Here is a 51,311-nt window from a genome sequence, read left to right on the forward strand (position 1 = left end):
AGGAAATATTAGGCTTAAAAGTGAGTTTTAAGGATGAACATTATGTGATATTGAGTGTAGAAGGTACTGGTGTACCTTTGACGTTAGAGCGAGGTGTGCCAAGTCCTAATGAAAACACAACGTATCCAATCTTTTTTTCTGCCAATTTGACTGAGACGTTTCGTGTTCTTCAGGAAAATAAAGTAGAAGTATCTGAGATTCAGATAGATGGAGTAAAAAATTTTTAAATTTTACGATTTAGACGGAAACAAATTACAAGTTTGTTATTGGGAATAGTCAAGTTGTACGCAAAAAATTGGAAAGAGGGAATCGAGTATCTACTTATAGCAGATAGTAGAATTTTACTACAACCTTAAAGTGCTAGTCGCTCTTCTTGGTTCAAAAGAGTCAAAGCTTCGTTTAAGAGGTTGATATCTAAAAGTATTTGTTCTTTAATTAATAAATTATCACATTTACTATAATCTTCTTTTAAGTGATTAAGTTCATTCAAAATAAAAATCATATGATAATTCTCCTTTATGTAGTTCTAATTAATTATTATGGACTATTTTTAGTGGAAAAGAAACTGTTTAATCTAATGGGCAAAAAAAAAGTTAGCTAGTTAGCCATATTTACTACATCAATATATGTTAGAATAGTTTGATAACTACAAATAGAGAAAAGGGGAGCGTAATATGAGTATTCAAAAAGCAACATTAAACGATCTAGAAGCTTTAACAGAGTTATTTGACCTATACAGATTATTTTACAATCAAAATTCTGATATTAAAGGCGCAAGAATCTTTTTAGAAGAAAGGCTAATGAACAATGATTCAGTAGTATTTATTGCTTTTGAGGAGGGTACTCCAGTTGGTTTTGTACAATTGTTCCCATCATTTTCATCTGTAAGTATGAAAAGATTATGGGTTTTAAATGATCTATATGTGAAAGAGAATGTTCGAAGAAAAGGAATCGCTGAAAAGCTAATAAAAAAAGCGATAAGTTTTGCTGAAGAAACAAAAGCAAAAGGAATTTTACTTGAGACAGCTCAGGATAATTTAAATGCACAAAAATTGTACGAAAAAATTGGTTTTTTAAAAGACTCTAGTTACTATTACTATTTTACCATTTAAATTTTTTGAATAGAGTATGTTTATTTCTGTAACTTTTGTCTTTTTTATCAAAAGTTCTTTGTATCTATAAAAATAGTAATTCTCTCGGAAGTATTAATAATATTTTGCTCAAACCGATAATGATATTATAATGTGCTAAGGAGATAGATACGTGGATATGAGTGAATTAGTTAAAAAAGTAAATGCAAGTATGGATAATCTTGATTTGATATCTGCTAGAAGGCTTATAGAAGAAAATATAGATTTGATTAATGAAAATAGGCATCATCTTCGTAGTAATGCAAGATCTATGTTTGATATTGTAAAGAATAATACGGAATCAGTCATAAACACATTGAATCGAAAAGAAATGAATGTGATTTATTCGATAAATGCTTATGCAACAAAATTTGATATTAGGGGTTTAAAATTGTCTATCAAAAATAATCCAGAACTTTTGGTAAGAAAAGATATACAGCACTATTTAAATGAGGATGCTAAAACGATACTAACTGGAATGAAAGTGATAAGTATTAATGAATAGCATGTGTTTTGAACGTCCATTAGGGCGTTCTTTTTATTTTCTCATACCAACATTTACCGTTGATAAAAAAACGTACGTTTGCATATAATAGAACAAATGTTCTTCGGTGGAGGGTTAATATGAGAGAAAGTCTTGCTAAATCGATGCGGTATGGCCAAATTTTAGCTGTTATATATTTATCCAAAAATGGTGTAATTACAAAAAGGCGAATAAAAGTGACGGATTTACAAAAAGAGACATTTCAAGCGTATTGTTTCACTCGAAATGCAAAACGAACTTTCCTTATCGATAATGTTCTTGCATGTATTCCTATCATTCCTAGAGAGAGGGATGTTATCTAATGTCTTATTTTGATGGAATGATGGATGAAAAACTAGACTTATCAAAAGTACGTGATAGAGGAAGTAAAAAATGGGTAGCAATGATGCTACCAGAGCATGTGAAAATGCTGAGAGAATATAATGAAAATATGAAAAAAATGCCAAAGCCAGAGCTCGACGAATGGGATTTAGCGACAATTCAAGAGCAAATAGAAATTGCCTTGAAACGAAATGTAGAAATCGAGTTTAAATTGTGGAAGGAAGGCGAAATCATTTGCCGTGTTTGTCGGATAGAGCGAATAGATTTAAACAAAAAAATAATTGAAGTAGAAAATATATATAGATCGTTTACATTAAAAATAGAAGATATAGTAAGTATTACAATACTAGAATAGAAAAAAGAAAAAATTTATAGCTGGTAAAAAAGGAATTAGTTTTTAGTGTCTCGAATAAAAAGTGAAAGAGGAAGATTGCAAATGGAAAAAGGAAAGCTAAAATTGAGAATTCTCACCTTTTATAAGTTTCTGAACTAGAAATATCATAGCAATACTAGCGAGATGTTTTGGGGCGTGAAGTAAAATGATGTTTGGGCTGTACGGGACGATTTTGGTCTAGGAATAAAATTAATCCAAGTGAAATGTATACGCAATGTTCAAGACCATCCAGGGTTTGATTAATTATTTGATGAATTGTCACGAAGTGGGGATCAGTTATATAAAATAAGGTCTGGAAATTACTGAACATAACCGGTGAGGATGGAATTAGTTTTCATTTAGAGATAATTACGAGACCTCTCTGTCAGCAAGATAGAGAAGTCTTTTTAAACAGTAGACTCTCAAAATAAGAATTTGAATGACTCCTATCACTAGAAAATATAGATAGTAAAGGTAATTATAATTGACTATGCAATTGAACGAATCTCTGCATTTATTAATAAAGAGTAGATAAAATAGAGTTGGTAATTGCTGCTTGAAAAAAGAAGAAGGGAGGAAATGATATGTTTATTAGACCATGTGAAGGTCGAATTACTTCTCGCTTTGGTCAATTGCGAAAAGATACGGCTACCGGTGTTTGGAGGGCGCATAAAGGGGTCGACTTTGGTAAGGATGGAAATCCAGTCATTAAAGCATCTGCAAATGGGACTGTGACAAGAGCCAAACTTATTGGTGGTTATGGAAATGCGGTAACTATAGCACATGTAATCGACGGTAAAAAGTACGAAACATTATATGCTCACCTAAATACAATTTCGGTAAAAGTGGGACAAGTCGTGAAACAAGGTCAACAAATTGGGATAAAAGGTAATACGGGTAATAGTACCGGAACCCATCTGCATTTTGAAATCCACATTCCTTCGTACGGTCCTGGTCAGCCAAATGCTGTAAATCCTTTACATTATATGTACGATTTTAGTGTGGAAGAGATGCAAAAACTTTTAGTGAAAATTGGTTACAAGTTAACTGTGGATGGAATAGAAGGACAAGTAACGGAAGCTGCTATTAAAGCATTTCAGCAGTCAAAAGGATTAACAGTAGATGGAATAATAGGACCCGTTACTTTAGAAGCACTTAATAAGGCAATTGAATTGCAGAAGTAGTATCCAAATGTGGATGAACAAAAGCCAACTCTAGCTCAAGAAATGATACGTCAAGAAGCTATTAGATTAAAAAAACATCGATGGAAAAGACCCATTTAAAGCAACCAATCAATTCTATTCTTGGACTAGTGCATTACCGCTAGCGAAAAATAGAGGAACTTGAAAAATGGTTATCAGACTTGGAAAAGAATTAAGTACTAAAAAGACTTGTCCCTTATGGGGCAAGTCTCAGCTTGTCGATAAATGCATTTTTATGAATCAAAATTGTGCTTTTCCTGTAGCAATCGCTCCAGGCGGACGCTTTCCGCGGGCTCGCGCCAAGCCTCGGGCCAACAGGATGTTGGTCATGAAAGCGTTGCCGCAGGACGCGGCGATCTTAGCCTTCCTACTTATTGCCTGCGGGGTCTTGGACTGTCTCGCTGTCCCGCAGGAGTCGCCGCCTTCCGCTTATTTTTAACTTCAATAAACAGAAAAGTGGACAATTAAAGCCTTTTCACTTGATGAGATGGGATAGTCAATCCGTTATTTTTATCAGATATTTCGAGAAACATTGATTGATCACAGCATCTTCAGATTTCCACTTTCCACTTTTGAAAAATAGGCAGGGCCCGCCATGGAGACTCCTGTGGGAATAGCTTGAGCTGAAGACCCCGCAGGAAAGACACTGGCCGAACTTTATTTGGCCAGTGTCTTTGCAGTGACGAGGAGGCTGAAGCCAAGTCCACGGAAAGCGAAGTGGCGGGACCCGCTGATTCTCTTATGCATCTCTATTCATTGTAAAACGAATTTGTCTACAGTCTGAGACTTGTCCCTTATGGGGCAAGTCTTTTTCATGCTCATATTAGAATAAAAAATTTTACTGTGAATAGCTGATATTGTTTTTAAAACTGGGGAATAACTAAAGTGATGCTTCTATTTAACCTGAAAATCTGAATAAGAATGAATAGTTGACTAATGTCTAGTATTCGGATAGGATTTAATTGACTAATGAATCAGTCAAGGGAGATTAATCGATATGGAGGCACAAAATAAAAGGAAAATAGAGCGAAAGAAACAACTTCAAGCTATTGCATTGGAAATGTTTGCTATGCAAGGATACGATCAGACAAAAATCTCTGATATTGTAGCAAGGGCAAATGTCTCTCAAGGAACTTTTTATTGGTACTTTAAAAGTAAAGAGATGATAGCCAATGAAATGCTTACGCAAGGGCGTGAAGCAATCTTAAAAACCATATCCACTGGTTATCGATCAGAAAAAGGGACTATACATGATTCGTTCATGTCTTCCAGCCGTCTTTTTGAACAACTTTTCAGTTTTGCAAAAGAAAATCATTATTTTATGATGATCCTTATAAAAGGTATTCATTCTCAACAAACTTTACAGCTAAAAGTGGATGAGATAAAAAATGATATGCAACAAGCTTTTGCTAAAAATATTCGGAGAGCATCCGAACTGAACATGATGCCACGGGAAGTAGATCCAGCATTACACGCTGTATTTGTAATGAGTTTGTTAGAAGGAATTTTATCTCGCTGGTTATTTCAATCATCAGAAGAGGAATGGCAGTACTTGAAATTAGAGCAATTAGTTGAAAAAACTGTTCAGTTCGAATTTTTTGGATTGTTTGGAGTTTAAATAAAGGAGGAATATACAGTGAAGAAAGGTAAGTTTTTGTTAGCCGTTATTGCTACAGTAGTTTTAATCCTTGGAGCGTGTGGAAATAATTCGAAAAAAGAAAGTGATGTAGATTCATTAAAAGTTGTTCAAGATAAAGGTGAAATGGTTGTTGGGATTATGGGGACATACGCTCCATATAATTTTATGAACAAAGATAAAGCATACGATGGATTTGATGTAGACATAGCGAAAGAATTAGCAAAACGTTTAAATGTCGAAGCAAAATTTGTAGCTCAAGATTTTTCTGGTTTAATACCTGGCTTACAAAAAGGGAAATTTGATATTTTAGTTAGTCAAGTTACGATTACAGAGGATCGTGAGAAACAAATAGATTTTACTGATCCCTACATTACAAACGATGTAAAAGTTATTGTAAAAGATGATAATACTTCAATTCAATCAGTAGAAGACTTTAAAGGAAAAAAAATCGGTGTAGGATTAGGGACGAATGATGAAGCATATTTACGAAATGATCTAATCCCACAAGTAGGCGATTTCAAAATTAATACGTACGATGATGTTATTACAACATTAAAAGATTTAGATGCAGGACGTATAGATGCAACGATTAATAATGTATATGCTCTAAAGCCGATCATTGAAGAAAATGGTTTTAAAGTGAAAGCAGTTGGTGAACCAATTAAATCCGATAAGGCTGCTGTAGCTGTTAAAAAAGGAAATACGGAGTTAGTTGATGCACTAAATAAAGCATTAAGTGACATGAAAAAAGACGGTACGTATAAAGAAATATTTGTAAAATGGTTTGATGAAGAACCAAAAGCTGAGTAAAGAAAGTAGGGAGTTTACATGGATATAGTAATTGATAATTTGCCCTTCTTATTGAAAGGGGCGTATTATACGTTATTAATTACAGTGGTATCTATGTTTTTCGGCTTGATTATTGGTTTAATAACAGCGATTGCTCGTTTAAAGGGCAATCGTTTCTTTCGTACAATAGCGAGAGTGTATGTATCAATTATTCGAGGAACACCACCACTTGTTCAAATTGTTATTGTATACTATGGACTTGTTGATTATGGTATTGAATTAGGCGCGTTGACAGCAGCCTATATTGCACTAAGTATTAATATTGGTGCATATGTTTCAGAGGCTTTCCGTGGAGCTATACAAGCAGTGCCAATAGGACAAACGGAAGCAGCACTAGCTACAGGTATGACAGAGGCACAGGCCATTCGACGAGTCGTTATTCCTCAAGCAATTCGAATTGCTATTCCACCACTCGGCAATACATTTGTTGGTATGTTAAAAGAAACGTCATTAGTTTCGGTTATTGCTGTAACGGAGTTGTTGCGTTCTGCACAATTATTAGTTGCTCAATATTATGTATACATGCCATTTTATCTATCGATTGCCGTAATGTACTGGATATTGAGCACATTATTCACATTTATATTAAGTGTTATTGAGAAACGATTATCTGTTTACTAGGAGGGAATGTGATGATACAAGCAAATGATTTGTCAAAAAGCTTCGATCAACACGAAGTATTAAAGAATATTTCATTAAAGATTCCTGCTCATCAGGTAGTCGCTGTCATAGGTCCAAGCGGTTCCGGAAAAAGCACATTTCTACGCTGTTTGAATGGACTTGAAATGATAACTGGTGGAACCATATCTGTCAATGATCATTTACTGCAAGCGACAGATAATAAAAAGCTTCGTCAAAAAACAATACATGCAATTCGCCAAGATACAGGAATGGTTTTTCAACAATTTAATCTTTACCCGCATAAAACAGTAATTGAAAATGTGATGGAAGCATTAATTGTCGTGAAAAAACAATCCAAAGAACAGGCGAGAGTAATAGCTTCTCAATTAATAATGCGTGTTGGTCTACAAGAAAAAGAGGAGGTATATCCTTCCAAACTATCAGGTGGTCAGCAACAACGTGTTGCTATTGCACGTGCACTAGCTATGGAGCCAAAAATCATGCTATTTGATGAACCAACCTCAGCATTAGACCCTGAATTAGTGGGTGAGGTTTTAAAAGTGATGAAAGAATTAGCTGATGAGGGTATGACAATGGTTATCGTAACCCATGAAATGAAGTTTGCCCAAGATGTTGCTGATCGTATTTTGTTTATGGCTGATGGACAAATCGTAGAGGATTCTGAACCAAGGAAATTCTTTGAGCAACCATCTACTGAACGTGCACAGAGATTTTTAGCAAAAGTAAATGAATTTTAATCCTATACAGTAGAAGTGAATAAAGAAATTGGACGCAAACACATGCCAAGGCAAAAATTGAGTAAGGGAAAGGATGATAAAAATGGAAGTTAAAGCAATATGGCAAGGGGGACGCGCTTTCGAGGCGAAAGGTCCTTCCGGCTACCCCATGCTTATGGACGCTACTGCTAATTACGGAGGAGAAGGCAAAGCTCCAACACCGACAGAAATGCTTCTAAGTTCTTTAGCTGGCTGTATCGGAATTGATGTGACAATGATATTAAAGCCACATTTAGAAAAAATAAAATCTATTGAAATTACAGTAGATGGTTCCCGTCGTGAAGAATTACCAACGGCTTTTACTGCAGCTGTACTATTATTCGAAGTAAGTGGAGATATTGACGCAAAAAAAGTAGTACGTGCCATTAAGCTCGGAGAAGAGAAATATTGTGCAGTATCTGCATCGTTAAAAGCAGAGATTTCCTATCGACTAATTTTAAATGGGCAAGAAATCGAAATACAATAATAAATGAAATCTTATTGTATAAAAAAACAAAACCCCTTCATCTAAAAAGATGAAGGGGTTTTTCGATGATCTAAACGAAAATGTCCACTTTTCGTTTAGATATGATATCGGCTCTACGTCATCATACTCAGTATAATAGAATCTGTCAAGTGACAGTTAGAATTATTGAATGTGACGATAAACTCCAACCACTTTCCCAAGTATTGTTACTTGATTGACAATAATTGGTTCCATTGATGAGTTTTCAGGTTGTAAACGGAAATAAGATTTTTCTTTAAAGAACCTTTTAACTGTCGCTTCATCATCCTCGGTCATAGCTACAACTATTTCGCCATTATTTGCAGATTGCTGCTGCTTTACAACTACATAGTCTCCATTCAGTATGCCGGCTTCTATCATACTATCTCCCATAATTTCAAGCATAAATAAGTGGTCATCAGAAGTGCCAAATGTTTCTGGAAGAGGGAAGAACTCTTCTACATTTTCAATTGCTGTAATTGGAAGACCAGCTGTTACTTTACCAACTAATGGAACATGTACAACACCTTGTTTTTCTACTAAAGAGTGGTCATCATCTAATATTTCTATTGCACGAGGTTTCGTTGGATCTCTTCTTATTAATCCTTTACTTTCAAGTCTTGCTAGATGACCATGCACCGTAGAGCTTGATGCTAGTCCAACTGCCTCACCTATCTCACGAACGGAAGGCGGATATCCTTTTTTTCGAACTTCTTCTTTTATAAATGCTAATATATCTTCTTGTCTTTTAGATGCTTTCTTCAATGCATTCACCTCTTTTTAATAATTTTTAACAGTATTTGCTTTCTTGTTTTATAGTATATCAGTCTATAAAACAATATGCAAACATAGGTTCTGAAAAGTCGTTGACAAAAACAAGTGTTCGCCTTATTATAAGAACATACATTCCGAACAAACATTCTATAACGAGGGGTAATTTAGATGGATATTTTAAAAAAGAACTATTTTCTTACTATATTTTTAGGATTAAGCATTAGTTTTATTATGACAATTGTTATTTTTAATACGAATTTGGAAAAAGAAGATTATCGTATTACAATCGAACATGGAGATTCCTTGTGGACACTTGCTGAAAAGTTTGGAACGGAAGAACCTAAAGAATCGTGGATCAACCAAGTAATGACATTAAATAATCTTCATTCTGCACATATTAAAGCAGGGGATGTGCTTACCATTCCAAAAGGAAAGAAAGAACAGTTCCAATTTGATCATAAAACAGAGTTAGCGGGAGATAGTCAATGAAAGCAGTAATATATTGTCGTGTAAGTACTGAAAAAGAAACGCAAGAAACTTCATTAGTTAGACAAGAAGAGGAATTAATGCAATTTTCAAAAGCACAAGGTTATGATGTTGCAAAAGTTTTCACAGATAAACATAGTGGATACGATATGGAGCGAGATGGTTTGCTCGACTTACTAGCATATGTAAAAGAACATCAAATAAAAGCTATCTTTGTACAAGATGAAACTCGAATTGGACGTGGAAATGGTCGAATGGCAGTGTTACATCTTTTACAAAAAACGAATACATCTGTTTTTACATTACAAGATAAAGGTGTCCTAAACTTAAATGAAATGGACTCTATGCTTTTAGAGATTCTCGCACTTGTAGAAGAATATCAACGTAAACTACATAACGCTAAAATAAAACGAGGGATGAAACGTGCCGTTTCCCAAGGATATCGTCCAGAGAAAAATTTAAAAACTAGAGGAAACCCAGAAGGTAGGGATCGGATAGAAGTACCGGTTGATGAAATCGTAAAGTTACGTAATGCAGGATTAACGTATGAAGAAATAGCGTCTACATTAAAAGGATTAGGTTTTGAAATAAGTAAAGCAACAGTTCATAGAAGATATATAGAATTTATTGAAACACATGGAGGGTAATAGCTTGCACTCTGTGTGTTTTTTCCTTACCTTTATATAAGAAATAAATTTAAAGGGTGAATGTTAAATGTTAAGTAAAGAAAAACTTGCACGAATTAGTGAACTTTCAAAGAAATCAAAATCAACTGGACTATCGATTGAAGAAGCGAAAGAACAAAGCGCTCTAAGAAAAGAATATTTAGAAACATTCCGCGCAACAATGCGAGATACAATTGAAAGTGTGAAAATAGTAGATCCAGCTGGTAATGATGTGACACCACTTAAAGTCCAGGAAGCGAAAAAAGGTAAATTTCTGAATTAATTAATCATTTCAGAAACCATTGATAATGAATACATTGTTGTCTAAACTAGAAGTATAGAAAAAAATTAGCTCGAGAGGATGTCACAAATGTCACTACATTCAGATTTACTTGCTATCAATACCATTCGTACTTTATCAATTGATGCTATAGATAAAGCGAATTCAGGTCACCCTGGACTCCCAATGGGTGCTGCACCAATGGCTTACACGCTTTGGACAAAACACTTACGCCATAATCCAAATAATCCAAACTGGTTTAATAGGGACCGATTTGTATTATCTGCAGGTCACGGCTCTATGCTTCTTTATAGCTTATTACATCTTGGCGGTTATGACTTGCCAATGGAAGAAATAAAAAACTTTAGACAATGGGATTCTAAAACTCCTGGGCATCCGGAATTTGGTCACACTGTTGGTGTGGAAGCAACTACTGGTCCTTTAGGTCAAGGGATTGGAATGGCAGTTGGTATGGCAATGGCTGAGGCTCATTTAGCGGCAACCTATAATCGTCCAAATTATGATGTAGTGGATCATTACACATTTGCGCTTTGCGGAGATGGCGATTTGATGGAAGGTGTCGCTGCTGAAGCAATTTCACTTGCTGGACATTTGCAATTAGATAAACTTATCGTGCTTTACGATAGTAATGATATTTCTTTAGACGGTGATTTACATAAATCATTCTCTGAAAAAGTAGAAAAAAGATTTGAATCATATGGATGGAACTATATTTTAGTAAAAGACGGAAATGATATAGCAGAAATTTCTGCAGCTATTGAAAAAGCAAAAGCTCAAAACGATAAGCCAACACTAATTGAAGTGAAAACAGTAATAGGATTTGGGTCACCAAACAGATCTGGTAAATCAGACGCTCATGGTATGCCACTCGGAAAAGACGAGTCTTTATTAACGAAAGCTGCTTACGAATGGTCTTTTGAAGAAGATTTCTATGTACCGGAAGAAGTATATGAAACATTTAAGCAAGCCTCAAATCGTTTAGGTGTCGAAGAAGAAAATACTTGGAATGATAAATTTAATGCATATACTGCAGAGTACCCAGAACTCTCTTCAACATTAAAACAAGCGATTAAGGGCGAACTTCCTGAGAACTTCGATGAAGCGATAAAAGTATACGAAGAGGGAACATCTCATGCTACACGCTCTGCTTCAGGTGATGCGATTAATGCAATTGCACAAAATGTACCATCTTTCTTCGGAGGAAGTGCAGACTTAGCTGGTTCTAACAAAACTACAATGAAAAATGCAGGAGATTTTTCTGCTGAAGATTATGCAGGAAAGAACATTTGGTTTGGTGTACGTGAATTTGCAATGGGTGCTGCTTTAAATGGTATGGCTTTACACGGCGGGTTGCACGTATTTGGAGGTACATTCTTTGTATTTAGTGATTACGTTCGACCTGCAGTTCGTTTATCAGCACTAATGGGTCTTCCAGTTACGTATGTATTCACTCATGATAGTATTGCAGTAGGGGAAGATGGTCCTACGCATGAACCAATTGAGCATTTAGCATCATTACGTGCAATGCCTGGATTATCTGTTATTCGTCCTGCAGATGCAAATGAAACAGCCGAAGCATGGAAGCTGGCAGTTGCTTCGAAAAATCAACCAACAGTACTTGTTCTTTCTAGACAAAACTTACCAACACTTAAAGGTTCAGTTGAGCAAGCGAGCGAAGGCGTTTCTAAAGGAGCATATGTTGTTTCTCCAAATGAAAACGCGGAAGCTATTTTACTAGCTACTGGATCTGAAGTAAGTTTGGCGGTTGAAGCTCAAAAAGCACTTGCAAGTGAAGGAATTCAAGTTTCTGTAGTATCTATGCCATCTTGGGATTTATTCGAAAAACAAGATGAAGCTTATAAAAAATCTGTTTTACCAGCTCATTTAACAAAGCGATTAGCTATTGAAATGGGGGCTTCTCTAGGATGGCATCGTTATGTTGGATTTGATGGGGATGTTATTGCAATCGACAAATTTGGTGCAAGTGCTCCAGGTGAGATTGTCATGAAAGAATATGGTTTCTCAGTAGAAAATGTAGTTTCTAAAATGAAAAACTTGCTTCAAAAATAAGAATTACGAGGTAGTTCGAATGGTCTCTTTATAAGAGACCTCGGATTACCTCTTTTTACTTAAATTAATTATAATTAAATATAGTATGAGTATTGAATCTATAGTATAATTTTCAGTGGTGTCTTGTACACGTAGACAAGATCGTAAAGGAGGAGAAAGTATGGAAACATGGATTTGGATTATTATCGTAATCGTTGCATTAATCGGTGGTGCAGCAATCGGATTTTTTGCAGCACGTCAATATATGATGAAATATTTGAAAGAAAATCCACCTATCAATGAACAAATGCTTCGTATGATGATGGCACAAATGGGACGCAAGCCTTCTGAAAAACAAGTGAAACAAATGATGAATCAAATGAATAAAATGCAAAAATAAATAAAGCACTCATTTTCGAGTGCTTTTTTATTTATTTAGCAAATTATTTTGTTGTAAAAAGTCTGCAACTACTTGTTCGTATTCTTCACTATTTTCATTAAAAGATTTTGCATGTGCACCAATGTCAAATAATTTCAATGTTTTTGGTCCATTTTTCTTTTCATATAATGCTTCTGTCATTTTAGGTAGAATAAAATCATCTTGTAAACTGTGGATAAAAAGTACTGGTTTTTCTATTTTGTCAACTACATCTATTGGAGAAACAAGATTTAAAGTATACCCATCGCGCATTTTTAAAAATAAGTTTGCAAAACGTATTGCTAAACTTGAGCGAAGAGGTGTTGTTTGGGTCATAATATTATATACTTGTTCCTCAAAATTTGAGAAAGAACAATCTGAAATATAAAAATCAGCATCGTCTTTTATAGAACCCGCATATAGTAGTGTAGTTGCTGCACCCATCGATTCACCGTGTATACCGATAATTGCCTCATCACCAACTCGTTCTCGCACAGCTTCTAAAATGGATTGTAAGTCAATCTTTTCATAGAAACCAAAACTCGTTGTTTTCCCCCCAGAATCACCATGTCTTCTGTGATCATAAACGACACTATTAAATCCTAATCGTTCAAACATCCGCACAAATCGAAGCGAATTTATTTTGTTTTCTGTCACACCATGGCAAATGATGACGTAATTATTTGTTTCTAGTGGCTCCACAAAAATTGCTTTTAAAGAATAACCATTCTTCGATTCAATCCATTTTTCTGTTTTATTTACTTGATGAAACCAAGCATCGTCCAAACGTTTCGATGTGATTTCTCGATTCAATATAAATTCGTCTTCTTTTTTCTTCATATACATCAGCTTATTCGTGACAAAATAGCCAAAGACAGTAGCAGTAGCTGTTAGAATACTTGTTAATATACTCGTCCAAATAATGACACGTTTTTTCATTGCATCAACCCCTATTTGCTTTTAAATAGTTTATACATCCCGGTCTCAATTGGTCTAGACACATAAGGTGCAACTGAATTGACAGCTTGTAATAATAATTCGAGATCAATACCTGTCTCTATATTCATTTGGTGTAGCATATTCACGACATCTTCTGTCGCTACATTTCCAGTCGCACCTGGAGCAAAAGGACAACCGCCTAAACCGCCAACAGAACTATCAAAACGGTCAACTCCCGCTTGAAGCGCAGCAAAAATATTAGCCAATCCCATTTTTCGAGTGTCGTGGAAATGTGCTGTTATTAGTGTATTTGGAAACTCCTTTTTAATAGCATCAAATAGTAAATAACTTTCTTTTGGATTAGCCATACCTATAGTGTCTGCAACACTTAATTCATTTACTCCCCATGAAACAAACTCTCTACATATTTCTATTGTTTTAGATGGATCAATTGCACCTTCATATGGACAATAGAAAGAAGTAGAAATGCATGCTCGTACAAAATGACCATCTTTTAGTAAACGTTCCACTATAGGTTTAAGTTCATGCATACTTTCTCTAGTTGTTTTATTAATATTTTTTTTATTAAAGCTATCCGATACTCCTACAAAAATAGCAAAGCTGTTAACGCCGGCTTGTTTTGCAAGCTCTACTCCTTTTTCATTTGGAGTTAATACAAATTGTCGCCCTACTTTTGATACACTCTCTACGATTACTTTGGCATCCTTCATTTGAGGAACCCATTTAGGAGAGACAAAAGAGGATAATTCCATCTCTTTTACCCCTGCTATTTGAAGCTTTTCGATAAATTCTAACTTAACCTCTGTAGGTACCTCATTTTTCTCATTTTGTAATCCATCTCTTGGCCCTACCTCGATAATTGTCACTTTATTTGGTAAACTAAACATAATCATCCCTCCCTCTTTATTGTAAGGAATGGATGGTTAAACAAGCAAATTTTATTTTATTCAATAGAATAAAATAAAATAAAAGCCTCTGGTGGTTTTACATAGTTTATAAGGAGTTCTTCGACTCAGACTAGAAAGCGCTGTTGAAAGGATTACTTCTTTAATTAGACAGGACGTAAATACGCCAAGGCGAATTTTATAACAGGGGAAAATGAGGAGGAAATTACATTGACAAATGAAGTAGTTATCGTAAGTGCAGTTAGAACTGCAATTGGATCATTTCAAGGGGCTTTAAAAGATGTTCCTGCAACAAAACTAGGGGCTATCGTAATTGAAAAGGCATTAGAAAAAGCGGGTGTCTCGAAAGATGCTGTCGATGAAGTTATCATGGGAAATGTCCTTCAAGCAGGACTTGGGCAAAATCCGGCAAGACAAGCTTCCATCCAAGCAGGATTATCAGTAGCTGTGTCAGCACTTACAATTAATAAAGTATGTGGATCTGGCTTAAAAGCAATCCACCTTGCAACGCAATCAATTCTTGCAGGTGATGCAGATGTGATTGTAGCAGGTGGAATGGAAAACATGAGTCAAGCTCCTTATCTATTAAAAAATGCTAGAGAAGGATTCCGTATGGGAGATCAAAAGGTTGTGGATAGTATGATTTCAGATGGATTGTGGTGTGCTTTTAATGACTACCATATGGGATTAACAGCTGAAAACTTATGCGATCAATACAGCATTACAAGAGAAGAGCAAGATGCATTTGCTGCCCGTTCTCAAGCATATGCAGCAACTGCTATAGAAGAAGGTAAGTTTGCAAATGAAATTGTACCAGTAGAAATTCCACAGCGCAAAGGTGATCCAATTGTTTTTGATACAGATGAATATCCGAAAAAAGGATCAACACAAGAAAAATTAAGTGGGCTTCGACCAGCATTTAAAAAAGATGGATCGGTAACTGCAGGAAATGCCTCTGGTATTAATGATGGGGCTGCTGCTGTAGTCGTTATGTCTAAAGTAAAAGCAGATGAGCTAGGCTTAAAACCACTAGCAACTATTGTTGCAAATGCATCTGCAGGAGTAGATCCAAGTGTAATGGGAATCGGACCAGTGGAAGCTGTGAAGAAAGTATTAAACAAATCGCAAATTTCACTTGCTGATATTGATCTAATTGAAGCAAATGAAGCATTTGCTGCACAATCGATTGCAGTAGATAGAGAACTTTCATTTAATCATGATAAACTTAATGTAAATGGTGGAGCTATAGCACTTGGTCACCCAATTGGTGCAAGTGGAGCTCGTATTTTTGTTTCATTGCTTCATGAAATGGAGAAAAGGGATGCTAAAACGGGACTAGCGACACTTTGCATTGGTGGAGGACAAGGAGTAGCTACTATCGTTAAACGTAAATAAAGAAGGTGAACCATTTGGCAAAGAAAAAACAAAGACAACCAGTAAAACCAACTGCACAAAAAGATGAGGGAAATGGTCTTTTCGATCAGCTTTCATCCGATGTATTAGCAAAACTAAAAGAAACAAAGAAACAATTAGTAGCTGAAGAGCAAGAGAAAGAGGAAGAACGACAAGCACAGCTTGCTTTTGAGAAAAAGCAAAGAGAAAAAAACAAAACATTTGAAGAACTATTAGAAGAGTACGGAGATAGTGGTTCGAAGTTCTAACAGAGTTGGCCTATTCGCATTTTGCGGATAGGTCATTTTTTGAAAGAATATAAATTTAGTATGCGGCAAACCTTTTGTTCATTTTGAAAATAGTAATCTATTGGAAGTGACATAGAGGGTATGGTGGAGACAAAATGTACTTAAAATGCGCTTGCTCTTTATCCAAAATGATCGAACTATGAATTACAACTTACACGTATAGATACAACGAACCACAATCATCATTGCTGATCAACAGCAGAAAGAAGAAATAGAAAACCTACAAAATCAAATTGATGAATAAAAAAAGATCAATCAACTGGTCCAGACATGGAGAAATTCAATGAATTATTAGAGAAAATGATTGATCGATTAGAATCAGTGGATGATACCAAAAAACAGTGCTGACATAATAAAAATTAATTATATGTGGGAATAAGGCTGTCCTAGAGACAGTTTTTTTGTTGTATAGGTAATGTTAAAACAGAACAGACAAAATTAGAATCTTGATCAATTATAGAGAAAAATAATAATAAAATTTATGATAAGATTAGTAAAATGAAATTGAAAGGGTTGGAATAATTGGAAATTAGGAGACCTAATGACTCAGAGCTTAATGAAGTGTTGTTACTATCCCCGCAGGCCATTTTTGATGGCACATTAGGTGGAGTAAAACCAACTAATCAAAAAGTAGAACAACTTATTAAACCACTACTTGAAAAGGGAAGTTATTATTTAATAGCAGTTGAAAATAATAAATTGAGGGGCTGGGTTCTTTTAGGATCAAGTAAAGACCAGTTTACTGACCGAATGAATGGATTTATTTATGAACTATTTGTTATCGAAGAGTTCCGAGGAAATGGGATTTCCAAACTATTAATGCAAACTGCTATTGATCAACTAAAACAAAAAGGATATTTAGAAATCCGACTAAGTGCATTTGCGGGTAATCATGCAATTAAACAATATGAAAAAATGGGCTTTCATATAAGAACAGTAGGTATGAGTTTGTCATTGTAAATAAGAAACATAAGATTAAAATTTTTATGAATCAACCTCTAATTTACAAGAAAGAGGTTGGGACAGAACTATAAAATCTTGAAGAAACACAAACATACTGATCGGCAGTAACACCACCGGATTTCCGCTTCAGGCGAACGCTTTCCACGGGCATGGCTTCAGCTTCCTCGCGGGCAAAACCGGCCCACTGTGGGATCTTCAGCTCATGCACCTACCGCTTCGCTTTCGGTGCAGAAAACATCTGCTATTCCCGTTGGAGTCGTCGCCTTCCGCTGCAATCCTAGGTAGAGGACCAATTACAGCGGAGAAAAGTTGCGAGACTCCTGCGGGAAGAACAAGCGTACTGAGAGCCTGCAGGAGCGCCAGTGACGAAGCGGCTCAGTGCTTGCCCGCGGAAAGCGAGTAACTTTTCGCAGTGGCAGCCTTATACCATCTCCCTTTTGTTCCTGCACAGTTTAAACTAAAAATCCGAACGATTACAGGAAGAGATAATCCATTCCTGCATAATCGTTCGGATTTTTGTTATCCCAAAGTACTTCTGTCCCAACCTCTTTAGACGTATGAGGAATTTTTGAATAAAATTCATTACAAAGTTACATTAGCAGTTACTTTTGTATTCTATGTTCTTCATATATGTCTTTCTTAGTAATCTCTCTTGCTTTTTGTAAAATGTCTTCAGAGACGTCCATGTTGTATGCCTGAATAGATTCTAGAAGTTGTTCGGTGCTGCTAGCTCCAATAATCATAGAAGCGGTAACATTTTTTTGTAATACATACTGAAGTGAGACGGAAGTAATTGGTGCATCTAATGATAGAAGTTGTTCAATAGTTTCGATTAATTCTTCCTTGGAATAAGATAAATATTCTTTTGTTGAATTTGCACGAATCAGACCGCCTGGAGTTAATAATCCTTTCGCTAGTGTTCCACGACTAAGCAATGAAGTGTCATGTTTATCTAACAGTGAGAACCATTCTTCTGGTCTTCGATCTAACAAACTATATTGCATCATTACAGAGACCGCACTGCTTTTCTGTAAAAAACGATCTATGACATTTGGTCGAATTGAAGAGATTCCATATTCTCGGATTAGGCCCTCTTTTTTCAGCGATTCCATAGTATCGATGACTTCATCCGCATTATCTTCCATTGTTCCGCCATGCAATTGATATACGTCAATATAATCTGTTTGAAGGCGTTTCAATGATTCATGAATCCCTTTAGTTATCCATTCTTTTGAGGGGTCCCATGTCCAACCAACACCAGAATCGTTTAATCGATTACCGACTTTCGTAGCAAGAATGATATTTTGTCGATAATTTTTTAATGCACTACCTACAATCTTTTCGTTTTCTCCATTATCGTATAGATCCGCAGTATCAAAATATGTAATGCCATTATCGAGTGCAACTTGAATAATGTTGTTTGCCTCCTGCTGATTAGTTGGAAGAGACATACAGCCGAAGCCAATTTCAGAAACAAGGAGATTACTTTTTCCTAATTGTCTTTTTTTCAAGATTTTTCACGTCCTTTTCTCCATGGTACAATGTGTAATAGATAGTTTCAAATGAGAGGGAGATTAATAATGAAAAAGTTTGAAGAAAAAACAATCCAAAGTGAACTTAAATACAAAGGTAGAATTATTACATTACTAGTAGATGAAGTTTTATTGCCAAACGGAAAGAAAGGTAATAGAGAGATTATTAAACATCCAGGAGCAGTAGCTGTCATTGCAATTACAGAAGATAGAAAGATTATCTTAGTAGAGCAGTATAGAAAAGCACTAGAACGTTCTATAGTAGAGATTCCAGCAGGTAAAATAGAGCCAAATGAGCGACCAGAAATAACAGCACTTAGAGAGTTAGAAGAAGAAACAGGGTACACGACAGAAACGCTTCAATATATTCAATCATTTGCAACATCCCCAGGGTTTGCGGATGAAATTATTCATTTATACTTAGCAGAAAATATTGTGAAACTAGAAGAGAAGGCAGATTTAGATGAAGATGAGTTTGTGGAGTTAATGCACGTAACATTACAAGAAATGGATACAATGATTACGAATAAGGAAGTATACGATGCGAAAACAGCTTTTGCGTATCATTGGTTAAAAGACTATTTAAAACAAAACTAAATTATGAAGTATTGTTGAGAGAAAGTTACTAAATTAGGATGGAGTCATATTTAAGTTTAGTACAAGCATATGATGAAAATAGATAGGGAGGTGTTCCAATTTGAACCAGTCTTATACTATTTTCATTTCATTATGCGTACTCGTATTCAGTTTTATTGGTGGTTTAATTCTATTTGAAAAAAGCACTCCAGAACAGCAGCAATGGATTATTAATCTCTTGGACGCACGTGTTCTATTAATAGAACAGCCTACTTTGCTTGAAACTATTTTTCCTCATCTAATGATTGCAGTTGTATTCTTTTTATTCTATCAACATCGTTATTTACGTAAACTCATTCTTATTGTGTGTGCTTTTAAAATTACGTTTTACGGTTTTTGCTCCAGTTATTTACTTCAAACACAAGAGTCTACCTATCCGTATGTATTTTGGTGGTTTCCATTTCAACTAGTATACTGTCTTCTTCTTCTCGCATTAGCAAATCGGATTAATTTGTTTACGCTAGCCTTCTATGCAATAGTTATAATTATTGAATACGTCTTAATACCATTTATATTATATAATAATTAATTTTTAATGATAATTATTATTAAGTGAATCTCTTGTAATGAGAATTCACTATTTGGTATAATGTATGTAGTTAAGGAGGCGTCATATGGAAAGCCGTATTGATCGTATAAAAAAACAATTATCTGGTGCGAGCTATAAACTGACGCCACAGCGTGAAGCGACAGTCCGAGTATTGCTTGAAAATGAAGAAGATCATTTAAGTGCAGAAGATGTTTTTTTACTAGTTAGAGAGAAATCTCCTGACATAGGACTTGCAACAGTTTATCGTACACTAGAATTATTGAATGAATTGAATGTTGTAGATAAGATTCAATTTGGAGATGGTGTATCACGCTATGATTTAAGACAAGAAGGAGCTGCACATTTCCATCATCATCTTGTTTGTATTGAATGTGGAGCAGTGGATGAAATCCAAGAAGATTTACTAGAAGATGTGGAAGCAATTGTAGAAAAGAAATGGAACTTTATTATTAAAGACCATCGACTAACATTCCATGGCATTTGCCACCGTTGCCAAGATAAATAAAAAAAATTGTAGGTGGCCCCCTCAGAGTAAAAGAAAGACTTTGGCAATTGAAACTTTTTGTCACCAGTCTGAAAGGATAGCTATTGCTATCCTTTTTTTATTACAAGAAATAATTCCAGTACATAGCCACTGGAGATAGAAAGTCATTTTCTTGAACAGGTAACGCTTATCATAAACTAGATTCGGAATATCATATAGGAGGTAAAAACATGAACAATGGACTGCTTCAATTAGAAGATTATTTACATTTTTTGCAGATTGAACGTCAACTTGCGAATAATACTCTCATTTCATATAAAAAGGATTTAACAGATTACATAACGCATATATTTGTGACACAACAATTACATAGTTTGGATGAGGTAGAACGTCAACATATTATTACTCATCTTAGAAAATTGAAAACCGATGGGAAGAGTCCAAGATCCATAGCGAGGCATATTTCTTCTATTCGCTCGTTCCACCAATTTTTGTTAAGAGAAAAAGTTACCAATCAAGATCCATCAATCCATTTAGAAATTCCACAATTGGATCAAAAATTACCTAACTTTTTAACAGTAGAAGAGTTAAATGCATTATTAAATGCTATAGATGTATCGAAAGCTCAAGGTGTAAGAGACTTAGCGATGTTTGAACTAATGTATGCAAGTGGAATGCGTATTAGTGAGTGCCTAAATTTAAATTTGGAAGATCTTCATTTGACTATGGGATTTGTTCGATGCTTCGGTAAAGGAGGGAAAGAACGTATTATCCCTTTAGGTGGTGCGGCGACTAAAGCTTGCTATAAATATTTGGAGGAAGCAAGACCCAAATTATTAAAAGCAACAGAAAGAACAGAAGCTATTTTTATTAATCAGCGAGGAAAAAGATTAACACGACAAGGAATATGGAAGCTATTAAAAAAGCATGCTGTAAATGCAGGTATAAAAAAAGATATTACACCACATGTATTACGTCATTCATTTGCGACACATCTAATAGAAAATGGAGCGGATTTACGCGCTGTACAAGAAATGCTCGGACATGCTGATATTTCTACTACCCAAATTTATACTCATGTAAGTAAAACGCGATTAAAAGAAGTATACAAAAAGTTTCATCCAAGAGCATGAGTTCATATGCTAATTTATCATGAAAATTATTGGAAATAATTTATTCATTTCATCTGTTAAATTTGTCAGAGGTCTGACCTGTACATAACGAATATTTTTGGTAAAATAGAAGAAAATAGTAGGAGGTAAAATAGATGAACAAATTTAAACGTATTCATGTCATCGTAATGGACTCTGTTGGCATCGGAGAAGCACCAGATGCTGCTGCTTTTGGTGATGTTGGCTCACATACTATAGGTCATATTGCAGAGAAAATGAATGGTCTTAACATGCCTCAAATGCAAAAATTAGGGCTTGGCAATATCGAAATGATTAAAGGAGTGGAACGAGTAGAAAATCCGACTGCTTATTTTGGGAAAATGCAAGAAGCATCTGTAGGAAAAGATACAATGACAGGACATTGGGAGATTATGGGGTTAAATATCGACAAACCTTTCAAAGTGTATCCAAATGGTTTTCCAGAGGAATTAATATCAGCATTAGAAAATAAAGTAGGACGTAAAGTAATTGGTAATAAACCAGCTAGCGGAACTGCGATATTGGATGAACTCGGGGAAGAACATATGAAAACAGGGGCAATCATCGTTTATACATCTGCTGATCCTGTATTACAAATAGCAGCGCATGAAGAAATTGTTCCTTTGGAAGAGTTGTATCATATTTGTGAAGTTGCGAGAGAACTTACACTTTCAGAAGAGTTTTTAGTAGGCAGAATTATTGCACGTCCATTCGTAGGAGAGCCTGGAAGTTTTGTGCGTACGTCGAATAGACATGACTATGCTCTAAAACCATTTGGACGAACTGCAATGAATGAATTGCAAGATGCGGGCCTTGACGTTATTGCACTTGGTAAAATCAATGACATATTTAACAGCGAGGGTATCACTGAAACTGAACGTACGAAAGATAATATGGATGGAATGGATAAATTTATTGCAACATTGGATAAAGATTTTACAGGAATTAGCTTCTTAAATTTAGTGGACTTTGATGCTTCATTCGGCCATCGTCGAGATCCAATAGGTTACGGTAAAGCATTAGAAGAATTTGATGCACGATTGACAGAAGTATTAGCTAAGCTTACAGCAGATGATTTACTTATTATTACTGCAGATCATGGGAATGATCCAACTATGCCAGGAACTGATCATACACGTGAATTTGTTCCGTTAACTGTTTATTCTCCAAAATTTAAGGAAATAAAAGAATTACCGCTACGTTCAACGTTTGCAGATATTGGTGCAACAATTACAGATAACTTTAGTGTTGCAAAAACAGAATTCGGAGAAAGCTTTTTATCCTTACTAAAATAAAGGGGTGTCAATGTAATGAGAATGATTGATATTATTGAAAAAAAGAGAGACGGTCATCCTCTTTCAAAAGAAGAAATTAATTTTTTTGTAGAAGGATATACAAATAATACGATTCCGGATTACCAAGTAAGTTCATTACTTATGGCTATCTTCTTTCAAGATATGAATGATGATGAGCGTGCTAACTTAACTCTTGCGATGGTAAATTCCGGGGAACAAATTGATTTGTCTGCAATTGATGGTATCAAAGTGGATAAGCATTCTACCGGTGGTGTGGGTGATACTACAACTCTTGTACTTGGACCTTTAGTTGCTGCATGTGGCGTTCCAGTAGCAAAAATGAGTGGTCGTGGGCTGGGTCATACTGGTGGAACGATTGATAAGTTAGAAGCAATTGAAGGCTTCCATGTGGAACTTACATCTGAACAGTTTGTGAAACAAGTAAATGAATTAAAACTCGCGGTTATTGGACAAAGTGGAAATTTAACACCCGCAGATAAAAAGTTGTATGCACTTAGAGATGTTACTGCAACTGTTAATAGCATTCCACTTATTGCTAGTTCCATTATGAGTAAGAAAATTGCAGCAGGAGCAGGAGCAATCGTCCTTGACGTAAAAACTGGCGACGGGGCTTTCATGAAAACAACGGAAGAGGCAAGAAATCTTGCAAAAGCTATGGTTCGTATAGGGAATGATGTTGGAAGAAAAACGATGGCTATCATTTCTGATATGAGTCAGCCATTAGGTAACGCTATTGGTAATTCATTGGAAGTAATTGAAGCGATAGAAACACTAAAAGGAAATGGACCAAAAGATTTAACAGAGCTTTGCTTGACATTAGGTAGTCAAATGGTAGTTGTCGGTGGAAAGGCACAGACCTTAGAAGAGGCAAGACAAATGCTTTTACAAGTCATAGAAGATGGTTCTGCTTTAGAGATTTTTAAGCAGTTTATCAAATGGCAAGGTGGAAACGATGCAATTATTAATGATTTGTCATTGCTACCACAGGCAAAATATACTTTCGAAGTACCTGCTCAAAAAGACGGTTACATTACTTTTATGGAAGCAGATGAAATTGGAACTGCAGCTATGCTGTTAGGGGCAGGTCGTGCAACGAAAGAGTCAGAAATAGACTTAGCTGTAGGTATCGTTTTACAGAAAAAAGTGGGAGATTCTGTGAAAAAAGGGGAATCTCTTGCAACAATTTATGCGAATTCTGATAATGTACAAGAAGTATTAGATAAATTAACAACTTACATTGAAATTGAAGCGACTAAAAAAGAAGCTCCACCATTAATTTATGAAATAATAACAGAATAAATATTAACTAGATAGGTATCCCGTAAAGGTCTAAAAAAACTTTTATGGGATGCCTATTTTTTGTTTAGAAATAGAATAATAATCCTATACTATGAATGAATAATTCTATGTCGAAAATCGACTAAAAAACAATGTTTTTTTCTACTTTTGTCAAGCGCAAGGAATATTAGACTTTCATGTTGAATTGCGCTAACAGAGGAGGCGATTATATGTATCACGAAGTAGAAAAAGTCGGAGACGAAATAATCATTATTCGATTAAAAGGTGAATTAGATCATCATGGTACACATGATATTCGAAATGAAATAGTGCCAATGATCAAAAATGGTTCTATTAAAGTTATAGTTTGGAATTTAAAAGATTTACACTTTATGGACAGCTCAGGTATTGGTCTTATTCTAGGTAGAATGAGAGAACTTGCACCTATTGATGGACAAACGATAATCGTAAATCCATCCCCAACTATGAAGAAAATTTTTCAGTTTGCAGGTTTAAGTCCATACATTTATAACGAATCAGAAATTGAAATTATGTCAAGGTTAGGGGGAATCGTTTATGGACAATGAGATCACATTATCTTTTATTGCAAAAGGTGAAAACGAAGCACTAGCTAGAATGGTTATGTCTAGTTTTATTGCTGCTATTGATCCTACCATTGAGGAATTATCTGAGTTTAAAACGGTTATTTCAGAAGCTGTAACAAATGCAATTGTACATGGCTACGATGAAGATGGAATAGGTAAGATTGATATTCATGCCCAAAGGTTAGATCGGGAAATTGTTGTTTCTATCGTAGACTATGGTCGTGGAATTCGTGATGTAAAGCAAGCTCGTGAGCCGTTATTTACGACAAAACCGGATGAAGAAAGATCTGGAATGGGATTTACGATTATGGAAAGCTTTAGTGATGATGTAGACATTTATTCAATTCCTGATAGGGGGACGACTGTAACCATTACGAAGAAATTTGTACCAATTCAAGAATCATGCAGGATTGTCTAATGATGAATAATAAGCCGACTACTTTACTTACACAAGAAAAAATGAGAGAGCTAATTGCCTTATCACAAGCAGGAGATAAACTAGCTAGACAGCAAATGATTGAAGGTAATACGAGGCTTGTTTGGTCTATTGTGCAACGATTTGCATCTAGAGGGGCAGATCTTGAAGATTTATTTCAAATTGGCTGTATTGGTTTAATGAAGTCCGTCGACAAATTTGATCTTTGTTACGAAGTAAAGTTTTCAACGTATGCAGTACCAATGATAATTGGAGAGATTCAACGGTTTTTAAGAGACGATGGTATGGTAAAAATCAGTCGATCTATAAGAGAGCTAAATTTTAAAATTCGTCATGCAACAGACGATTTTTTGAAAGTGCATGAAAGACAACCAACGATATTAGAACTTGCAAGTATATTAGAAGTAACAAGAGAAGAGATTGTGATGGCTACAGATGCACTTCGAGATCCAGCATCTTTGCAAGAGCAGCTTTATGAAAATGAAAGTGGAGACGCTTTAACCTTAATGGATCAAATGAAAGACGAGAGATCGGAAAAATCTTTTGATCACATTCCTCTGAGAGAATTAGTGGAAAAATTAGAAAAAAGGGAGCAAATGATTATTTATTTGCGTTATTACCTAGACTGTACACAAAGCGATATCGCAGAGCGATTAGGTATATCTCAAGTACAAGTATCAAGACTCGAGAAGAAAATATTAACCCAGTTGAAAACTTGGTTAGTACCTGCTGGTTTTGCGAGTAATCAAAAAGCAAAAGATGGGTGATTGAAACGAAGTCTTTATTTTTAAATATGTCAGAAGCAGAAGAATTTTTGAAAGAAAAGTTTGGTGTCAACGAGTCATTTGATTTTGGAACGATGCATACTCATTTGTATGAATTCCCTGTATTGCTTGTCTACATAAATGGATTGGTAGATGGATTAGTGCTAACAGAATTGTTGACAAATGTGCAGGAAAATGAGTGGGAAACAGATGTAGATGAGAATCGAGTAATGGAACATTATTTTCCGTACTATTCCATCACTCAGTATGATTCAAAAGAAAAGTGGCTAGTAGCGTTACTAAGTGGTCAAGTGACCTTTATTTTGGAGAACGGATCTGTCTATACAATAGATGTTCGGTCATATCCTGGAAGACAGCCAGAAGAACCAGATAATGAAAAAGTAGTGAGAGGCTCACGTGACGGTTTTACCGAAAATATTATTCAGAATACGGCACTAATTAGAAGAAGAATTCGAGATACTGATTTACGATTTGAATTACATCAAATATCGACCATTGGTCAAACCGATATAGCTATATCTTATATAAAAAACATCGCCAATGAAGATAATTTAAAGCAAATTCGTGACAGAATTAACCAAATCAGACATGATGGTTTTACAATGACAGATAAAGCATTGGAAGAATGGTTATTCAAGCAAGGGTTTCATCCATTGCCGTTTGTCAGATTTACAGAGCGACCAGATATTGCAGCAGCGCATTTACTGGAAGGGCATATCTTAATGATTGTTGATACATCGCCTTCTGTGATTATTGTTCCTACTACTTTGTTCCATCATCTGCAACATGCGGAAGAATATAGACAGGCACCTGCAATTGGAACAATTGTAAGATGGCTTCGTTTTTCAGGGGTGCTATTGAGCTTATTCCTTTTGCCTTTTTGGTATTTAATGGCGAAGCATCCAGAGTATCTTCCGAAATTTTTAGATTTTTTAGGACCAAAAGAATTTGGGCATATTCCACTTCTATTACAAATACTAATTGCAGATGTTGGGATTGAATTTCTACGTTTAGCAGCGATTCATACACCTTCACCTTTATCTACTGCAATGGGAATAATTGCAGCTATAGTAATTGGCCAAATGGCGGTTGATGTAGGGTTATTCATTCCAGAAGTCATATTATATACGGCGCTTACGGCTATATTTACATTTGCTATTCCATCCTATGAGCTAAGTATTTCTACAAAGATTTTTCGGACATTTATTTTACTAAGCACCGCTATTTTGGGTGTAAATGGATTTTTCATATCATTAGTATGTTTACTATGGTATGTGGGTTCTGTTAAACCTTTGAATGTTCCTTATTTATGGCCAGTATTTCCTTTCTTTCCGAAAGCTTTTTTACGCATATTAATAAGATTTCCGATGCCTACAAATGCTCAAAGACCATTTATTACACGAGCATATGTTCGTAAAAGGTCATGAATACCATTGCAATTTCCTCTTTTACTGTGGTAAAGTTCATATAGGAAAAGAGGAAAAGAGGCGGGATACATGGTAATGATATCGAAACATGTGGTAAATGAAAAAGGTCATTTATTATTAGGTGGAATTGATAGTATAGAACTAGCTAAAATCTATGGAACGCCACTATTTGTATATGACCTGTCACTTATTAGAGAACGTGCTCGTGCATTTATTAATACATTTAAACAAGAAAATGTACAAGCACAAGTTGCCTATGCAAGCAAAGCATTTTCAAGTGTTGCAATGTACCAAGTGATGAAACAAGAAAACTTATCATTAGACGTTGTTTCTGCAGGAGAACTGTATACAGCCATTAAAGCCGGGTTTCCGGTAGATCGAATTCATTTTCACGGAAATAATAAGAGTAAAGAGGAATTATTATTAGCCATTGAACATAAAATTGGTTGTATCGTAGTAGATAATTTTTATGAAATTGAATTGCTTAAAAAGCTAGCAAAAGAGCATGATCAAAAAGTAAATATATTACTACGTGTCACACCAGGTGTGGAAGCACATACCCATGATTATATTACAACTGGTCAACAAGATTCAAAATTTGGTTTTGATTTATTGAATGGACAAGCAGACCGAGCATTTCATGAAGTTTTTCGAGATGAGCATATTCAATTACTCGGCTTGCATTGTCACATTGGTTCCCAAATCTTTGAAACAATTGGATTTAAAGTTGCTGCTGAAAAGCTCATAAAAAAAATGATTGAATGGTATAATGAAGAAGGATTTCAATGTACAGTTTTAAATTTAGGCGGAGGTTTTGGTATTAAATATACCGAAGAAGACTCTCCGTTAGAACCTTCTGTATATGTAAAGGAAATGGTAGTTGTAGTAAAAGATTTAGTTTCTAAAACTAATTTTGCAATGCCAGAGATTTGGATTGAACCAGGTAGATCTCTTGTAGGTGATGCAGGCACTTCTTTATACACTGTTGGATCAGAAAAAGAAATTCCAGACATTCGCACTTATTTGGCTGTAGATGGTGGTATGTCCGATAATATTAGACCTGCTTTATATGGTGCACTATATGATGCAGTTATTGCGAATAAAATCGGAGAAAAAAACACAGAAAACTATACTATCGCAGGAAAATGCTGTGAGTCAGGTGATAAACTGATTGAACAAATTTCATTGCCAAAAGCGGATGCGGGAGATATTTTAGCAATGTTTTGCACAGGTGCATATGGATATGCAATGGCAAGCAACTATAATCGATTGTCAAGACCAGCAGTAGTTTTTGTGGAAAATGGAAACCATCAATTGGCGGTAAGAAGAGAAACTCTAGAAGATATCGTTCATCTTGACCTTCCTTTGACATTAGAAAAGGAGGGACAATAAGTTGAAAAAGACAAATATTATGCTCTTGCTCTTTCTACTTTTAGTAGGTGTAATTTGGGGAGTAATTTATTGGCTCTATATCGCTCCAAATAGTAGTTTGTAATTTGGATAAAACTTGTGTACGATATAAAAAGTTCTTTTTAAGAAATTAAAAGAGGGTCTAAAATATGTTACTTCGATATAAAAAAGCATTTGAAAAAATTTCGATGGGGCTTCTTTCCTTTATGCCTCAAGAAAAAGATGTGAAAAAGTTATTAGAGACGATTCATCAATATGAAACAGATCCAAATTGGCATTTGTTTCTTTGGAAAAAAGATGAAGACTTAGTTGGTATTGTTGGCGTTAGAATGAATGATACGGATGGAATAATTCAGCATATTTCCGTTAGTCCTTCCCATCGAGGAGAAGGTGTTGGAAAAGAAATGATTCAAAATTTACAAACCATTCTACATACAACCACACTTCAACCTTCAGAGGATATAAAACCATTCTATGAAAAATGTCAAATGGAAAACGACGATTTATAGAAGTCAGGAAAGCTGCCTTATACTAACTTGACTAGTAAGCTTATTGTATGAAAATCATATATCAACAGGAAGAAGAATGACGTTACAAACGTTCATCTCTTCTTTTTTTGCTTTTTTCACGTTCTTTAAGTATTTCTGATCGATCTCTAAGCATATGCTTATGAATAAGAAAATGTAAATCTGTACAATTATCAATTTTCAAATTGTTAACTAAAGTGAGTAGATTTTTGTCTGTAATTTGAATAGTAAAAGGTTGAAATGTACTTGCATTTTTCATAAGTTTTAAGGATGTTGTTACGTCCTCTAGTAATTTTTCATAGTTTATCGTTTCAAAAAATGGGGAATTACTTGATTCGATTAAACGGTCTATACTAGTACTCGTTGTTTTTATAGCTCCTATAAAGTTACCTCTACGCCAATGATACATTCCTGTAGAAACAAGTATTAAAGCTGTTAATGGATGAACTTTTCGTCTAGGTGCAACTTCTTTCCAATATTCTTCTAACACTTCGTGGCATTCAAAATAATCGTATGTCTCATTAAACTCTTTCAAAAATTGTACGAAATTGGGATGGAATGTAGGATGCAATACAATCACCTTTCCTCTATAATAGTGTTAAAAACCGATAATAGGTGGAGTTATATGTCGTATGAAGTGAAAACGGAGGCTTTTGAAGGGCCCCTCGATTTATTATTGCATTTAATAAATCGTTTGGAAATAGATATATATGATATTAAAATGGCTGAAATCACTTCTCAATATATGGAGCATATTCACGCAATGAGAGTTCTTGAGCTTAATGAGGCGAGTGAATATTTAGTGATGGCTGCTACTTTATTATCTATTAAAAGTAAGATGCTACTCCCAATTCATCAAGATGATGAAATGGAAGAAGATTTTGATATACAACTAAATGACCCAAGGGATGAGTTAGTATCAAAATTAATAGAATATAAAAAGTACAAAGAAGCTGCAAGTAATTTACAAGAGATGGAGGAATCTAGCAATCTATTTTATACAAAACCTCCAACAGACCTTAGTAATTATCAAGATAGCCAGCAGCTTGCGCTATTTGAGTTAGACGTAAATGTGTATGACATGCTAGGGGCATTTCAAAAAATGCTTAGAAGGAAACAATTGAGTGCTCCACTCCATACACGAATTAGTAAACAAGAAGTATCGATAAAAGATCAAATGAGAACAGTTGTCTCAACCTTAAAATTAGGTGGAGGTAAATTATCTTTTTATGATCTATTTCCAACAAGAGATAAAACAACTATCGTCACAACATTTTTATCTTTACTCGAACTAATGAAGCGTCAGATTGTTCAAATAGAACAAAAAAGCAATTTTGAAGAATTATTTGTTCTATTACGAAAGGAAGTTATGGAAAGTGAATTCGACGATGAAATTGATGAGTAAAATCGAAAGTTTGCTATTTGTGAGTGGAGATGATGGGTTAACGAAGAAACAGTTAGTTTTTTTAACCGATTCAACAGAAGAGCTAGTAACAGAAACGCTTGAAACTATGATGATAGAATATGAGAAAAATGATAATAGAGGTATTATCATAAAACAACTAGCTGAAACCTATCAGTTTGTAACTAAAACAGAAAATGTACAATGTATACAAAAACTAGTTGAAAATCCTACTTCACAATCACTTTCTCAAGCATCACTAGAGGTACTTGCAATTATTGCATACAAACAACCAATTACAAGAGTGGAAATAGAAGATATACGAGGAGTTAAATCTGAAAGACCAATTTATACGTTAGCTGCTAAAGGGCTTGTGCAAGAAGTTGGTCGTGCAGAAGGAACTGGAAGAGCCATTTTATATGGTACAACAACGGAATTTCTTCAATATTTCGGTCTAAAAAATATTAAAGCACTTCCACCTTTACCAGAAGAAATAGCTATAGATGAAATGGAAGATACTGATTTGTTTATGACGAAGTTTCAAGAAGCCTTTGTAACTCAGGAATAACAATAAGGAAAGAAAATAACTAATTGTCAGTGACAGCAACGTTTTTTATGTCGTGATTCGCACAGGAAAACTGCATTCACGTGATAACATTTAAAAAGAGGAGTATATAATATTTACAAAAAAACAGTGCTAATTTTGTTGCTATTTCTATTTTGGCAAACGGATAATGTAGAAGCATCATCGTCCTATGTAGTCATCGATGCACATTCAGGTAGAGTACTTGAAGGGAGCAACGAACAAACGAAGCTACCAATCGCAAGCTTAACAAAAGTATGGACAGCTTTAACTGTTTTGGATGCAGTATCATTGGATGAAGAAATTACGATTTCTGAGAAAGCTGCTACACAAGAAGGGTCTTCCTTATATTTAAAAGCTGGTGAAGTGTGGACTGTAAATTCTCTTCTTCATGGATTACTTTTGCAATCTGGTAATGATGCGGCGTATGCACTTGCAGAATACACAGGTGGCTCTATTGAAGGGTTTGTTCAAATGATGAACGAAAAAATCCGACTTTCTGGAATGGAACATGCCAACTTTACGAATCCATCTGGACTTCACGATGACAACCATTATGCATCTGCTCTAGATATGGCGAACATGCTTCGATTTGCATTGAAAAATGAAGACTTCCGAAAAATTGCTTCTGCTAAATCTTTTATCCCAAAAGAACGTAACGTACACTGGAGAAACAAACACAAGCTTTTGCATTATTCTGAGGAAGCTATTGCTGGCAAGACTGGTTATACAAAAAGAGCGGGTAGAACGCTAGTCACATATTTTAAAGAGGGACAGAAAGAAGTCATAATTGTAACTTTAAACAATTCAAATGATTGGAAGACACATACTGAATTAGCGGAGAAAATCTTTTCCAATTATGAATTTGTGAAAGTAGTAGAAAAAGGGAAATATAGTTTATTTAATAAAGAAGTGATCGAAGTAAAGCAGGATTACTTTTTATTAATCAATGAAACCGAAAAAAAACAATTGCAAAACGTATTACATATTCCGAGAAATAAACGGCAAGATAGTTCCTATTTATGGAATGTTTATATAAACAATGATCTCGCTTTAAAGTTTAACGTAAAAAAAATAAAATAAATAAAAAGTGAGGACAGTTTTTCTAAAAAGACTGTCTTCTTTTAATTTGGCTTAAAGTATGACATAATTCACTCATGTTAGTGGAAAGAATGGACGAGGTGAATGTGTTGGAAAGATTACAAAAAGTACTTGCACATGCAGGTGTAGCATCAAGAAGAAAAGCAGAGGAATTAATCCTGCAAGGTAAAGTTAAAGTGAACGGTAAAGTAGTAAAGGAACTTGGTACGAAAGTTTCGGATGCTGATACAGTGGAAGTGGAAGGTGTTAAATTAGAAAAAGAACAGAAGGTCTATTATCTACTCTATAAACCAAGAGGTGTCATCTCGGCTGTTTCGGATGATAAGGGAAGAAAGACGGTAACAGATATGTTGCCTCATGTGACAGAGCGTCTTTATCCGGTAGGTAGGCTAGATTATGAAACATCGGGGTTATTATTACTTACGAATGATGGCGATTTTTCGTATGCATTAACACATCCAAAATTTAAAGTTGATAAGACTTATGTGGCAAGAGTAAAAGGAATACCATTGAAAGAGCAATTACGCCCATTAGAGAGAGGTATTGTTTTAGAAGATGGAAAAACAGCTCCTGCCCGAGTAAAGTTACTTTCATCTGAACGTAAGACAGACAAAGCAATTATTGAAATTACTATTCATGAAGGTAAGAACAGACAAGTACGCCGTATGTTTGATGCTATTGGATTCCCAGTACAAAAGCTAAAACGTGAACGATTTGGTTTTTTAACTTTGCATGGTTTAAATGCTGGGGAATGGAGAGAACTAACGACACATGAAGTAAAACAATTAAGAGTTCTTGCCGAAACAGGCAAAATCGGAAAGTAACTATCGAAAGTTCACAAACCATTCAAATGTCTCCGCTCATTTGATATGGTTATTTTGATATAATTAATCTCGGTTATGCTTGGAAATGGAGGAAAATAAATGGCTCAAACTAAAAAACAACGGTTTTATATTAGAACCGTAATTTTGGTAGTGCTTACAATTGCTATAGTATTTACTGTGTACTCGAATTTAACAAAAGAAAAAAATGCAGTTTTACAAGTAGGCGATAAAGCACCTGATTTCGTATTAGTTGATATGGATGGAAATGAGCATCGACTTTCGGATTATAAGGGAGAAGGAATTTTCTTGAATTTCTGGGGAACATGGTGCAAACCTTGTGCAACGGAGATGCCCGCTATGGACAATCAATATGGCGTTTATAAAGATTTAGGTGTTCAAACGCTTGCAATAAATATTGGAGAATCTGATTTGAAAGTAAATAGTTTTGTAAATCGTTATGGATTATCCTTTCCTGTTGCAATTGATCGCAATAAAAGTGTGATGGAACTATATAATATTGACCCTTTACCTACGACTTTTTTAATTAATCCAGATGGTCGTATTGAAAAAATAATCAAAGGTCAAATGACTGAGCAAGATATTGCTAATTATATGGATCAAGTTAAACCTTCTTAAAGGAGTTCTTATGAATGGACAAAATAGTTTGTACATGTGGCAACGTAAATCCAGCTGGTACAGAATTATGTGAAAGCTGTGGTCGTCCTCTAAATCAAGAAACAAAAGAGAAGAAACTTGTGGACATGCGTTATGAAGGATCTGCAAGACGTTCTCAAACATACAACAAAACAATAATTGATAAGATATGGAATTTCTTTTCAAGTGTAAAAGTTGGTATGTGGATAATTGTTTCTATTCTAGTTGCTGCAGCGATTGGAACGATACTGCCACAAGTGTTTTATGTGCCAGCTACCACTGAAGCTGATATTGCAGCGTATTATGAAAGAATATACGGAACTTTTGGTAAACTATACTATGAGCTTGGACTTTCCGATTTATATAGCTCTTGGTGGTTCCAAACATTAATTGGAATGCTTGGGATATCATTAGTTATAGCAAGCCTAGACCGTGTTATTCCACTTTACAAGTCTCTAAAGAAACAACAAACAAAGCGACATATAAGTTTCTTAAAACGTCAACGTATATACGGTATTGGTGAAATAGAAGCATCAAATGAATCGATTGATAAAGCGGAAGAAAAATTGAAAACAATGCGTTATAAAGTGAAGCGAGACGGTAATGCTATATTAGCAGAAAGAGGTCGTTTTTCTCGTTGGGGTCCTTATGTAAATCATACAGGTCTAATTATATTCCTTTTGGGAGTCATGCTACGTGCAATACCAGGATTTTATGTAGATGAGACTATGTGGCTACGAGAAGGAGAAACTCTTTATATACCGAAAACGGATGGATACTTCTTAGAAAGTAAAGAATTCACTTACGAAACGTATTCAAAAGAAGAATCTTCGGAAGTTTTTGGAGAAGCCATAGATCGAGTTGGCTCCATTGCTAAAAACTATCAAACAGATGTAGCTTTATACAAAGGTGCAGACGATGCGGTAGCAGGAAAGCCAGATGAGTTAGAATTTGTAAAAGATTCTTCTATTCAGGTAAACAAGCCATTGAAATTTGATAATTTTTCTGTTTTTCAGATGGACTTCCGTTTAGATGAATTAAAAGCTATGAAATTCCAGCTTCAAGATAAAGAAACGCAAGAATCTTTTGGTGATTTTACAATTGATTTATCTGATCCTCAACCTATCTATGAATTGCAAAATGGATACAAAGTAGAGATTTTAGATTATTACGCTGACTTTACTGGTTTTGAAGAAGGAGTACCACAATCTAAGTCACCACTTCCAAACAATCCAGCATTTTTAGTGAAAATGTATAGCCCTGAATTTCCAAAAGGGGAAACGAGTTTTGTTATGATAAAAGAAACACTTGAACCACTTGGAGAAAACAAACATAAAATTGCTTTTCAAAGTGTAGAAACAAGAGATGTTTCTGGTCTAACGATACGTAAAGATTTAACACTTCCAATTCTTATGCTTGGCGGTCTTATTTTCATGATTGGGGTAGCGCAAGGGTCGTATTGGAACCATCGTCGTATTTGGATTCAGCGATTAGAAGATGGACAAGTTGTTATCGCGGCGCATACGAATAAAAACTGGCTCAGCATTATGAAAGATATAGATGCAGTTTCAGTAGTAGCAAATCTTCCAAAATATGAAGATCAACAAGATTTAGATTCCAAAGCGGAAAAAGGGGAAGGGGTATAATTATGGTAGCAGTCAGTAGTACCTTATTGTTTATTGCGTTTGTTGCATACTTGGTAGCAACCTTTTTATTCGGAGGCGCAGTAAAGAGCTCCAGTTCAGAAGCTACAAAATCTTTTGAACGGTGGGGGAAATTAGCAATTAGTGTAACGATTATTGGATTTATTTCCAATTTGGGTTATTTCATTACAAGATGGATCGCAGCAGGTCATGCTCCAGTAAGTAACTTATTTGAGTTTACAACTGCTTTTGGGATGATGGTCGTTGGAGCATTTATCTTAATTTACTTTATTTACAGAATACCAGCTCTAGGGTTATTTGCTCTACCAATTGCTGTGTTAATTATTGCATATGCAAGCATGTTCCCAAGGGATATCACACCTTTAATACCAGCTCTAAAGAGTTACTGGTTAACTATTCATGTAATAACAGCGGCTCTTGGCGAATCTATTTTAGCAATCAGTGCAGTTGCAGGTTTGATATGGTTGTTAAAAAATATAGATTTAACGAAAAAGTCGAAACAGCGTTTTTGGATTGAGGCAGTAATGTACGTTTGTGTTTTAGTACTTGGCTTTGTCGCTGCAACAACCACATTTTCGTTAGCTGATTATAAAGCGGAATATAATTATGTAAATAAAGAAGAAAAAGTTTTGAAAATGGAATATCATATGCCAGCTATTTTTGGTATGAATGAATCAACAGCAATTACAGAAAACGCAATGACACCTTTGGTGGAAATGCCTGCATTAGTAAATGCTAAAAAGCTTACGGTTGTAACTTGGTCTGTACTTTTTGGGACAGTATTATACATTTTACTTCGTTTAATTTTAAGAAAGCGTATTGCAGCTGTATTACAGCCATTTGCTAAAAAAGCAAATTCTCAATTTATGGATGAAATTGGATATCGTTCCGTACTTATTGGTTTCCCTGTATTTACACTAGGAGCACTTATTTTCGCTATGATTTGGGCGCATGAAGCATGGTCAAGATTTTGGGGTTGGGATCCAAAAGAAGTTTGGGCACTTATTACATGGCTTTTCTATGCTGTATTCTTACATTTACGACTTACAAAAGGTTGGCATGGGGAGAAATCAGCATGGCTAGCATTAATAGGATTCATTATTATTATGTTTAACTTAGTAGCAGTTAACTTAATTATTGCAGGTTTACACTCTTACGCATAATAAAAGTGAGTATAGGACCACTAGTATCTTTCCTACAAGCAAATGTCAGCTATTGATTAATACAAAGAGGAAAGAGCTGCGAGACTCCTGTGGAAAAACGGAGCGTCCAAGACCCCGCATGAGCGCAGCGAGGCCACTGAAAAACTTAAAATTATTATTTTTATAGGAACTATTTGCTGTATTTCATTTAAAGAATTTAGCGCGACGCATGAGACTCCTGCGGGAAAGCGAGACAGACGAGACCCCGCACGAAGCGAAGCGTAGGAGGAGGCTCGTCGCTCGCCCGCGGAAAGCGAATGCCAAAGCGCTAAATTCTCTTAGGACTATTTGATAGATAATTTATTTGAATGACACTTTTTCAGTGCCCTCAGCGCAGCGAGGAGGAGGCTTGGCGATTCGTCCACGGAAAGTGAGTAGCTTTTTCTGGACTCAATATTTGATTGGCGTTCTTCAGCCACCTGCGAAAGCAGAAATTTGACCTCGAGGGGCTGGGCGCTCAAGCTAGACAAAAAGAAAAGCGTAAGCGACCTGATTAGCCCCGACAAGCAAATGTCAGCTTTTGAGGAGGCGTTCTTCAGCCGCCTACGAAAGCAGACATTTGACCTCGAGGGGCTTGGCGCTGAAGCTAGACAAAAAGAAAAGCGTAAGCGACCTGATTAGCCCCGACAAGCAAATGTCAGCTTTTGAGGAGGCGTTCTTCAGCCGCCTACGAAAGCAGACATTTGACCTCGAGGGGCTGGGCGCTGAAGCTAGACAATACAGAGAGTGGTAGACAAAGCCCTTACCTCTTAGAAGAGATAAGGGCTTTTCTTTCATTTTGATAAGACTAATTGTACAATATAGATTAGAAGTGAAGTTGATAGAAGGGTATGATAATATGTCTGAAATGATTAAACTTTTAGTTGTAGATGATGAGGAGCGTATTCGCCGTTTGTTGAAAATGTATTTAGAAAGAGAAGGCTACCAAGTAGAAGAAGCAGAAAATGGTGAGATTGCATTACAACTTGCATTAGGTAATGAATATAATTGTATATTATTAGATATTATGATGCCAGAAAAAGATGGTATAGAAGTTATTACAGAGTTGAGACAACATAAAGAAACACCTGTTATTTTATTAACAGCTAAAGGCGAAGAAGCCAACCGAGTAGAAGGCTTTGAACTAGGTGCAGATGACTACATAGTAAAGCCGTTTAGTCCACGAGAGGTTGTATTACGAACTAAAGCTATTCTAAGACGTTCAACAGCTTTCTCATTGACGCAAGGTGCTTCTGTATCAAAAGATATAGTGGTTTTCCCACATCTTACAATCGATCATGATGCGCATCGTGTAACTGCAGATGGAGTAGAAGTTAGTTTGACACCTAAAGAATATGAATTACTATATTTTTTAGCAAAAGCACCGGATAAAGTATTTGACCGTGAACAATTACTAAAAGAAGTTTGGCACTATGATTTTTTTGGTGATTTGAGAACAGTAGATACTCATGTAAAAAGATTACGTGAGAAGCTAAATAGAGTTTCAGAAAAGTCAGCAAAGATGATCGTTACTGTTTGGGGAGTAGGCTACAAATTTGAGGTAGTCAATGAATAGAATTTGGAATAGTGTTGTCGGGAAGCTATGGGGAACCATATTGCTTCTCGTCTTATTTGTGTTGTTTATCGTTACGGTTCTAATGTTAGAGTTTTTAGAGAATTTCCACACACAACAAGCCGAAGAAACTCTAAGACAAGAGGCGGCAACAATAGGGAAAATAGTAGAGCAGTATGACAAGGTAGAAGACTCCCTTCAAATTATTCAAGATATTTTAGGTGCTGAAACGAATGCTTTAATCGTAAAAGATTCAGAATCGGTTTTTTTATCAATACATGAAGGTTTAAATAAGGAAGTTATTAAAAAGAAATTATTGAATGATTCGGATCTCTCGGGAATATATACATCAAGCGACACAATTATTAAAAAGAAGTTAATGCCCTCCATGACTGAAGAAGATCAAATGGAATCTTATATCATTTTAGCGTCACCTTTTGAGTCAGATAAGAAAATACATGGAGCGGTGTTTATTTATCAAAGTTTAGATGTGGTAAATAAAACCTCAAATCATACAACTAAAATCGTATTTCTATCTGGATTCATAGCACTACTACTTACAACCATGTTCTCATTCTTTTTATCTTCTAGAATTACGTCTCCGCTTCGAACTATGCGTGAAGCAGCATTAGAATTAGCAAAAGGTAATTTCGAAACTAAAGTCCCATATCTACAAAAGGATGAAATCGGAGAACTTGGTTCTGCATTCAACCGAATGGGAAAACAGTTAAAGCATCATGTCGAAGTGATTAATCAAGAAAAAGAACAGCTATCGAATATACTAACTTCTATGACAGATGCTGTTATTACATTTAATAAAGAATACAACGTCCTTGTCAGAAATCCTCAAGCTGAAAAGCTATTACAAAAATGGTATGAAAATAACGAACCAAAGAATAACTCTCATTTACCAGCAGAGTTGTATCACTTACTCGATCACGTCTTTCATTTAGAAGAAGAATTAGAAGAAGAGCTTGAAATAAAGGGTTCTTACTTTTCCGTTTCTATTAGTCTTCTTTATAGTAAAGAATCGGTTAGGGGAGCTGTCGTTGTACTGAGAGATATGACAGAACAGCATCGTTTAGATAAGATGAGGTCTGATTTTGTAGCCAATGTATCGCACGAACTTAGAACTCCTATTTCTATGTTACAGGGCTATAGTGAAGCAATCATAGATGATGTCGTTACGACAGAAGAAGATCGGAATGAAATGATACGCATCATCTATGATGAGTCAAAACGTATGGGAAGACTAGTGACAGAATTATTAGATTTAGCTCGTTTAGAGTCAGGCTATTTAAGTATTTTTAAAGAAGAAGTTTCTATAATACCAACTATAGAGCGTATAACGCAAAAATTTGATCAAATTGCAAAAGAAAAAAATATTCGTTTGTATTTTGATCAGAAACTAAATCAACCACTTTTACTTCAAATCGACGAAGATCGTATGGAACAAGTGCTTACAAATTTAATAGATAATGCCCTTCGTCATACCGAAGAAAATGGTTCTGTCATTGTAAGACTGTCTCAAGTAAATAAACAGTTAACTATTGAAGTAGAGGACACAGGGTACGGCATTCCAAAAGAAGATCTCCCATATGTATTTGAACGTTTCTATAAAGCAGACAAAGCAAGAACTAGAGGTAAGAGTGGAACAGGTCTTGGTCTCGCTATAGCTAAAAATATTGTCGAACGACATGAAGGTAATCTATCAGTAGAAAGCGAACAGGGAACCGGCACAAAATTCATTATTCGATTGCCAATAACCTAACTATTTATTATGTCAAAGTGCCCGATGAATTGCGTTTGCTTCAGATGTATGCTATGTATTTTGCTACTATGCAAAGTTCCCGTTTTGCAAGTAGCAAAATCTAAATCCGATGTTTTCTGCAACGAAAGATAAGGAATAAGAGTGCAAGTTGAAATTTGAGTGTAAGTGAAACAAAAACAGTTCATGAACGACTAATTTATAGAACGGGGGGAGCATATGAATGACTCCGTTTTCCACCGCTTGTATGATAGTTATCATCAAGACGTTTTTCAGTTTCTCATCTATTTAGTGAAAAATAGACAAACTGCGGAAGACTTGGTCCAAGAGGTATATGTACGTGTTTTAAGGGCATATAGCAGATTCGAAGGCAAGAGCTCAGAAAAAACTTGGTTATTTTCGATTGCTAAAAATGTCGCCATTGATCATTTCAGGAAACAAACAGTTAGAAAGAAGAGATTATTTGAATCCTTCGATTGGGAAACAATGCAGCTCGCTTCTTCTGATATGCTTCCAGAAGATCTAGTTCAGTTAAATGACGAAATGAGATCATTGCTTCTTGCTTTAGATGATTGTACAGGGGATCAAAAGATGGTTATCGTTATGCGTTATTTCCAAGAACTTTCCATTACAGAAACAGCACAAGTGTTAAATTGGTCGGAAGGGAAAGTGAAAACAACGCAACATCGTGCTATAAAAGCACTTCGTGAGCGGTTATCTGTATCAGACAAGGAGGGTAAGGTTCATCATGAGTGATTGGAAAAAAGATGAAGATGCACTTGATGAGCTATTAAGTCAAATGCCCAAATTTACAGATCATCGTTCAAAAGAAGATGTGTATAATGGGGTAAAATTGGTAGTTGAAGCTCAATTGAAGGAAGAAAAGAGAAAAGTAATTGGCGTTTCTTTTTCTAAGTGGATACCATTTTTAGTATCCGTTGCTTCCATACTCGTTCTTACATTTTTAGTATCATCCTACTTGAATGATGATCAAACTGCCATGCTTAAAGACAGTTCTAGTAGTAAAGAAGAAAAGAGTAGTATGCAAGATAATATGCGTTCTATAGAAACAAAGCCAAAAGAAGAGGCCTCTATGGCTAGTGATGAAATCGAAACAAAATCAACAGAAGAAATGACTACCATGTCAAGTTTTGTTGAATCTAATATTTCGTTAACACCACTTAGCAATACAACTGCTGTATATGCTAATAGTATAGATGAAGGAACTATATTTCACTTTTCATTAATAGAAAATGCATTATCAGTTCCTATTACGATAATAATCCCAAAAGAAAAGATAGAAAATGATTTCCCTAATATGACACCTAAAAGTTTTCAATTGTATGAACGTTATGCAAGTATGATTAATGAACAGGAATTAGGATTCAATGAATATCATCCATACAAAGGTTATTTTGTAGATGAAGGAAAAACACTGAAGCATTTCTTACCTAAAGACCATGGATATGATACTGCATCTGGAACTTCGGGACCTTACTGGGGCTCTATTAATGAAATTTTTACAGATTTTGATTCAATTGCAATTGTAAATGAGGACGGTTCGCCGATTGAGTGGGATCAAGTTGGTGTCTTGAACGAACCAAGTAAACTTGAAGGCCAATTAGGACACCATAATTACTACAATTATCTTGCTAATAATGGTAATGTTTATTTATCCCCTAATTTTCGAGCAACGTATGATTCCGTATCTGAAGCAATATTAGCAATGAAACAAGTTGATAATGATATATATTCTTCCGTCATACCGAAAGAAGTGACATACTCTTATAAAGAGGAAAATGGAATTGGGATTATTCATTTTAATCAGCCGCTTGATTTAGAAAAAATGGATTCTTTTGCAGCGACTCGGCTAATCGAAGCTTTTGCCTTAACAGCAAATAGTTTTGGTACTGAAGTAAGATTGGATAACGTTTTGCAACGACAATGGGAGGAGTTTGATTTAACAAAACCTCTTCCAGTCCCTCTAGGACCAAATGGTTTCATCATGAGTGAACAATAATCAAGAATGCCAGCCTTGACGATTTTCAAGGACTGGCGTTCTTTTTTTCATTTGGAAATGTGGAGCAGTTATATTGCATAACGGTATTATTTTTGTTAAAATGTTATTAATTCAAGATAAATATCTTGAAAGACAACAAAATATTGATTCATCTTCGGGGCAGGGTGAAATTCCCGATCGGCGGTATTAGAAGATTTTTTTCTTAAGCCCGCGAGCCGTAATGGCAGGATTTGGTTAGATTCCAAAGCCGACAGTATAGTCTGGATGGGAGAAGGTGAAGGTACAGTCGTTTTTCGTATACTCTATTGCGGATGCGCTTATTTAAGTGTGCCTTGTTTCTCCCTTAAGCCTATTAATAGCTTAAGGGATTTTTTGAGTATGGAATACGTTCTGAACCTTTCTTCTTGTGGAGTGAATCGCAAAAGGAGAGAGGACATTATGTCAAAAAGTAAAACGCGAATGCTTATTGCAATCGCAATGTTAAGTAGTATTTCATTTGTTTTGATGCTGCTTGCTTTTCCGTTACCAGTATTACCAGCATATTTAAAGGTGGATTTCAGTGATATTCCGGCACTAATTGCTGCTATTACGATGGGTCCAATTGCCGGAATTCTTGTAGCATTATTAAAAAATGTGCTAGATTGGTTATTCGCAGGTAGTCCGACAGGTGTACCGGTAGGCCATATGGCTAATTTTGTAACAAGTATTTTATTTTTAACACCAGTTTATTTGATTTATCGTAAAGCTACATCATCGAAAGGAATTACTTATGGTTTAGCTTGTGGAACGGTTTCTATGGCTATTGGGATGAGCATTTTAAATTACTATGTATTTTTACCAATGTATTCTTATTTCTTAAATTTCCCTATGGAAACAGGAACTGCGTTATTTAATTCAATTATTTTCGGTATTTTACCGTTTAATCTTATAAAAGGCATATTAGTAACGACAGTTATGATTGTCTTATTTAAGCGTATGAAGCCCTTACTTGATAAAGTCACGAATTCATTTCGGTTTCCAAAAATAAATTAAAAAAAGGTCGTTTCTCAAGAAATAGAGAAACGGCCTTTTTGTTTCCAAGATTGTTCAAAATAAAGCATTTTCAAGTAAGGTTGGACAATCTATCGTAAAAGTTGGACATAAAACAATAAATTTTGGACAATTAGTAGTAAAAATTGGACAATAAATAACCACTCAAGAAATTAAACTTGAGTGGTTTTGCTCAATCTATTCAAACTTTAAAGCGTCGCCTTCGAAAGATTCTTCCGCTACTTTAATAGAATCTGTTGGACAACCTTCAAATGCGTCTTCCATATCTTCTAACAGTTCTTCTGGAACTTGGCATGTTCCCATGTTATCATCTAAAATAACGAACGCAATTCCATCATCATCATAATCATATATGTCTGGTGCAGCTGCGCCACATGCGCCACAAGCGATACATGTATCTTTATCTACAATAGTATATTTAGCCATTACATTATTCTCTCCTTTATATCAACTAACACGAAAAAGCTATCGTATTCATTCTAAAGCTGTTTACATGACATTTCAACAAAAATACTTTTTTATTGTGAGGTATTCCAATTGTTTTTTCATCAAATATTATTATTAGTCATACATAAATTTCGTGGAGAACGGTCTTCTACAGCACCATTTTACTTGTTGAAAGGTAAAAAATCAGGTCAAACAATACAAGATGTGACGTATTTTAATCTACATTCTTTTTTTTCCCTTTATTCTAAGCTATCAATGGAAGAATATAAGGACGAAATCTCGACTCTTTTAGCAAATGAATATATCAAATCAAATGAATCTACCATTTTATTAACAGAAAAAGGTCTGCATCAAATAAAGTCAATGCGTAAGCCTATGTATAATGGCTGGATATATAGAGGAAACGAGCATATTTTCTTTAGTCGATTGGAACTAGTGGTACAAACGTTATCTTACTTTCAAGCAAGTGAGAATAAGTTTGTCCCAAATCAAAAAGATCAAACCGTTCACCAATTTGTAAGAACTTACTTAATAGAAAATGATTTTAAAAAGCCTGGATTTGTTGTTTCATTGAAACAACAGATAATGGATTTAATTGGAAGTTCTAGCTTTGAAGATATCCACCGTGAATTATTTGTATATCGATTAAGTGGTTATGATAAAAGTGGTTTAACCTGGGAACAACTTGCTCGTTATTATAATAAAAGTGTACTTGATGTAAAGTTGTTATTTATTGAATGCTTACATATTGCTTTACATACTATAAACGCAGAAAAACATCCTGATCTGTATATCTTAACAAAAGATATTGAAGTGGTCACGCCACTTACAGAATCAGCCATGAAAACAAATCTTTTATTTGAAAAAGGATACTCGATTGAGGAGATTGCACAAATGCGTTCTTTGAAAAAAAATACAATTGAAGATCATGTTATAGAAATTGTATCTGCCAATCGACATTTTCCTATTTACCCTTTCATTTCAAATGATCAATTAAATAGAGTATTGCAAATCTCACATGAATTCCAAACGAAAAAATTAAAAGTGATTCGAGATCATGTTCCGGATTTAAGTTTTTTTCAAATTAGAATTGCACTTACAAAAGGGGAAACATGAAATGGATAGGTTGACGGAAGTACTTCAACAAAAATTTGGTTATTCCGCTTTTCGAGATGGTCAAAAGGAAATTATCGAACAAGTGATAGCTGGAAAAGATGTAATTGCAATCCTCCCAACTGGTATGGGGAAATCATTATTATTTCAATTACCAGCTTATTTAGTAGAGGGCACAGTTGTGATCGTTTCACCACTTCTATCTTTAATGCAGGATCAAGTGGAGCAATTGAAAATAATGGGAGAGAAACGAGTAGTAGCGATCAATTCTTTTTTATCTTTTGAAGAAAAGGAATTTGTACTTCGAAACTTGTCCACCTTTAAATTTATTTTTACCTCTCCTGAAATGCTTCAAAATGAACGCTTTAATCGGATGTTATCAACTATTCAAATTGCATACATAGTGGCAGATGAAGCGCATTGCATATCGCAATGGGGATTCGATTTTCGCCCAGATTATTTAAGAATTTCTAGCTGGTTAAAATCTTTTAAGGAAACAAATGTGCTTGCATTAACGGCTACAGCAACTAAAAAAGTAGTAAGCGATATCAAATCCACATTACATATGAAAGAGCCTTATGAGTTTATTCATTCGATAGATCGACCATCTATAGCATATGAAGTAAAGGAATTAGAAAATCAGCAGGAAAAAGTACAGTGGATTATTGGGAGAATAACTACAACAAACGGCCCAGGAATTTTATATACTCAATCAAGAAAGAAATCAGAATTTTATGCAGAAGAACTCCGTAATAGAGGGATTCGTGTTGCATTCTATCATGCTAAAATGGAGCAAGATGATCGTATTCTCATCCAGCAACAGTTTCAACAAGGTAAACTCGATTGGGTTTGTGCTACTAATGCGTTTGGGATGGGAATTCATAAGGATAATATTCGTCAAATAATCCATGATCATATCCCAACATCTATTGCTAGCTATGTGCAGGAAGTAGGCAGAGCAGCAAGGGATGGTAACCAATCCCTTGCTTCCCTTGTTTATACGAGTTCAGATGTTGAACAAGCTTATTATGTTGCTATGCAAGACTTTCCAGAAGATGCAGATATACAACTATTCTACCGTTCAGAAAGCACGGAAATACAGTTACCTGAAACTACTACACGTATATTAAGTTATTGGAAAGAAGTATTATCTGAACAAGAAACTATTGATTTATTTCGAAATATTAAACAAAAAAAATGGTTGGAAATACAGAGCTTATTTTCATTGTTTCAAAATGACCTATGTATTAGAGAGCAGCTATTAAACAACTTCGATGAGTATCTTGAAAAAAGACCTAGTAATTGTTGTAATGTATGTTCATTTGATATTCGAGATGTGTTGGAACAAAGAAATCAAACAGAAGTAGAGAAACAACAACTAAATTGGGTATATCGACTAAATGAACTGTTGCATTAAATAGTATTCCCAACGAGAAGTTTACTTTTTCAACAAAATTCGTCATAATAGAGTTAGTAATGAAGGAATGAATGGAGTTTGAACAATATGAATAATGATGATTACCAAAAAAAAATTGATGAACATCGACAATCGATTGGTCACGAAGATGATCAAGTAGAGTCTAGAAGAAGTAGAAGAGCAACATATTCGAAAAAGCCTAAGAAAAAATCTAAAAACTTACTTTTACCTTCTTTATTTTTTGTGTTTATTTTAATACCTGTTTGTATACTAATCTATGTTAAATTTTTCTACGTTCCTGAAGTAGAAAATGAGGAAGTATCTAGTAAAGGTGTTATCCACGTTGAAACAAAACCAATATCAAATGTAGGTAACAAAGAAGATAACGAGGAAAGTGAAGATAAAGAAGATTCTAGTTCTGAAAAAACAGAAACAGAAACTAATACAGAAACAACTGCTCCAAAAACAGAAGAGAATGATGAAACAAATGTAGAAGAGCCAAAACAAGAACAAAAAGAAGAAGTAAAAACAGAGCCAAAAGAAGAAATAAAAGCGGAAAACCAATCTAAAACACATATTGTGCGAGAAAACGAAACACTTTATCGTATTGCGATGAATTATTATAATAATCCTGATGCTGTAGAGAAAATTAAAGCGGCGAATGGTTTATCATCGAATAATATTTCAGCTGGTCAACAGTTGATTTTGCCGTAAAAAGTGTATAAAAGAAGGATAATTATAACTTTTGTAGAATATATAAATATATCCCGTTTGGAAGAGGTGTTTAGATGTTTGTTAAAAGTGTAATGATTCCAAAAGAAAAATGTTTAACTGTAAATGTTAATACTCCTGTATTGGAAGCACTTCATAAGCTAGAAGAGCGAGAAATAGATGCATTACCAATACTAGAAAATGGAACATATAAAGGTATGTTCAATAAATACCTTCTATACAAAGCGTATTACTTTAGTGGTTTAGATAAAGAAACATTTTTAAAACAAACTTCTGTATTGGATATTGTTACGAGAGAAGATACGTTTGTAAACTTAGAAGATGTATTTGAAAAAGCATTAGTAAAACTATATGATTTTCCAATTATTGCAGTGTTAGACGAAGGTAAGTTTCTTGGAATCGTTACAAGATACGATACGATTACCCAATTCAAAAGTGCATTTGGTATGAACAGTCAAGGAACACGATTAACATTAACTGCTATTGAATCAGAAGGACGTATATTAAAAGTGTCTGATATTCTGCACAAATACCATACACCTGTAATATCACTTGTTACATTCGATGAAACAGATAAGCTAGTACGTCGAATTGTACTTAAAATTGAAAATGATCATAAAACGGATCGAATAATTGCAGATCTCGAAAAATCAGGATTTCGCGTACTCCATATTGAAAAAGATTGATAATATAATCAGTATTGAAACGCACTAGAGGACAGGGATTGAACCCTGTCTTTTTGTATGCTTAATTAGGAGGACTGCAGTTGAAATATGTCATTGTAGTTATTTTTTTAGTCCTACTCCTTTTATTTCTTTATATGCTTTATTTAGCGTTTCAAGTAAACGTAAAAAAGCATACATTTCGTATAAATGAAATGAAGGATGGGCAACAATTTCATCTATTCTTTATTTCAGATATCCATCGAAGGAAAATATCGGATAAGCTCATCTATTCACTTATGGGGGCAGTAGATATTGTTGTAATTGGAGGAGACTTAACAGAAAAAGGAGTACCTCTGAAGCGCACGGAGAAGAACTTACAATTGCTGAGTAAACTAGGGGAAGTTTATTATGTATATGGAAATAATGATCGAGAGGTGGGAGAACAATTATTAAATTCCCTCCTTGCAGAAAATGGAGTTTGCATATTAAATAATAAGTCGGTAGCAATAAACACTGATTTTACTCCCATTCGCCTTGTTGGCATTAATGATGGATTTAGTGGTAAGGTTAATATATATGATGCATTTCAAGATGTAGTAAAAGATGAGATTATTATTTTTGTAACCCATGCACCTGCATTTTTTCATAATGCAAAAAGAGTAGCAAGCCCTCATCTACTACTAGCAGGACATTTACATGGAGGTCAAATTCGTTTTGGTCCTTTTGGAATTTATGAGAATGGTGCATTTAAATTAAAAGAAAATAGTGCAGAATTAGTGAGTAATGGTTTTGGTACAACTGGTGTTCCATTCAGATTAGGTGCAAAATCAGAATGTCATGTCATCACATTATTTGGTAGTGCAGAAAGAAATGAATAGTAGAATGTTGGAAGGAAGTTTTACGGTTGGAACAGAAAGTAGATGTATTAATAATTGGTGGAGGACCCTGCGGACTTGCTGCCGCAATTTCGATTCAAGATCTTGGATTGAATTGTATTGTTATTGAAAAGGGAAATATTGTGGAAGCGATTTATAATTATCCTACACACCAAACGTTTTTTAGTACGAGTGAAAAATTAGCAATTGGAGACGTTCCATTTATTGTAGAAGAGAGAAAACCAAAGCGAAATCAAGCTCTTGTTTACTATAGAGAAGTGGTAAAATTAAGAAATATTCAAGTAAATAAATATGAGTCTGTAAACAGTGTGGAAAAGCAGGAAAACTCTTTTCTAGTTACTACATCAAAAGCTAAGTACAGATCGGATTATGTTATTGTTGCCACAGGCTACTATGATAATCCGAATTATATGGGGATTCCTGGTGAAGATTTACAGAAAGTCCGCCATTATTTCAAAGAAGGACATCCATACTTTGCTCAAAATGTTTTAGTTATTGGTGGTAAAAATTCTGCAATAGACGCTGCATTAGAGTTAAATAAGGCTGGTGCCAACGTGACTGTCGCATACAGAGGGAGCGACTACTCACCAAGTATTAAACCTTGGATATTACCTGAGTTTGATGGATTAGTAAGAAACAAAGAAATTGATATGCATTTTGATACAGAAGTTTTATCCATTGATGAACAGTTTGTTTATTTAAGAAGTGCTAATGGTGACTTTCAAGTCGCAAATGATTTTGTTTTTGCAATGACCGGTTACCATCCGGATCATTTATTTTTAGAGAAAATGGGAGTTCAAATCGATCAATCGTCCGGCAGACCAATTTATCATACTGATACGATGGAAACGAATGTAGAAGGCATATTCATAGCCGGTGTAATTGCTGCAGGAAATAATGCAAATGAAATATTTATTGAGAATGGACGATTCCACGGCATACAAATAGCTCAGGAAATAGAAAGAAAACGAAAAGGCTAAAAATGGCCTTTTCGCTTCAGTATAAAGACAAAAGGTTTTCGTGAATGTACGGCATTTCTGAAACCTTTTGTTTTTTTGTGCATTTTTCTTTCTAATTCCGAGAGTGTCCATGGCCTCGCACGAGCCTAGTGAGGGCACTGGAAAGACTTCTTATTCATAGGGTTGTCAATATTCCAACGAATAAGAAAATCGTTGAAACGGCTCCCTTTCCGGAGGCCACTGAAAAAGTCCATATAGTTTCACTTTTAATGAAGTTCCCCCGTAGTTTTCCGAAGCTTACCGCTCGCTTTCCACGGGCGAAGAATTTAGCCTCCTCGTCGCAAGCTCCTGTGGGGTCTAAATTACTACGCTTTCCCGCTGGAGTCGAGCGGACGCTTCTCCAAACAACACATAGTTTCACACAATTCCTTCCTTCTCCATTATAATAAAAGTACTAATATGCAGGTGGTGCTTCCTATGATTTCAAACCAAGAAACCCTCAACTTAAGCCCGTTCTTGGCGATTTACGATATCGTCGTCCCAAAAGATAATATGCTTCGCCAAATTAATGAACTTGTTGATTTCACATTCATTCTCGAGGAATTAAAAAGTAAATATTGCCTGGATAATGGACGCAATGCAGTGCCACCGATTCGTATGTTTAAATATTTACTGCTGAAGTCAATCTTCGACTTGTCGGATGTAGACATAGTAGAGCGTTCGAAATATGATATGTCCTTTAAATATTTCTTGGGGATGGCCCCGGAAGATCCTGTTATCGATCCAAGTTCATTAACGAAATTCCGTAAACTTCGTCTTCAAGACGTGGGTTTATTAGACATGCTTATTTATAAGACTGTTGATATCGCATTGGAAAAAGATCTGATTAAAAGTAAAACCATCATCGTGGATTCCACACATACGAAATCACGCTATAACCAAAAATCACCCAAAGAATTTCTAATGGAGAAATCAAAAAGTGTACGAAAAGCAGTCTATCAAATTGATGAGTCAATGAAAGAAAAGTTCCCCTCAAAAAACACTTCTGACGAAGTGAAAAAGGAAGTAGATTATTGCTGGGAGATTATTAATGTTGTCGAAAAAGAAGCGCATATTGCACGAATTCCGGCTGTTCAGGAAAAATTAAATGTATTAAAAGAAGTAGTGGAGGATTTTACGGAACATCTTGATTTCTCAATGGATCAGGATGCACGTGTGGGTCACAAAACGGAAGATACTTCATTTTTCGGCTATAAAACACACGTCGCAATGAATGATGAACGACTAATTACAGCTGCAATTGTGACAACAGGTGAAAAAAGTGATGGGAAATATCTGCAAGAATTGATTGAGAAAAGCCGAAAAACAGGTATGGAAATAAAAACGGTTATCGGGGATTCCGCCTATTCGGAAAAAGATAATATTCAATATGCAAAGAAAAACAAAATGGAATTGATATCAAAATTGAATCCGATGATTACACAAGGTGGCCGTGCGGAGGAAGACGAATTTGAGTTCAATAAAGATGCAGGAATGTTTGTTTGTAAGGCTGGGCATATGGCTATTCGTAAAGCAGGCACACTAAAGAAAATTAAAGGTAGGAATCCACGTCAAACGTATTATTTTGATATTAAAAAATGTCAGGTCTGTCCTCTTAGAGATGGGTGTTATAAAGAAGGCGCCAAAAGTAAAACGTATTCTGTCACAATTAAATCGACGGAACATAAAGACCATGAAGTATTTCAAAATACCGAAGGTTTTAAAGAAAAGGCAAAACAACGCTATAAGATTGAGGCGAAAAATAGTGAACTAAAACATAGACACGGGTATGATGTAGCATCATCCGCGGGTCTATTCGGTATACAGATGCAAGGTGCAATGGCAATCTTTGCAGTAAATCTGAAAAGAATTATGAGCCTATTGAAGGAAGAAAAGTAAAAAAAA

The 51,311-nt window shown here is 35.2% G+C and carries 57 protein-coding genes and 1 riboswitch (1 of these 58 only partly in view); of the genes, 50 read left to right on the top strand and 7 right to left on the bottom strand.

The genetic code is table 11. From position 1 onward, the window contains the following. Window positions 1-227, top strand: partial view of a VOC family protein gene (locus tag FG384_RS05415; protein WP_142641565.1) — the 3' portion only. 73 nt of this gene lie to the left of the window's left edge; only the last 227 of its 300 coding nucleotides appear in the window; its start codon lies off the left edge, out of view; its stop codon occupies window positions 225-227. Between the two features lie 125 nt (window positions 228-352). Here the strand turns inward: FG384_RS05415 and FG384_RS19725 are convergent, their stop codons facing one another. Beyond that, a complete protein-coding gene (locus tag FG384_RS19725) occupies window positions 353-502 on the bottom strand; it encodes a hypothetical protein (protein ID WP_166462383.1) in 150 nt (49 codons plus the stop codon). Between the two features lie 172 nt (window positions 503-674). Between FG384_RS19725 and FG384_RS05420 the strand changes: the two genes are divergently transcribed. From FG384_RS05420 to FG384_RS05465, 10 genes are all read left to right on the top strand, one after another. Then, complete coding sequence (locus FG384_RS05420) at window positions 675-1,112, top strand: GNAT family N-acetyltransferase (RefSeq protein ID WP_142641566.1); 438 nt, start codon at window positions 675-677, stop codon at window positions 1,110-1,112. 157 nt (window positions 1,113-1,269) lie between these two features. Next, window positions 1,270-1,635, top strand: a complete 366-nt coding sequence (locus FG384_RS05425; RefSeq protein ID WP_240793348.1) for a hypothetical protein — start codon at window positions 1,270-1,272, stop codon at window positions 1,633-1,635. A gap of 119 nt (window positions 1,636-1,754) precedes the next feature. After that, entirely contained in the window at window positions 1,755-1,976 is a 222-nt protein-coding gene (locus FG384_RS05430; RefSeq protein WP_142641568.1) for a transcriptional regulator, read from the top strand. Then, a complete protein-coding gene (locus FG384_RS05435) occupies window positions 1,976-2,350 on the top strand; it encodes a YolD-like family protein (RefSeq protein WP_142641569.1) in 375 nt (124 codons plus the stop codon). Before FG384_RS05430 ends, FG384_RS05435 begins: the two co-directional genes overlap by 1 nt. 602 nt (window positions 2,351-2,952) lie before the next feature. Beyond that, complete coding sequence (locus tag FG384_RS05440; protein WP_142641570.1) at window positions 2,953-3,552, top strand: peptidoglycan DD-metalloendopeptidase family protein; 600 nt, start codon at window positions 2,953-2,955, stop codon at window positions 3,550-3,552. 1,015 nt (window positions 3,553-4,567) lie between these two features. Then, window positions 4,568-5,188 (top strand): TetR/AcrR family transcriptional regulator, encoded by a 621-nt coding sequence (locus tag FG384_RS05445; RefSeq protein ID WP_240793343.1) that lies wholly within the window; start codon window positions 4,568-4,570, stop codon window positions 5,186-5,188. Window positions 5,189-5,206: 18 nt separating this feature from the next. Beyond that, complete coding sequence (locus FG384_RS05450) at window positions 5,207-6,019, top strand: substrate-binding periplasmic protein (protein ID WP_142641572.1); 813 nt, start codon at window positions 5,207-5,209, stop codon at window positions 6,017-6,019. Window positions 6,020-6,037: 18 nt separating this feature from the next. Next, window positions 6,038-6,679 carry an amino acid ABC transporter permease gene (locus tag FG384_RS05455; RefSeq protein WP_142641573.1) on the top strand — a complete coding sequence of 214 codons (642 nt, stop codon included), beginning with the start codon at window positions 6,038-6,040 and terminating at the stop codon, window positions 6,677-6,679. Window positions 6,680-6,690: 11 nt separating this feature from the next. Beyond that, window positions 6,691-7,437 (top strand): amino acid ABC transporter ATP-binding protein, encoded by a 747-nt coding sequence (locus FG384_RS05460; RefSeq protein WP_142641574.1) that lies wholly within the window; start codon window positions 6,691-6,693, stop codon window positions 7,435-7,437. 82 nt (window positions 7,438-7,519) lie between these two features. Continuing rightward, on the top strand, window positions 7,520-7,942 hold the full coding sequence (locus FG384_RS05465) for an OsmC family protein (protein ID WP_142641575.1): 423 nt from the start codon (window positions 7,520-7,522) through the stop codon (window positions 7,940-7,942). Between the two features lie 162 nt (window positions 7,943-8,104). Here FG384_RS05465 and lexA read toward each other — a convergent pair whose 3' ends face one another. Continuing rightward, window positions 8,105-8,725 (bottom strand): transcriptional repressor LexA, encoded by a 621-nt coding sequence (gene lexA / locus FG384_RS05470; RefSeq protein ID WP_142641576.1) that lies wholly within the window; start codon window positions 8,723-8,725, stop codon window positions 8,105-8,107. Window positions 8,726-8,902: 177 nt separating this feature from the next. Here lexA and yneA point away from each other — a divergent pair, with 177 nt between their 5' ends. From yneA to FG384_RS05495, 5 genes are all read left to right on the top strand, one after another. Next, window positions 8,903-9,223, top strand: a complete 321-nt coding sequence (yneA, locus tag FG384_RS05475; protein WP_142641577.1) for a cell division suppressor protein YneA — start codon at window positions 8,903-8,905, stop codon at window positions 9,221-9,223. Continuing rightward, entirely contained in the window at window positions 9,220-9,867 is a 648-nt protein-coding gene (locus FG384_RS05480) for a YneB family resolvase-like protein (protein ID WP_142641578.1), read from the top strand. Before yneA ends, FG384_RS05480 begins: the two co-directional genes overlap by 4 nt. A 67-nt stretch (window positions 9,868-9,934) precedes the next feature. Further along, window positions 9,935-10,168 (top strand): DUF896 domain-containing protein, encoded by a 234-nt coding sequence (locus FG384_RS05485; protein ID WP_142641579.1) that lies wholly within the window; start codon window positions 9,935-9,937, stop codon window positions 10,166-10,168. Between the two features lie 87 nt (window positions 10,169-10,255). Next, on the top strand, window positions 10,256-12,256 hold the full coding sequence (gene tkt, locus FG384_RS05490) for a transketolase (RefSeq protein ID WP_142641580.1): 2,001 nt from the start codon (window positions 10,256-10,258) through the stop codon (window positions 12,254-12,256). Between the two features lie 160 nt (window positions 12,257-12,416). Then, entirely contained in the window at window positions 12,417-12,635 is a 219-nt protein-coding gene (locus FG384_RS05495; RefSeq protein ID WP_142641581.1) for a YneF family protein, read from the top strand. Between the two features lie 27 nt (window positions 12,636-12,662). Here the strand turns inward: FG384_RS05495 and FG384_RS05500 are convergent, their stop codons facing one another. Beyond that, window positions 12,663-13,592 carry an alpha/beta hydrolase gene (locus FG384_RS05500; protein ID WP_142641582.1) on the bottom strand — a complete coding sequence of 310 codons (930 nt, stop codon included), beginning with the start codon at window positions 13,590-13,592 and terminating at the stop codon, window positions 12,663-12,665. Between the two features lie 11 nt (window positions 13,593-13,603). Beyond that, window positions 13,604-14,500: a hydroxymethylglutaryl-CoA lyase gene (locus FG384_RS05505; RefSeq protein ID WP_142641583.1), complete on the bottom strand. Its 897-nt coding sequence runs from the start codon at window positions 14,498-14,500 to the stop codon at window positions 13,604-13,606. Between the two features lie 228 nt (window positions 14,501-14,728). Here FG384_RS05505 and FG384_RS05510 point away from each other — a divergent pair, with 228 nt between their 5' ends. From FG384_RS05510 to FG384_RS05520, 3 genes are all read left to right on the top strand, one after another. Then, on the top strand, window positions 14,729-15,913 hold the full coding sequence (locus FG384_RS05510) for an acetyl-CoA C-acetyltransferase (protein WP_142641584.1): 1,185 nt from the start codon (window positions 14,729-14,731) through the stop codon (window positions 15,911-15,913). Window positions 15,914-15,927: 14 nt separating this feature from the next. Next, a complete protein-coding gene (locus FG384_RS05515) occupies window positions 15,928-16,179 on the top strand; it encodes a YqkE family protein (protein ID WP_142641585.1) in 252 nt (83 codons plus the stop codon). Window positions 16,180-16,740: 561 nt separating this feature from the next. Continuing rightward, complete coding sequence (locus FG384_RS05520) at window positions 16,741-17,178, top strand: GNAT family N-acetyltransferase (RefSeq protein WP_142641586.1); 438 nt, start codon at window positions 16,741-16,743, stop codon at window positions 17,176-17,178. 605 nt (window positions 17,179-17,783) lie between these two features. On the opposite strand, the gene FG384_RS05525 is transcribed toward FG384_RS05520, so the two are convergent. After that, window positions 17,784-18,692 carry an aldo/keto reductase gene (locus FG384_RS05525; protein ID WP_142641587.1) on the bottom strand — a complete coding sequence of 303 codons (909 nt, stop codon included), beginning with the start codon at window positions 18,690-18,692 and terminating at the stop codon, window positions 17,784-17,786. Between the two features lie 69 nt (window positions 18,693-18,761). On the opposite strand from FG384_RS05525, the gene FG384_RS05530 reads away from it, so the two are divergent. The 12 genes from FG384_RS05530 to FG384_RS05585 all read left to right on the top strand — a co-directional run bounded on the left by FG384_RS05530 (window position 18,762) and on the right by FG384_RS05585 (window position 29,300). Next, complete coding sequence (locus FG384_RS05530) at window positions 18,762-19,310, top strand: NUDIX domain-containing protein (RefSeq protein ID WP_142641588.1); 549 nt, start codon at window positions 18,762-18,764, stop codon at window positions 19,308-19,310. Window positions 19,311-19,410: 100 nt separating this feature from the next. Beyond that, complete coding sequence (locus FG384_RS05535; protein WP_142641589.1) at window positions 19,411-19,878, top strand: hypothetical protein; 468 nt, start codon at window positions 19,411-19,413, stop codon at window positions 19,876-19,878. Window positions 19,879-19,963: 85 nt separating this feature from the next. Next, window positions 19,964-20,404, top strand: a complete 441-nt coding sequence (fur, locus tag FG384_RS05540) for a ferric iron uptake transcriptional regulator (RefSeq protein WP_053589843.1) — start codon at window positions 19,964-19,966, stop codon at window positions 20,402-20,404. 209 nt (window positions 20,405-20,613) lie between these two features. Further along, on the top strand, window positions 20,614-21,516 hold the full coding sequence (gene xerD, locus FG384_RS05545; protein WP_142641590.1) for a site-specific tyrosine recombinase XerD: 903 nt from the start codon (window positions 20,614-20,616) through the stop codon (window positions 21,514-21,516). Between the two features lie 134 nt (window positions 21,517-21,650). Further along, a complete protein-coding gene (gene deoB, locus FG384_RS05550; protein ID WP_142641591.1) occupies window positions 21,651-22,829 on the top strand; it encodes a phosphopentomutase in 1,179 nt (392 codons plus the stop codon). A 15-nt stretch (window positions 22,830-22,844) separates the two neighbouring features. Continuing rightward, window positions 22,845-24,149: a pyrimidine-nucleoside phosphorylase gene (locus FG384_RS05555; RefSeq protein WP_142641592.1), complete on the top strand. Its 1,305-nt coding sequence runs from the start codon at window positions 22,845-22,847 to the stop codon at window positions 24,147-24,149. A 209-nt stretch (window positions 24,150-24,358) separates the two neighbouring features. After that, window positions 24,359-24,715 carry an STAS domain-containing protein gene (locus tag FG384_RS05560; protein ID WP_142641593.1) on the top strand — a complete coding sequence of 119 codons (357 nt, stop codon included), beginning with the start codon at window positions 24,359-24,361 and terminating at the stop codon, window positions 24,713-24,715. Continuing rightward, window positions 24,705-25,151 (top strand): anti-sigma F factor, encoded by a 447-nt coding sequence (gene spoIIAB, locus FG384_RS05565; protein WP_142641594.1) that lies wholly within the window; start codon window positions 24,705-24,707, stop codon window positions 25,149-25,151. The genes FG384_RS05560 and spoIIAB overlap by 11 nt, the downstream gene beginning before the upstream one ends. Continuing rightward, window positions 25,151-25,936 (top strand): SigF/SigG family RNA polymerase sporulation sigma factor, encoded by a 786-nt coding sequence (locus FG384_RS05570; protein WP_142641595.1) that lies wholly within the window; start codon window positions 25,151-25,153, stop codon window positions 25,934-25,936. The genes spoIIAB and FG384_RS05570 overlap by 1 nt, the downstream gene beginning before the upstream one ends. 26 nt (window positions 25,937-25,962) lie before the next feature. Beyond that, window positions 25,963-27,381, top strand: a complete 1,419-nt coding sequence (locus FG384_RS05575) for a spore germination protein (RefSeq protein WP_142641630.1) — start codon at window positions 25,963-25,965, stop codon at window positions 27,379-27,381. A 69-nt stretch (window positions 27,382-27,450) separates the two neighbouring features. Beyond that, window positions 27,451-28,773: a diaminopimelate decarboxylase gene (gene lysA / locus FG384_RS05580; RefSeq protein ID WP_142641596.1), complete on the top strand. Its 1,323-nt coding sequence runs from the start codon at window positions 27,451-27,453 to the stop codon at window positions 28,771-28,773. A 167-nt stretch (window positions 28,774-28,940) separates the two neighbouring features. Then, window positions 28,941-29,300 (top strand): GNAT family N-acetyltransferase, encoded by a 360-nt coding sequence (locus FG384_RS05585; protein ID WP_142641597.1) that lies wholly within the window; start codon window positions 28,941-28,943, stop codon window positions 29,298-29,300. 82 nt (window positions 29,301-29,382) lie between these two features. Here FG384_RS05585 and FG384_RS05590 read toward each other — a convergent pair whose 3' ends face one another. Beyond that, the gene (locus FG384_RS05590; RefSeq protein WP_240793344.1) at window positions 29,383-29,898 is read right to left on the bottom strand and encodes a DUF309 domain-containing protein; all 516 of its coding nucleotides are present in this window, start codon (window positions 29,896-29,898) and stop codon (window positions 29,383-29,385) included. A gap of 45 nt (window positions 29,899-29,943) precedes the next feature. Between FG384_RS05590 and FG384_RS05595 the strand changes: the two genes are divergently transcribed. From FG384_RS05595 to FG384_RS05655, 12 genes are all read left to right on the top strand, one after another. Further along, entirely contained in the window at window positions 29,944-30,723 is a 780-nt protein-coding gene (locus FG384_RS05595) for a segregation/condensation protein A (RefSeq protein WP_142641599.1), read from the top strand. Beyond that, window positions 30,716-31,288 carry an SMC-Scp complex subunit ScpB gene (gene scpB / locus FG384_RS05600; protein WP_420849942.1) on the top strand — a complete coding sequence of 191 codons (573 nt, stop codon included), beginning with the start codon at window positions 30,716-30,718 and terminating at the stop codon, window positions 31,286-31,288. The genes FG384_RS05595 and scpB overlap by 8 nt, the downstream gene beginning before the upstream one ends. Before the next feature lie 126 nt (window positions 31,289-31,414). Then, window positions 31,415-32,386 (top strand): D-alanyl-D-alanine carboxypeptidase family protein, encoded by a 972-nt coding sequence (locus tag FG384_RS05605; RefSeq protein ID WP_420849943.1) that lies wholly within the window; start codon window positions 31,415-31,417, stop codon window positions 32,384-32,386. Window positions 32,387-32,493: 107 nt separating this feature from the next. Further along, entirely contained in the window at window positions 32,494-33,228 is a 735-nt protein-coding gene (locus FG384_RS05610; RefSeq protein ID WP_142641601.1) for a pseudouridine synthase, read from the top strand. A gap of 99 nt (window positions 33,229-33,327) precedes the next feature. Continuing rightward, entirely contained in the window at window positions 33,328-33,864 is a 537-nt protein-coding gene (resA, locus tag FG384_RS05615; protein ID WP_142641602.1) for a thiol-disulfide oxidoreductase ResA, read from the top strand. A gap of 14 nt (window positions 33,865-33,878) precedes the next feature. Continuing rightward, window positions 33,879-35,528 carry a cytochrome c biogenesis protein ResB gene (resB, locus tag FG384_RS05620; protein WP_142641603.1) on the top strand — a complete coding sequence of 550 codons (1,650 nt, stop codon included), beginning with the start codon at window positions 33,879-33,881 and terminating at the stop codon, window positions 35,526-35,528. 2 nt (window positions 35,529-35,530) lie between these two features. Beyond that, the gene (gene ccsB, locus FG384_RS05625) at window positions 35,531-36,709 is read left to right on the top strand and encodes a c-type cytochrome biogenesis protein CcsB (protein WP_205961748.1); all 1,179 of its coding nucleotides are present in this window, start codon (window positions 35,531-35,533) and stop codon (window positions 36,707-36,709) included. An 877-nt stretch (window positions 36,710-37,586) separates the two neighbouring features. Continuing rightward, window positions 37,587-38,303 (top strand): response regulator transcription factor, encoded by a 717-nt coding sequence (locus FG384_RS05635; protein WP_142641606.1) that lies wholly within the window; start codon window positions 37,587-37,589, stop codon window positions 38,301-38,303. Next, window positions 38,296-40,071, top strand: coding sequence for an ATP-binding protein (locus FG384_RS05640; RefSeq protein ID WP_142641607.1), 1,776 nt, complete (start codon window positions 38,296-38,298; stop codon window positions 40,069-40,071). The genes FG384_RS05635 and FG384_RS05640 overlap by 8 nt, the downstream gene beginning before the upstream one ends. A gap of 216 nt (window positions 40,072-40,287) precedes the next feature. Further along, window positions 40,288-40,824: an RNA polymerase sigma factor SigX gene (gene sigX, locus FG384_RS05645; protein ID WP_142641608.1), complete on the top strand. Its 537-nt coding sequence runs from the start codon at window positions 40,288-40,290 to the stop codon at window positions 40,822-40,824. Next, complete coding sequence (locus tag FG384_RS05650) at window positions 40,817-42,088, top strand: hypothetical protein (RefSeq protein WP_142641609.1); 1,272 nt, start codon at window positions 40,817-40,819, stop codon at window positions 42,086-42,088. The genes sigX and FG384_RS05650 overlap by 8 nt, the downstream gene beginning before the upstream one ends. 146 nt (window positions 42,089-42,234) lie before the next feature. Then, window positions 42,235-42,368: riboswitch (FMN riboswitch) on the top strand. A gap of 158 nt (window positions 42,369-42,526) precedes the next feature. Continuing rightward, on the top strand, window positions 42,527-43,120 hold the full coding sequence (locus FG384_RS05655) for an ECF transporter S component (RefSeq protein WP_142641610.1): 594 nt from the start codon (window positions 42,527-42,529) through the stop codon (window positions 43,118-43,120). 195 nt (window positions 43,121-43,315) lie between these two features. Here FG384_RS05655 and FG384_RS05660 read toward each other — a convergent pair whose 3' ends face one another. Then, window positions 43,316-43,564 (bottom strand): ferredoxin, encoded by a 249-nt coding sequence (locus FG384_RS05660; protein WP_142641611.1) that lies wholly within the window; start codon window positions 43,562-43,564, stop codon window positions 43,316-43,318. A gap of 111 nt (window positions 43,565-43,675) precedes the next feature. Here FG384_RS05660 and FG384_RS05665 point away from each other — a divergent pair, with 111 nt between their 5' ends. The 7 genes from FG384_RS05665 (at window position 43,676) to FG384_RS05695 (ending at window position 51,305) form a co-directional block, all read left to right on the top strand. Beyond that, window positions 43,676-44,701 (top strand): YpbB family protein, encoded by a 1,026-nt coding sequence (locus tag FG384_RS05665; RefSeq protein WP_142641612.1) that lies wholly within the window; start codon window positions 43,676-43,678, stop codon window positions 44,699-44,701. 1 nt (window position 44,702) lies between these two features. Then, window positions 44,703-46,115, top strand: a complete 1,413-nt coding sequence (locus tag FG384_RS05670) for a RecQ family ATP-dependent DNA helicase (protein WP_142641613.1) — start codon at window positions 44,703-44,705, stop codon at window positions 46,113-46,115. 87 nt (window positions 46,116-46,202) lie between these two features. Continuing rightward, window positions 46,203-46,829 carry a LysM peptidoglycan-binding domain-containing protein gene (locus FG384_RS05675; protein ID WP_142641614.1) on the top strand — a complete coding sequence of 209 codons (627 nt, stop codon included), beginning with the start codon at window positions 46,203-46,205 and terminating at the stop codon, window positions 46,827-46,829. A 74-nt stretch (window positions 46,830-46,903) separates the two neighbouring features. Continuing rightward, window positions 46,904-47,533, top strand: coding sequence for a CBS domain-containing protein (locus FG384_RS05680; RefSeq protein WP_142641615.1), 630 nt, complete (start codon window positions 46,904-46,906; stop codon window positions 47,531-47,533). Between the two features lie 80 nt (window positions 47,534-47,613). Beyond that, on the top strand, window positions 47,614-48,390 hold the full coding sequence (locus tag FG384_RS05685) for a metallophosphoesterase (RefSeq protein WP_142641616.1): 777 nt from the start codon (window positions 47,614-47,616) through the stop codon (window positions 48,388-48,390). A gap of 26 nt (window positions 48,391-48,416) precedes the next feature. Further along, the gene (locus tag FG384_RS05690) at window positions 48,417-49,388 is read left to right on the top strand and encodes a YpdA family putative bacillithiol disulfide reductase (RefSeq protein ID WP_142641617.1); all 972 of its coding nucleotides are present in this window, start codon (window positions 48,417-48,419) and stop codon (window positions 49,386-49,388) included. A 456-nt stretch (window positions 49,389-49,844) separates the two neighbouring features. Further along, on the top strand, window positions 49,845-51,305 hold the full coding sequence (locus tag FG384_RS05695) for an IS1182 family transposase (protein WP_142641618.1): 1,461 nt from the start codon (window positions 49,845-49,847) through the stop codon (window positions 51,303-51,305). The last annotated feature ends 6 nt before the right edge of the window (window positions 51,306-51,311 follow it).

The organism is Psychrobacillus vulpis, from assembly GCF_006861825.1.
Classification (GTDB): Bacteria; Bacillota; Bacilli; order Bacillales_A; family Planococcaceae; genus Psychrobacillus; species Psychrobacillus vulpis.

Coding starts and splice junctions, on each gene's coding strand:
- FG384_RS19725 (WP_166462383.1), bottom strand. CDS start 502: ATGATTTTTATTTTGAATGAACTTAATCACTTAAAAGAAGATTATAGT.
- FG384_RS05420 (WP_142641566.1), top strand. CDS start 675: ATGAGTATTCAAAAAGCAACATTAAACGATCTAGAAGCTTTAACAGAG.
- FG384_RS05425 (WP_240793348.1), top strand. CDS start 1,270: ATGAGTGAATTAGTTAAAAAAGTAAATGCAAGTATGGATAATCTTGAT.
- FG384_RS05430 (WP_142641568.1), top strand. CDS start 1,755: ATGAGAGAAAGTCTTGCTAAATCGATGCGGTATGGCCAAATTTTAGCT.
- FG384_RS05435 (WP_142641569.1), top strand. CDS start 1,976: ATGTCTTATTTTGATGGAATGATGGATGAAAAACTAGACTTATCAAAA.
- FG384_RS05440 (WP_142641570.1), top strand. CDS start 2,953: ATGTTTATTAGACCATGTGAAGGTCGAATTACTTCTCGCTTTGGTCAA.
- FG384_RS05445 (WP_240793343.1), top strand. CDS start 4,568: ATGGAGGCACAAAATAAAAGGAAAATAGAGCGAAAGAAACAACTTCAA.
- FG384_RS05455 (WP_142641573.1), top strand. CDS start 6,038: ATGGATATAGTAATTGATAATTTGCCCTTCTTATTGAAAGGGGCGTAT.
- FG384_RS05460 (WP_142641574.1), top strand. CDS start 6,691: ATGATACAAGCAAATGATTTGTCAAAAAGCTTCGATCAACACGAAGTA.
- FG384_RS05465 (WP_142641575.1), top strand. CDS start 7,520: ATGGAAGTTAAAGCAATATGGCAAGGGGGACGCGCTTTCGAGGCGAAA.
- yneA (WP_142641577.1), top strand. CDS start 8,903: ATGGATATTTTAAAAAAGAACTATTTTCTTACTATATTTTTAGGATTA.
- FG384_RS05480 (WP_142641578.1), top strand. CDS start 9,220: ATGAAAGCAGTAATATATTGTCGTGTAAGTACTGAAAAAGAAACGCAA.
- FG384_RS05485 (WP_142641579.1), top strand. CDS start 9,935: ATGTTAAGTAAAGAAAAACTTGCACGAATTAGTGAACTTTCAAAGAAA.
- tkt (WP_142641580.1), top strand. CDS start 10,256: ATGTCACTACATTCAGATTTACTTGCTATCAATACCATTCGTACTTTA.
- FG384_RS05495 (WP_142641581.1), top strand. CDS start 12,417: ATGGAAACATGGATTTGGATTATTATCGTAATCGTTGCATTAATCGGT.
- FG384_RS05500 (WP_142641582.1), bottom strand. CDS start 13,592: ATGAAAAAACGTGTCATTATTTGGACGAGTATATTAACAAGTATTCTA.
- FG384_RS05505 (WP_142641583.1), bottom strand. CDS start 14,500: ATGTTTAGTTTACCAAATAAAGTGACAATTATCGAGGTAGGGCCAAGA.
- FG384_RS05530 (WP_142641588.1), top strand. CDS start 18,762: ATGAAAAAGTTTGAAGAAAAAACAATCCAAAGTGAACTTAAATACAAA.
- fur (WP_053589843.1), top strand. CDS start 19,964: ATGGAAAGCCGTATTGATCGTATAAAAAAACAATTATCTGGTGCGAGC.
- xerD (WP_142641590.1), top strand. CDS start 20,614: ATGAACAATGGACTGCTTCAATTAGAAGATTATTTACATTTTTTGCAG.
- deoB (WP_142641591.1), top strand. CDS start 21,651: ATGAACAAATTTAAACGTATTCATGTCATCGTAATGGACTCTGTTGGC.
- FG384_RS05555 (WP_142641592.1), top strand. CDS start 22,845: ATGAGAATGATTGATATTATTGAAAAAAAGAGAGACGGTCATCCTCTT.
- FG384_RS05560 (WP_142641593.1), top strand. CDS start 24,359: ATGTATCACGAAGTAGAAAAAGTCGGAGACGAAATAATCATTATTCGA.
- spoIIAB (WP_142641594.1), top strand. CDS start 24,705: ATGGACAATGAGATCACATTATCTTTTATTGCAAAAGGTGAAAACGAA.
- FG384_RS05570 (WP_142641595.1), top strand. CDS start 25,151: ATGATGAATAATAAGCCGACTACTTTACTTACACAAGAAAAAATGAGA.
- FG384_RS05575 (WP_142641630.1), top strand. CDS start 25,963: ATGTCAGAAGCAGAAGAATTTTTGAAAGAAAAGTTTGGTGTCAACGAG.
- lysA (WP_142641596.1), top strand. CDS start 27,451: ATGGTAATGATATCGAAACATGTGGTAAATGAAAAAGGTCATTTATTA.
- FG384_RS05585 (WP_142641597.1), top strand. CDS start 28,941: ATGTTACTTCGATATAAAAAAGCATTTGAAAAAATTTCGATGGGGCTT.
- FG384_RS05595 (WP_142641599.1), top strand. CDS start 29,944: ATGTCGTATGAAGTGAAAACGGAGGCTTTTGAAGGGCCCCTCGATTTA.
- scpB (WP_420849942.1), top strand. CDS start 30,716: ATGAGTAAAATCGAAAGTTTGCTATTTGTGAGTGGAGATGATGGGTTA.
- resA (WP_142641602.1), top strand. CDS start 33,328: ATGGCTCAAACTAAAAAACAACGGTTTTATATTAGAACCGTAATTTTG.
- resB (WP_142641603.1), top strand. CDS start 33,879: ATGGACAAAATAGTTTGTACATGTGGCAACGTAAATCCAGCTGGTACA.
- ccsB (WP_205961748.1), top strand. CDS start 35,531: ATGGTAGCAGTCAGTAGTACCTTATTGTTTATTGCGTTTGTTGCATAC.
- FG384_RS05635 (WP_142641606.1), top strand. CDS start 37,587: ATGTCTGAAATGATTAAACTTTTAGTTGTAGATGATGAGGAGCGTATT.
- FG384_RS05640 (WP_142641607.1), top strand. CDS start 38,296: ATGAATAGAATTTGGAATAGTGTTGTCGGGAAGCTATGGGGAACCATA.
- sigX (WP_142641608.1), top strand. CDS start 40,288: ATGAATGACTCCGTTTTCCACCGCTTGTATGATAGTTATCATCAAGAC.
- FG384_RS05650 (WP_142641609.1), top strand. CDS start 40,817: ATGAGTGATTGGAAAAAAGATGAAGATGCACTTGATGAGCTATTAAGT.
- FG384_RS05655 (WP_142641610.1), top strand. CDS start 42,527: ATGTCAAAAAGTAAAACGCGAATGCTTATTGCAATCGCAATGTTAAGT.
- FG384_RS05660 (WP_142641611.1), bottom strand. CDS start 43,564: ATGGCTAAATATACTATTGTAGATAAAGATACATGTATCGCTTGTGGC.
- FG384_RS05670 (WP_142641613.1), top strand. CDS start 44,703: ATGGATAGGTTGACGGAAGTACTTCAACAAAAATTTGGTTATTCCGCT.
- FG384_RS05675 (WP_142641614.1), top strand. CDS start 46,203: ATGAATAATGATGATTACCAAAAAAAAATTGATGAACATCGACAATCG.
- FG384_RS05680 (WP_142641615.1), top strand. CDS start 46,904: ATGTTTGTTAAAAGTGTAATGATTCCAAAAGAAAAATGTTTAACTGTA.
- FG384_RS05695 (WP_142641618.1), top strand. CDS start 49,845: ATGATTTCAAACCAAGAAACCCTCAACTTAAGCCCGTTCTTGGCGATT.